This window comes from Pseudomonas sp. GV047 (assembly GCF_003058245.1).
In the GTDB taxonomy this organism is placed as follows: Bacteria; Pseudomonadota; Gammaproteobacteria; order Pseudomonadales; family Pseudomonadaceae; genus Aquipseudomonas; species Aquipseudomonas marginalis.
Genome location: NZ_QCWA01000002.1, coordinates 391,123 through 448,793, shown reverse-complemented (window position 1 = coordinate 448,793; position 57,671 = coordinate 391,123). Strand labels below are relative to the sequence as shown.

General features: G+C 62.6%; 48 protein-coding genes (2 of these 48 only partly in view). 28 read left to right on the top strand and 20 right to left on the bottom strand.

The genetic code is table 11. From position 1 onward, the window contains the following. From C8K58_RS07330 to C8K58_RS07320, 3 genes are all read left to right on the top strand, one after another. Positions 1–707 carry the 3' portion of a 5-(carboxyamino)imidazole ribonucleotide synthase gene (locus tag C8K58_RS07330; protein WP_027608240.1) on the top strand. The gene continues 379 nt to the left of window position 1, outside the view, so 707 of the gene's 1,086 nt are visible here — the last part of the coding sequence; its start codon lies off the left edge, out of view; it ends in the stop codon at positions 705–707. Positions 708–812: 105 nt separating this feature from the next. After that, the gene (locus tag C8K58_RS07325; RefSeq protein WP_016978642.1) at positions 813–1,058 is read left to right on the top strand and encodes a GlsB/YeaQ/YmgE family stress response membrane protein; all 246 of its coding nucleotides are present in this window, start codon (positions 813–815) and stop codon (positions 1,056–1,058) included. 77 nt (positions 1,059–1,135) lie between these two features. Continuing rightward, positions 1,136–1,672: a DUF3299 domain-containing protein gene (locus tag C8K58_RS07320; RefSeq protein WP_065937956.1), complete on the top strand. Its 537-nt coding sequence runs from the start codon at positions 1,136–1,138 to the stop codon at positions 1,670–1,672. Between the two features lie 120 nt (positions 1,673–1,792). Here C8K58_RS07320 and C8K58_RS07315 read toward each other — a convergent pair whose 3' ends face one another. Together C8K58_RS07315 and C8K58_RS07310 are read right to left on the bottom strand one after the other, a co-directional pair. Next, the gene (locus C8K58_RS07315; protein WP_098480700.1) at positions 1,793–2,692 is read right to left on the bottom strand and encodes a D-hexose-6-phosphate mutarotase; all 900 of its coding nucleotides are present in this window, start codon (positions 2,690–2,692) and stop codon (positions 1,793–1,795) included. Between the two features lie 57 nt (positions 2,693–2,749). Next, positions 2,750–3,154, bottom strand: a complete 405-nt coding sequence (locus tag C8K58_RS07310; RefSeq protein ID WP_003176975.1) for an acyl-CoA thioesterase — start codon at positions 3,152–3,154, stop codon at positions 2,750–2,752. A 408-nt stretch (positions 3,155–3,562) separates the two neighbouring features. Between C8K58_RS07310 and C8K58_RS07300 the strand changes: the two genes are divergently transcribed. From C8K58_RS07300 to C8K58_RS07265, 8 genes are all read left to right on the top strand, one after another. Continuing rightward, positions 3,563–4,852: an MFS transporter gene (locus C8K58_RS07300; RefSeq protein WP_027608244.1), complete on the top strand. Its 1,290-nt coding sequence runs from the start codon at positions 3,563–3,565 to the stop codon at positions 4,850–4,852. Positions 4,853–5,119: 267 nt separating this feature from the next. Continuing rightward, entirely contained in the window at positions 5,120–6,106 is a 987-nt protein-coding gene (locus C8K58_RS07295) for a phosphate ABC transporter substrate-binding protein PstS (protein ID WP_016978637.1), read from the top strand. Positions 6,107–6,490: 384 nt separating this feature from the next. Beyond that, positions 6,491–8,524: an ABC transporter permease subunit gene (locus C8K58_RS07290; protein ID WP_174556989.1), complete on the top strand. Its 2,034-nt coding sequence runs from the start codon at positions 6,491–6,493 to the stop codon at positions 8,522–8,524. Positions 8,525–8,539: 15 nt separating this feature from the next. Further along, the gene (gene pstA, locus C8K58_RS07285; protein ID WP_027608246.1) at positions 8,540–10,210 is read left to right on the top strand and encodes a phosphate ABC transporter permease PstA; all 1,671 of its coding nucleotides are present in this window, start codon (positions 8,540–8,542) and stop codon (positions 10,208–10,210) included. A gap of 133 nt (positions 10,211–10,343) precedes the next feature. Beyond that, positions 10,344–11,177 (top strand): phosphate ABC transporter ATP-binding protein PstB, encoded by an 834-nt coding sequence (gene pstB, locus C8K58_RS07280; protein WP_027608247.1) that lies wholly within the window; start codon positions 10,344–10,346, stop codon positions 11,175–11,177. A 70-nt stretch (positions 11,178–11,247) separates the two neighbouring features. Further along, positions 11,248–12,009, top strand: coding sequence for a phosphate signaling complex protein PhoU (phoU, locus tag C8K58_RS07275; protein ID WP_027608248.1), 762 nt, complete (start codon positions 11,248–11,250; stop codon positions 12,007–12,009). A 168-nt stretch (positions 12,010–12,177) separates the two neighbouring features. Beyond that, the gene (locus tag C8K58_RS07270; RefSeq protein WP_027608249.1) at positions 12,178–13,089 is read left to right on the top strand and encodes a response regulator; all 912 of its coding nucleotides are present in this window, start codon (positions 12,178–12,180) and stop codon (positions 13,087–13,089) included. A gap of 82 nt (positions 13,090–13,171) precedes the next feature. After that, positions 13,172–13,843, top strand: coding sequence for a peptidoglycan DD-metalloendopeptidase family protein (locus C8K58_RS07265; RefSeq protein WP_108573468.1), 672 nt, complete (start codon positions 13,172–13,174; stop codon positions 13,841–13,843). 3 nt (positions 13,844–13,846) lie between these two features. Here the strand turns inward: C8K58_RS07265 and C8K58_RS07260 are convergent, their stop codons facing one another. The 3 genes from C8K58_RS07260 to phoB all read right to left on the bottom strand — a co-directional run bounded on the left by C8K58_RS07260 (position 13,847) and on the right by phoB (position 17,516). After that, positions 13,847–15,187, bottom strand: coding sequence for a hemolysin family protein (locus C8K58_RS07260; protein ID WP_098480703.1), 1,341 nt, complete (start codon positions 15,185–15,187; stop codon positions 13,847–13,849). A gap of 270 nt (positions 15,188–15,457) precedes the next feature. Beyond that, positions 15,458–16,744: a phosphate regulon sensor histidine kinase PhoR gene (phoR, locus tag C8K58_RS07255; RefSeq protein WP_222935532.1), complete on the bottom strand. Its 1,287-nt coding sequence runs from the start codon at positions 16,742–16,744 to the stop codon at positions 15,458–15,460. 82 nt (positions 16,745–16,826) lie between these two features. Further along, positions 16,827–17,516, bottom strand: a complete 690-nt coding sequence (phoB, locus tag C8K58_RS07250; RefSeq protein ID WP_003176964.1) for a phosphate regulon transcriptional regulator PhoB — start codon at positions 17,514–17,516, stop codon at positions 16,827–16,829. Positions 17,517–17,670: 154 nt separating this feature from the next. Between phoB and C8K58_RS07245 the strand changes: the two genes are divergently transcribed. After that, complete coding sequence (locus C8K58_RS07245) at positions 17,671–18,048, top strand: hypothetical protein (protein ID WP_027608253.1); 378 nt, start codon at positions 17,671–17,673, stop codon at positions 18,046–18,048. Positions 18,049–18,168: 120 nt separating this feature from the next. Here C8K58_RS07245 and ubiA read toward each other — a convergent pair whose 3' ends face one another. Further along, complete coding sequence (gene ubiA, locus C8K58_RS07240) at positions 18,169–19,059, bottom strand: 4-hydroxybenzoate octaprenyltransferase (RefSeq protein ID WP_108573466.1); 891 nt, start codon at positions 19,057–19,059, stop codon at positions 18,169–18,171. Further along, entirely contained in the window at positions 19,059–19,622 is a 564-nt protein-coding gene (locus tag C8K58_RS07235; RefSeq protein WP_098480705.1) for a chorismate lyase, read from the bottom strand. Before C8K58_RS07235 ends, ubiA begins: the two co-directional genes overlap by 1 nt. A gap of 197 nt (positions 19,623–19,819) precedes the next feature. Here C8K58_RS07235 and C8K58_RS07230 point away from each other — a divergent pair, with 197 nt between their 5' ends. From C8K58_RS07230 to C8K58_RS07220, 3 genes are all read left to right on the top strand, one after another. Continuing rightward, positions 19,820–19,987 carry a rubredoxin gene (locus C8K58_RS07230; RefSeq protein WP_003213373.1) on the top strand — a complete coding sequence of 56 codons (168 nt, stop codon included), beginning with the start codon at positions 19,820–19,822 and terminating at the stop codon, positions 19,985–19,987. Between the two features lie 36 nt (positions 19,988–20,023). Then, positions 20,024–21,172, top strand: coding sequence for an NAD(P)/FAD-dependent oxidoreductase (locus tag C8K58_RS07225; protein WP_027608256.1), 1,149 nt, complete (start codon positions 20,024–20,026; stop codon positions 21,170–21,172). Positions 21,173–21,363: 191 nt separating this feature from the next. After that, on the top strand, positions 21,364–21,639 hold the full coding sequence (locus C8K58_RS07220; RefSeq protein ID WP_003176958.1) for an HU family DNA-binding protein: 276 nt from the start codon (positions 21,364–21,366) through the stop codon (positions 21,637–21,639). Positions 21,640–21,731: 92 nt separating this feature from the next. On the opposite strand, the gene comJ is transcribed toward C8K58_RS07220, so the two are convergent. The 13 genes from comJ to tssA form a co-directional block, all read right to left on the bottom strand. Further along, positions 21,732–22,058 (bottom strand): competence protein ComJ, encoded by a 327-nt coding sequence (gene comJ / locus C8K58_RS07215; protein WP_108573464.1) that lies wholly within the window; start codon positions 22,056–22,058, stop codon positions 21,732–21,734. 40 nt (positions 22,059–22,098) lie between these two features. After that, a complete protein-coding gene (locus tag C8K58_RS07210; protein WP_098480706.1) occupies positions 22,099–22,968 on the bottom strand; it encodes a tetratricopeptide repeat protein in 870 nt (289 codons plus the stop codon). 8 nt (positions 22,969–22,976) lie between these two features. Continuing rightward, positions 22,977–27,347, bottom strand: coding sequence for an RHS repeat-associated core domain-containing protein (locus C8K58_RS07205; RefSeq protein ID WP_098480707.1), 4,371 nt, complete (start codon positions 27,345–27,347; stop codon positions 22,977–22,979). Positions 27,348–27,359: 12 nt separating this feature from the next. Continuing rightward, positions 27,360–27,794, bottom strand: coding sequence for a DcrB-related protein (locus C8K58_RS07200; protein ID WP_098480708.1), 435 nt, complete (start codon positions 27,792–27,794; stop codon positions 27,360–27,362). Between the two features lie 15 nt (positions 27,795–27,809). Next, complete coding sequence (locus C8K58_RS07195) at positions 27,810–29,750, bottom strand: type VI secretion system Vgr family protein (protein WP_108573461.1); 1,941 nt, start codon at positions 29,748–29,750, stop codon at positions 27,810–27,812. Between the two features lie 159 nt (positions 29,751–29,909). Continuing rightward, the gene (gene tssH / locus C8K58_RS07190; RefSeq protein ID WP_027608260.1) at positions 29,910–32,573 is read right to left on the bottom strand and encodes a type VI secretion system ATPase TssH; all 2,664 of its coding nucleotides are present in this window, start codon (positions 32,571–32,573) and stop codon (positions 29,910–29,912) included. Further along, the gene (gene tssG / locus C8K58_RS07185; RefSeq protein ID WP_027608261.1) at positions 32,566–33,609 is read right to left on the bottom strand and encodes a type VI secretion system baseplate subunit TssG; all 1,044 of its coding nucleotides are present in this window, start codon (positions 33,607–33,609) and stop codon (positions 32,566–32,568) included. Before tssG ends, tssH begins: the two co-directional genes overlap by 8 nt. Next, positions 33,573–35,432: a type VI secretion system baseplate subunit TssF gene (tssF, locus tag C8K58_RS07180; RefSeq protein WP_108573459.1), complete on the bottom strand. Its 1,860-nt coding sequence runs from the start codon at positions 35,430–35,432 to the stop codon at positions 33,573–33,575. Before tssF ends, tssG begins: the two co-directional genes overlap by 37 nt. Beyond that, positions 35,429–35,944 carry a type VI secretion system baseplate subunit TssE gene (tssE, locus tag C8K58_RS07175; protein ID WP_027608263.1) on the bottom strand — a complete coding sequence of 172 codons (516 nt, stop codon included), beginning with the start codon at positions 35,942–35,944 and terminating at the stop codon, positions 35,429–35,431. Before tssE ends, tssF begins: the two co-directional genes overlap by 4 nt. A gap of 87 nt (positions 35,945–36,031) precedes the next feature. Beyond that, the gene (locus C8K58_RS07170) at positions 36,032–36,520 is read right to left on the bottom strand and encodes a type VI secretion system tube protein Hcp (RefSeq protein WP_015886558.1); all 489 of its coding nucleotides are present in this window, start codon (positions 36,518–36,520) and stop codon (positions 36,032–36,034) included. A 171-nt stretch (positions 36,521–36,691) separates the two neighbouring features. Further along, complete coding sequence (gene tssC, locus C8K58_RS07165; RefSeq protein ID WP_027608264.1) at positions 36,692–38,188, bottom strand: type VI secretion system contractile sheath large subunit; 1,497 nt, start codon at positions 38,186–38,188, stop codon at positions 36,692–36,694. A 2-nt stretch (positions 38,189–38,190) separates the two neighbouring features. Beyond that, entirely contained in the window at positions 38,191–38,697 is a 507-nt protein-coding gene (gene tssB / locus C8K58_RS07160) for a type VI secretion system contractile sheath small subunit (protein WP_017135823.1), read from the bottom strand. A gap of 54 nt (positions 38,698–38,751) precedes the next feature. Beyond that, on the bottom strand, positions 38,752–39,771 hold the full coding sequence (gene tssA, locus C8K58_RS07155) for a type VI secretion system protein TssA (protein ID WP_027608265.1): 1,020 nt from the start codon (positions 39,769–39,771) through the stop codon (positions 38,752–38,754). 397 nt (positions 39,772–40,168) lie between these two features. Between tssA and tagH the strand changes: the two genes are divergently transcribed. From tagH to C8K58_RS07090, 13 genes are all read left to right on the top strand, one after another. Continuing rightward, positions 40,169–41,497 carry a type VI secretion system-associated FHA domain protein TagH gene (gene tagH, locus C8K58_RS07150; RefSeq protein WP_027608266.1) on the top strand — a complete coding sequence of 443 codons (1,329 nt, stop codon included), beginning with the start codon at positions 40,169–40,171 and terminating at the stop codon, positions 41,495–41,497. Between the two features lie 57 nt (positions 41,498–41,554). Next, positions 41,555–42,064 carry a type VI secretion system lipoprotein TssJ gene (gene tssJ / locus C8K58_RS07145; RefSeq protein WP_027608267.1) on the top strand — a complete coding sequence of 170 codons (510 nt, stop codon included), beginning with the start codon at positions 41,555–41,557 and terminating at the stop codon, positions 42,062–42,064. 19 nt (positions 42,065–42,083) lie between these two features. After that, on the top strand, positions 42,084–43,418 hold the full coding sequence (gene tssK, locus C8K58_RS07140) for a type VI secretion system baseplate subunit TssK (protein ID WP_108573457.1): 1,335 nt from the start codon (positions 42,084–42,086) through the stop codon (positions 43,416–43,418). A gap of 6 nt (positions 43,419–43,424) precedes the next feature. Further along, positions 43,425–44,714: a DotU family type VI secretion system protein gene (locus tag C8K58_RS07135; protein ID WP_027608269.1), complete on the top strand. Its 1,290-nt coding sequence runs from the start codon at positions 43,425–43,427 to the stop codon at positions 44,712–44,714. Continuing rightward, complete coding sequence (gene tssM, locus C8K58_RS07130) at positions 44,711–48,211, top strand: type VI secretion system membrane subunit TssM (protein ID WP_092355890.1); 3,501 nt, start codon at positions 44,711–44,713, stop codon at positions 48,209–48,211. Before C8K58_RS07135 ends, tssM begins: the two co-directional genes overlap by 4 nt. Continuing rightward, complete coding sequence (tagF, locus tag C8K58_RS07125; RefSeq protein WP_027608271.1) at positions 48,208–48,861, top strand: type VI secretion system-associated protein TagF; 654 nt, start codon at positions 48,208–48,210, stop codon at positions 48,859–48,861. Before tssM ends, tagF begins: the two co-directional genes overlap by 4 nt. Continuing rightward, the gene (locus C8K58_RS07120) at positions 48,862–49,581 is read left to right on the top strand and encodes a PP2C family serine/threonine-protein phosphatase (RefSeq protein ID WP_027608272.1); all 720 of its coding nucleotides are present in this window, start codon (positions 48,862–48,864) and stop codon (positions 49,579–49,581) included. Then, positions 49,578–52,586 carry a serine/threonine-protein kinase gene (locus C8K58_RS07115; protein ID WP_108573455.1) on the top strand — a complete coding sequence of 1,003 codons (3,009 nt, stop codon included), beginning with the start codon at positions 49,578–49,580 and terminating at the stop codon, positions 52,584–52,586. The genes C8K58_RS07120 and C8K58_RS07115 overlap by 4 nt, the downstream gene beginning before the upstream one ends. Then, complete coding sequence (locus tag C8K58_RS07110) at positions 52,586–53,290, top strand: ABC transporter ATP-binding protein (RefSeq protein WP_027608274.1); 705 nt, start codon at positions 52,586–52,588, stop codon at positions 53,288–53,290. Before C8K58_RS07115 ends, C8K58_RS07110 begins: the two co-directional genes overlap by 1 nt. Continuing rightward, positions 53,290–54,474 carry an FtsX-like permease family protein gene (locus C8K58_RS07105; RefSeq protein WP_092488202.1) on the top strand — a complete coding sequence of 395 codons (1,185 nt, stop codon included), beginning with the start codon at positions 53,290–53,292 and terminating at the stop codon, positions 54,472–54,474. The genes C8K58_RS07110 and C8K58_RS07105 overlap by 1 nt, the downstream gene beginning before the upstream one ends. 43 nt (positions 54,475–54,517) lie before the next feature. After that, entirely contained in the window at positions 54,518–56,176 is a 1,659-nt protein-coding gene (locus C8K58_RS07100; protein WP_227432307.1) for an SUMF1/EgtB/PvdO family nonheme iron enzyme, read from the top strand. 84 nt (positions 56,177–56,260) lie between these two features. Further along, positions 56,261–57,187, top strand: coding sequence for a type VI secretion system-associated lipoprotein TagQ (tagQ, locus tag C8K58_RS07095; protein WP_027608277.1), 927 nt, complete (start codon positions 56,261–56,263; stop codon positions 57,185–57,187). Between the two features lie 122 nt (positions 57,188–57,309). Continuing rightward, on the top strand, positions 57,310–57,671 hold the 5' portion of the coding sequence (locus C8K58_RS07090; RefSeq protein WP_003195530.1) for a hypothetical protein. 13 nt of this gene lie beyond the right edge of the window; the window shows 362 of its 375 coding nt (coding positions 1–362); its start codon is at positions 57,310–57,312; its stop codon lies off the right edge, out of view.

The window sequence follows — 57,671 nt, the reverse complement described above, 5'->3', positions numbered from 1 at the left end:
CCGTCGCCAGCATCGGCCTGCCGGCCGTGCTGAAAACCCGCACCCTGGGTTACGACGGCAAGGGCCAGAAAGTCCTGCGCACCGCTGCCGATGTGGTCGGCACCTTCGCCGAACTGGGCAGCGTGGCCTGCCTGCTGGAAGGCTTCGTGCCGTTCACCGGCGAAGTCTCGTTGATCGCCGTGCGTGCCCGGGATGGTGAGACCCGCTTCTACCCGTTGGTGCACAACACCCACGACAGCGGCATCCTCAAGCTGTCCGTGGCCAGCACCGATCACCCGTTGCAGGCCCTGGCCGAAGACTATTCCAGCCGCGTGCTCAAGCAGCTGGATTACGTCGGTGTGATGGCGTTCGAGTTCTTTGAAGTCGACGGCGGCCTCAAGGCCAACGAAATCGCCCCGCGTGTGCATAACTCCGGGCACTGGACCACCGAAGGCGCCGAGTGCAGCCAGTTCGAAAACCACCTGCGCGCTGTCGCGGGCTTGCCATTGGGCTCCACGGCCAAGGTCGGTGAGAGCGCGATGCTCAACTTTATCGGCGTGGTACCGCCGGTGGAGCGCGTGATCGCCATCGAAGACTGCCATCTGCATCACTACGGCAAGGCCTTCAAGGCCGGGCGCAAGGTCGGCCACGCCAACCTGCGCTGCAAGGACCGCGCAACGCTGCAAGCGCAGATCCTCAAGGTCGAAGCGCTGATCGCCGAGCAATAACCCGGGGGTCGGCGGGAACCATTTGGTTATCGCCGTCCTCTGATTGCAGGATGCCAAAGCCTGTCTAGGCTTTGGCATAGCTCACTTCATTCAGAGGGAAATGCCATGGGTATCATCGGAACCATCTTTATCGGCTTGATCGTCGGCCTGTTGGCGCGTTTCCTCAAGCCCGGCGACGACAGCATGGGCTGGATCATGACCATCCTGCTGGGTATCGCCGGTTCCCTGGCCGCGACCTACGGTGGCCAGGCGCTGGGCATCTACCAGGCGGGTCAAGGCGCAGGCTTTATCGGCGCACTGGTCGGCGCAATCATCCTGCTGGTGATCTACGGCCTGATCAAAAAGAAGTAATCAGCCGACAAAGTCCTCTGCGCTGCGCAGGCGCAGAGGGCTAGAATGCTCGCCACTTGTACTTGCCGAGCCTCTCCATGCGCCGTCTCCTGTTGACTCTTCTTCTGCTGGGCTCTGGCCTGGCCCACGCCGGCGAACTGCCGGAAACCGACTGGCTCGACCTGATGCCGCTGTCGGACCAGAAGGCCCTCGAGGCCATGCCCGAGATCGATCACAACTCCCCCGAAGCCCAAGGTACGTTCACCGACAAAGGTGGCCTGAAGCAGAGCAAAGGCTTGCCGGCGGTGATGTATTCGACCAAGACCGTGGCCGCCATGAACGGCAAGAACATCCGGATCGGCGGCTACCCGGTGCCGTTGGAAACCGACGCCAAAGGCCGCAGCACGCTGTTCTTCCTGGTGCCATACCCGGGCGCCTGCATCCACGTGCCGCCACCGCCGCCTAACCAGTTGGTGCTGGTGCGTTATCCCAAGGGTTTGAAGCTGGATGATATCTACACGCCGCTGTGGGTGACCGGCACGTTGAAGGTGGAGACGGTGAACAACGATTTGGCCGACGCCGCCTATGCGCTGGATGCGGGCAAGGTGCGGGTCGTAAAGGAATCCGATCTATAAGCTTCCGCTGAACCCAATGTGGGAGGGGGCTTGCCCCCGATAGCAGGGTGCCAGTCACTGTCTTTGGTGACTGATTCACCGCTATCGGGGGCAAGCCCCCTCCCACATTTGGAACTCCATCTACCGGGTAACACCGGTGATGCTCACACCCAGCGTGTGGCTTTCACCCGGCGCCAGCGTCACCACATCATCCAGCACATTCGCCGTCTCGATGCACAGCATGCCCTGCCAGCCATCATCGGCCATGTCGTCGAAGGCCTTGGCGCGTTCGGTCCAGGGGTTCCAGATCACGGTGGATTTCGAGCCTTGGCTGGTGAGCTGGATGCGACGCTGCCAGTCCTGATCGACGATGCTCAGCGACGGGGGCGTATCGAGGTAGATGCGGTCGGTCTCGGCAGTGAAGTGCAGCAGGCCGGACTGGGTTTTCTCGCTCCAGCCATCGGCGGTATCGATGTACGCCGAGCCGTCCAGGCCTTCGACCTGCACGTTGCGTACGTCGCTCACGGCGAAGTAGGTATGCAGCGCCTGGCTGAGCGTGACAGTGCCGTCGCCACGGTTGTGGCTGGTCAGGCGGATGTGCAGTTGGTCGTCCAGCAACAGGCTCAGTTTCAGCTCCACCTGATGTGGCCAGCCGGGGAAGCCGCCTGCAGGAACCGGTAGTTCAAGGTCCACTCGCAGCGCTTCACCTTCAAGGGAGGTCCCGGCCAATACCCAGGTCGTGGTACGCACGAAACCGTGAGCGCCCGCAGGCTGATCACTTTGGCGCATCGCCTTTACGCTGGACGGGTTGCGGTCGAACACCCCAAACCAGGGCCAGCACACCGGGACGCCGGTACGAATGCCCTTGCCCTTCTTGAACACCGCCTCAGGATTTGGCCAGATCAGCGGCTGCTCGCCTTCGCGGCCGTAACTGAAGATATGCGCGCCCTGCTGGGCAATCATCAGCTCGGCGCCGTTATGGCGGATGCGCCAGCAGTCCAGCTCGTCGATTTTTACGGTCTCAACGTGGGGCGTAGGCATAACAGGCACTCTCAATGGCAGGCAATGGGGCAATTGACCGTCAAAACCCCGCGAGGTTTAACGCGCGCGCGATGGCACCGAGCGTGTGCGGCCGCTGCCATCGATAGCGACAAATACAAACACCGCCTCGGTGACCTTGCGCCATTCGCTGGACAGCGGGTCGTCGCTCCACACTTCGACCATCATCTGGATCGAGCTGCGGCCGATTTCCAGGGCCTGGGTATAGAAGGACAATTGCGCGCCCACTGCCACCGGCACCAGGAACGCCATGCGGTCAATGGCCACGGTGGCCACACGCCCGCCTGCGACCTTGCTGGCCATGGCGGTACCGGCGAGGTCCATCTGCGCGACCAGCCAGCCGCCGAAGATATCGCCAAAACCGTTGGTTTCACGCGGGAGCGCGGTGATTTGCAGGGCGAGATCGCCTTGCGGGATAGGATCTTCTTGTTCGAGTTCGATCATGCCGGGGGGCCTCTGACCCGTGACGCTTTTATAGGTGGAGCAAGGTGGATAGCCGACTGTTAGAAAAACGTTTCAGCACAAACATACTCCGTTCGATACGTTTCTCGTAAGGCGTACTAAAGGGAAACTCTGCCAAATCGGCTGGATGGCACCCAACGACGTTTTGGCGCAGCAGCCCCTCAAGCCTGGGGTTCTTGCGCTTGCAAGGGCCGAGTATATCGAGACCCTGGCGCCACGACGACCTCCCGGCGCTCATTTGGTCGGTAAATAGCCGCTGTATCGCGGCTTTTGCGCGCAACTGTTCTCCTGGCGCTGTGCTTTTACAAGCGATTTGCTATCTTGCCAGACCGCCGCCGGTCCCGGGCGTGTCGTCCTTATCAAGCTGACTACTATAAGAGAAGCCTTGCCATGTCCTCCGTGCCTGCAAGCAGTGCGCAACCGTCGCGCCCGCTGACCCGCAACGACTACAAAACCCTGTCGCTGTCTGCCTTGGGCGGGGCGCTGGAGTTTTATGACTTCATCATTTTCGTGTTTTTCGCCACCGTGGTCGGAAAACTGTTCTTCCCTGTCGATATGCCCGAATGGCTGCGCATGATGCAGACCTTCGGCATCTTCGCCGCCGGTTACCTGGCACGCCCGCTGGGCGGCATCATCATGGCGCACTTCGGTGACCTGCTGGGCCGCAAGAAAATGTTCACCCTGAGCATCTTCATGATGGCCGTGCCGACCCTGATCATGGGCCTGCTGCCAACCTACGCGCAGATCGGCCTGTGGGCACCGGTCCTGTTGCTGTTGATGCGCATCATCCAGGGCGCAGCGATTGGCGGTGAAGTTCCCGGCGCCTGGGTGTTCGTCTCCGAACACGTACCGCCGCGCCATATCGGCTACGCCTGCGGCACCCTGACCAGCGGCCTGACCGCCGGGATCCTGCTGGGCTCGCTGGTCGCTACCGCGATCAACACTATTTACAGCCCTGAGCAGGTCTCGGATTACGCCTGGCGCATTCCGTTCCTGCTCGGTGGCGTGTTCGGCCTGCTGTCGGTGTACCTGCGCCGCTGGTTGCATGAAACGCCGATCTTCGCCGAGATGCAGCAACGCAAGACCCTGGCCGCCGAGCTGCCATTGCGTGCCGTATTACGTGACCACCGCGGTGCCATCGTGTTGTCGATGCTGCTGACCTGGCTGCTGTCGGCCGGCGTCGTGGTGGTCATCCTGATGACCCCGACCGTGCTGCAGACCATCTACCACTTCAGCCCGACTGTTGCGCTGCAGGCCAATAGCCTGGCCATCGTGACTTTGAGCCTTGGCTGCATTGCCTCCGGCGCCCTGGCTGACCGTTTTGGTGCCGGGCGTGTACTGGTAAGCGGTTGCGCCTTGCTGCTGGCGACCTCCTGGACGCTGTACCACAGCCTCATGACCCACCCGGACTGGCTGTTCCCGCTGTACGCCTTGACCGGCCTGTTCGTCGGCACCATTGGCGTGGTGCCTTACGTGATGGTGAAAGCCTTCCCGCCCGTGGTGCGCTTCAGTGGCCTGTCGTTTTCCTACAACGTGGCCTACGCCGTATTCGGCGGGCTGACGCCCCTGGCGGTGTCGCTGCTGATGAAGGAAAGCCCGATGGGGCCGGCCTACTACGTGGCTGTCCTGTGCGTGATGGGGATGGTGGTGGGTGGGTATCTGTGGAAGCGCGGGCGGTAACCCCGTTTAGCGCTTTTACCGGTAACCATGTGGCGAGGGAGCTTGCTCCCTCGCCACATGCCTTGCGTTTTATAACAATTACAGCTTGTTTCCAAGAAGTCGCTTAGTCGCTCTAACCTCCTCGTACGTCCCGACCTTCTCTCCTTTTGTTGTGTGATCTCCAATGCTGGCCTTTCATCCAATTGTCATATTTCAGACATAGAGTGTTCACACGGCCTCTCGATACTTGGCCCCGATCCAACTATCCCTATCTGCTAGGAGCAAGGCATGAAACTGAAACGTTTGATGGCGGCAATGACTTTTGTCGCTGCTGGCGTTGCGACCGCCAACGCGGTGGCTGCAGGTGTTGATCCGGCAATCCCGGCTTACGTCAAGACCACTGGTGTGTCGGGCAACTTGTCCAGCGTCGGTTCCGATACCCTGGCCAACCTGATGACCCTGTGGGCCGAGGGTTACAAAAAGGAATACCCGAACGTCAACATCCAGATTCAAGCTGCCGGCTCCGCCACCGCGCCACCTGCGCTGACTGAAGGCACCTCCAACCTGGGCCCGATGAGCCGCAAGATGAAGGACACCGAACTGGCGGCCTTTGAGCAGAAGTACGGCTACAAGCCAACCGCTATCCCGGTTGCCGTGGATGCCTTGGCCGTGTTCGTGCACAAGGACAACCCGATCCAGCACCTGACCATGGAACAAGTCGACGCGATCTTCTCCTCGACTCGCCTGTGCGGTGGCAAAGCCGATGTGAAAACCTGGGGTGACCTGGGTGTGACCGGCGACCTGGCCAACAAGCCAGTGCAACTGTTCGGCCGTAACTCGGTATCCGGCACCTACGGCTACTTCAAGGAAGAAGCCCTGTGCAAAGGCGACTACAAGCCTAACGTGAACGAACAACCCGGCTCGGCTTCCGTCGTGCAGTCGATCAGCTCCTCGCTGAACGGCATCGGTTATTCGGGCATCGGCTACAAGACCGCCAGTGTGAAGACCGTGGCCCTGGCCAAGAAAGGCAGCACTGACTTCATCGAAGACAGCGAAGAAAACGCCCTGAACGGCAAATACCCGCTGTCGCGTTTCCTCTACGTTTACGTCAACAAAGCCCCGAACAAGCCTCTGGCCCCGCTGGAAGCCGAGTTCGTGAAACTGGTTCTGTCCAAACAGGGCCAGGAAGTGGTCGTCAAGGACGGCTACATCCCACTGCCAGCCAAGGTTGCCGCCAAGGCCCTGGCTGACCTGGGTCTGAAAGAAGGCAACTGATTGCCTCTGCGGGGCCGGGATACCGGCCCCGCATCCGAATTTTCTAGTCCGCTGCCAGCCCTGCTTCGCGGCGGATTTGTTGCGTCACTGCACTGTCATCTTTCTGTCATACAGGATCGCTAGGGTGTGCGCATGAATGATCTGGCCAATTCCACCATGACGACAACTTCTCCCCCCAAGCGCATTGATTTCAATACGCCTGAGCTGCAACGCAAGCGCCGTATTCGCGCGCTCAAGGATCGCCTGACCCGTTGGTACGTGCTGGTGGGCGGCCTCGCCGTTCTGGGTGCGATCACCCTGATCTTCTTTTTCCTCGCCTACGTGGTCGCGCCACTGTTCCAAGGCGCCTCGCTGACCAAGGAAGACGCACTGACGCCCGCCTGGATGCAGGACGCCGGCAAGCCGTTGTTGATCTCCCTGGAAGAGCAGAACCAGGTCGCCATGCGGGTTTCCGATAAGGGCCAGGCGCTGTTCTTTGACGTCACGAGCGGTGCCGAACTCAAGCGTGTCGACCTGCCGCTTGCGCCCGGCGTGAGCGTGGCTTCCATCGGTGAAGACCAGCCGGGCAGCCCGCTGGTGATCCTCGGTTTGTCCAATGGCCAGTCCCTGGTGTTCCGTCACACCTATAAGGTGTCGTACCCGGACGGCAAGAAAACCATCACGCCTGCGATTGAATACCCCTACGGTGAAACGCCGATCGTGCTCGACGATGCCGGCCGCCCGTTGGAGCATGTTGCCCTCAACGCCACCGATACGTCGCTGGTGGTGGCAGGCTCGGCCGGTTCGCACTTGAACGTGCTGACCCTGAGCCGCGAAGAAAACATGATGACCGGTGAAGTCACCAGCGAGCAGAAGCGTGTCGAGCTGCCGCAAATGACCGAGCCGGTGAAGGCGATCTTCATCGATCCACGCCAGCAATGGCTGTACGTGATCAACGGACGTGCCCTGGCGGATGTGTTCAGCCTGCGCGACAGGAGCCTCAACGGTCGCTACAAATTACTGGAAGATGGCACTGCCGAAGTCACCGCCAGCACCCAGTTGGTGGGCGGCATCTCGCTGATCGTCGGTAACTCCAAAGGCGGCCTGGCCCAGTGGTTCATGGCCCGCGACCCGGATGGCGAGCAGCGCTTCAAGCAGATCCGTACCTTCCAGATGGGCACTGCGCCCATCGTTGAAATCACTGCTGAAGAGCGGCGCAAAGGCTTCACCGCCCTCGACGCCTCCGGCAAATTCGGCGTGTTCCACAGTACCGCCCACCGCACCCTGCTGGTGGATCCGGTGGTCGACGGCCAGGGCGTGTTTGGTATGTCGCCGCGCGCCAACCGGGTGATCGTCGAAGCCGGCGGCAAGCTGCAGCCGCTGCTGCTGGACAACCCGCACCCGGAAGTGTCCTGGAGCGCGTTGTGGAGCAAGGTCTGGTACGAAAACTACGACGAACCTAAGTACGTCTGGCAATCGACCGCCGCCAACACCGACTTCGAACCCAAGATGAGCCTGGCGCCATTGACCTTCGGTACCCTGAAGGCGGCGTTCTACGCCATGCTGCTGGCGGCGCCACTGGCTGTTGCCGCGGCGATCTACACCGCTTACTTCATGGCCCCGAGCCTGCGCCGCAAGGTCAAGCCGGTGATCGAACTGATGGAAGCCATGCCGACGGTGATCCTCGGCTTCTTCGCCGGCCTGTTCCTGGCGCCGTATGTCGAAGGGCATCTGCCGGGGATCTTCAGCCTGCTGATGCTGTTGCCGATTGGCATCCTGGTGGCCGGGTTTGTCTTCAGCCGCCTGCCTGAATCCATTCGCCTGCGGGTTCCCGATGGTTGGGAAAGCGCGATCCTGATCCCGGTGATCCTGTTCGTGGGCTGGCTCTCGCTGTACATGAGCCCGTACCTGGAAACCTGGTTCTTCGGCGGCGACATGCGCATGTGGATCTCCCACGACCTGGGCATTACCTACGACCAGCGCAACGCCCTGGTGGTCGGCCTGGCCATGGGCTTTGCGGTGATCCCGAACATCTACTCCATCGCCGAAGACGCCGTGTTCAGCGTACCGCGTGGCCTGACCCTGGGTTCCCTGGCCCTGGGCGCCACACCGTGGCAGACCATGACCCGCGTGGTGATCCTGACCGCCAGCCCGGGCATCTTCTCGGCGCTGATGATCGGCATGGGGCGCGCCGTGGGCGAGACCATGATCGTGCTGATGGCCACCGGCAACACGCCGGTGATGGAGATGAACCTGTTCGAAGGCCTGCGCACCCTGGCGGCCAACGTCGCGGTGGAAATGCCCGAGTCGGAAGTCGGCGGCAGTCACTACCGCGTGCTGTTCCTCTCGGCGCTGGTGCTGCTGCTGTTCACCTTCATCATGAACACCCTCGCCGAGCTGATTCGTCAGCGTCTGCGCAAGAAATACTCGTCGCTTTAAGAAAGGTAGAAGTCTGTGAAACAGAACTCCCTGAATGGATGGTTCAAGAGCGGCGCTCCGGGCGTCTGGATCAGCGGTGGCGCGGTGTCCATCGCGGTCATCATGACCATTGGTTTGCTGGCCGTGATTGCCGTGCGGGGCCTGGGCCACTTCTGGCCGGCCGACCTGATCCAGGCCAACTACAACGTGCCGGGCCAGGAAAACCATATCGTCATCGGCGAAGTGGTGCAGAAAGAAGAAGTGCCGCGCGAGCGCCTGAAAAGCGCGGGCCTGCCGGTGCCCGATGCGGGCCCTGAATTCATGACCCGCGAGCTGATCAAGGTCGGCAACCGCGACCTGAACGGCAACGACTTCACCTGGATCGTCGGCGAATGGTTGAAGGACCAGAGCACGCCGAAGAACCTGATGACCATCGAACGTCGTGAGTGGGGCAACTTCTACGGCACCCTGGTCAACGTCAAGCAGGATGGCAAGGTCATCGCTGAAGGCGAGGCCGCGTGGCCGGAGCTGCAAGCCCGCGTGGACCGCGTGAACAAGCTGGCGGCCCAGCTCAAGACCCTGGAGAAGTCCGACATCGGCGCGATCAACGCCGGCCTCGAGCGCATCCGCCTGCATGGCCGCAAACTGGAACTGGAAGGCAAGCTCGACGCGGCCGCCCAGGCCGACATGGAGGCCGACCGCGCCGAGCTGAACGCGCGTTACCAGGACATCGAAGCGCGCCTGGCCGACCTGCACGCCCAGTTCAACCGTGACGCCTTGACCGCTCGCGATGGCAACGGCAAGGAAATTGAAATCGGCATCGGCAAGGTGGTGCACGCCTACCAGCCGAACGCCATGGGGACCGTGACCAAGATCGGTTTCTACGTCAGCAAGGTGTGGGAATTCCTCAGTGATGACCCGCGGGAAGCCAACACCGAAGGCGGGATCTTCCCGGCGATCTTCGGCACCGTGATGATGACCCTGATCATGGCGATGATCGTGACCCCGTTCGGCGTGCTGGCGGCGGTGTACCTGCGTGAATACGCCAAGCAGAACACCCTGACGCGCATCATCCGCATCGCCGTGAACAACCTGGCGGGTGTACCGGCCATCGTCTACGGCGTGTTCGGCCTGGGTTTCTTCGTGTATGTATTGGGTGGCTCGGTCGACCGTCTGTTCTTCGCCGAAGCGCTGCCGGCACCGACCTTCGGTACACCGGGCCTGCTCTGGGCCTCGCTGACCCTGGCGCTGCTGGCGGTACCGGTGGTGATCGTGGCCACCGAAGAAGGCCTGGCGCGGATTCCGCGTACGGTGCGTGAAGGCTCCCTGGCGCTGGGCGCGACCAAGGCGGAAACGCTGTGGAAGATCGTGCTGCCGATGGCCAGCCCGGCGATGATGACCGGCATGATCCTCGCCGTGGCCCGCGCCGCCGGTGAAGTGGCGCCGCTGATGCTGGTCGGCGTGGTGAAACTCGCCCCGTCGCTGCCGCTGGACGGCAACTACCCGTACCTGCACCTGGACCAGAAGATCATGCACCTGGGGTTCCATATTTATGACGTCGGTTTCCAGAGCCCTAACGTCGAGGCCGCACGGCCGCTGGTATACGCCACCGCCTTGCTGCTGGTGCTGGTGATCGCCACGCTCAACCTGTCGGCAGTGTGGATTCGTAACCACCTGCGTGAGAAGTACAAGGCGCTGGACAGCTGATCTGAATTGAACGCGGACTTATTTGTGGGAGGGGGCTTGCTCCCGATTGCGGTGTGCCAGCCAGCACACATGTTCCTGATGCACCGCTATCGGGGGCAAGCCCCCTCCCACACAACAGCACAGGGAGCATCCCATGCAACACGACACCCATTCCCACGGCATCAACATGTCTGCCCTGGGTCGCGACAAACAGAGCCTGAGCCTGGCCCAGGAAACCGTGGCCATCGAAGTACCGGGCCTGAGCCTGTATTACGGTGACAAGCAGGCGCTGTTCGACGTCAGCATGAACATCCCCAAGCAGCGCGTGACCGCCTTTATCGGCCCGTCGGGCTGCGGCAAGTCCACGCTGCTGCGTACCTTCAACCGCATGAACGACCTGGTGGACGGTTGCCGCGTGGACGGGGCCATCAACCTCTACGGCACCAACATCTACCGCAAGGGCGAAGACGTGGCCGAACTGCGTCGCCGTGTGGGCATGGTGTTCCAGAAGCCTAACCCGTTCCCCAAGACCATCTACGAAAACGTGGTCTACGGCCTGCGCATCCAGGGCATCAACAAGAAACGCATCCTCGACGAAGCGGTTGAGTGGGCCCTTAAAGGCGCGGCGCTGTGGGACGAGGTCAAGGACCGCCTGCATGAGTCGGCACTCGGCCTGTCCGGCGGCCAGCAGCAGCGTCTGGTGATCGCGCGCACCATCGCCGTGGAGCCGGAAGTGCTGCTGCTCGACGAACCGTGCTCGGCACTCGACCCGATCTCGACGCTGAAAGTCGAAGAACTGATCTACGAGCTCAAGTCCAAGTTCACCATCGTTATCGTGACCCACAACATGCAACAGGCGGCGCGGGTTTCCGACTACACCGCGTTCATGTACATGGGCAAGCTGGTGGAGTTCGGCGATACCGACACCCTGTTCACCAATCCGGCGAAGAAGCAGACCGAAGACTACATCACCGGTCGCTACGGCTAGGAAGCTGTGGTTCTGATTGCACTGACGCTGCGGTTCTCCGCACCTTACCGGACGCTCCAAGGACGCCAACATGATTAGCAAAGAAGGCCTTACCCACCATATCTCCGCGCAGTTCAACGCCGAGCTCGAGGAAGTGCGCAGCCACCTCCTGGCGATGGGCGGGCTGGTGGAGAAGCAAGTCAACGATGCCGTGACCGCGCTGATCGAGGCCGACTCGGGCCTGGCCCAGCAAGTGCGCGAGATCGACGACCAGATCAACCAGATGGAACGCAACATCGACGAAGAATGCCTGCGCATCCTCGCCCGTCGCCAGCCGGCAGCCTCCGACCTGCGCCTGATCATCAGCATTTCCAAGTCGGTGATCGACCTCGAGCGGATCGGCGACGAAGCCACCAAGATCGCCCGCCGCGCCATCCAGCTGTGCGAAGAGGGTGAAGCGCCGCGCGGTTATGTCGAAGTGCGTCATATCGGCGACCAGGTGCGCAACATGGTGCGGGATGCCCTGGATGCCTTTGCGCGCTTTGACGCCGAGCTGGCATTGTCGGTAGCGCAGTACGACAAGGTCATCGACCGTGAATACAAGACCGCCCTGCGTGAGCTGGCCACCTACATGATGGAAGACCCGCGCTCTATCTCGCGGGTCTTGAGCATCATCTGGGTGTTGCGCTCCCTGGAGCGGATCGGTGATCACGCGCGCAATATCTCGGAACTGGTGATCTACCTGGTGCGCGGTACCGACGTACGGCACATGGGCCTCAAGCGCATGAAGGCCGAAGTTGAGGGTTCCGCCGATCAAATCCCTAATGTTCCGGGCGAACCTGACGATAAGTAAGGTTGCCCGAGAAATTAACGCCCGGCCTCTGGTCGGGCGTTTTCGTTTGTGGCGCCTGAATTTTTTGCGAATCGGGTAAAAGAAAGTCCGAACGTGACTACAGAGTTTTGGCAAAATGCCATTAGTCAGGCGTTTTGCGTGCCGAAGTTTTTATAGGATGAAGGGTCGATGAGTAAAGTCAGTGTATTGGTGGTGGATGACGCCTCGTTTATCCGCGACCTGGTGAAGAAGTGCCTGCGCAACTACTTCCCCGGGATCAAGCTTGAAGATGCGGTAAACGGCAAGAAGGCCCAGACCATCCTGATGCGCGAGAGCTTCGACCTGGTGCTGTGCGACTGGGAAATGCCGGAGATGTCCGGCCTGGAGTTGTTGACCTGGTGCCGCGAGCAACCGCACCTCAAGGCCATGCCGTTTGTGATGGTGACCAGCCGTGGCGACAAAGAGAACGTGGTCCAGGCGATCCAGGCCGGGGTTTCCGGTTACGTCAGCAAACCGTTCACCAACGAGCAACTGCTGAACAAGGTCAAGCAAGCCCTGCACAAGGTCGGTCGCCTCGACGCCCTGGTCGCCAGCGCGCCGACCAAGATGAACTCGGCCTTCGGCAATGATTCCCTGAGCGCCCTGACCGGTGGCAAGCCCGAAGCCGTACGTGCAGCCCCCGTTGCGGCGGCTGCCTCTGCGCCAAGCAAAGGCCTGCTTAACAACGCCCCGCCGGTCCAAGCGCCAGGCGCTGCACCCACTGGCGGCCGTGGCCAGGGCCAGTTGCGCCTGTCCAGCGGCACCCAGCAATGCGTGATCAAGGCACTGAGCATCAAGGAAGCGCTGCTGGTGGTGCGTCGCGGTGAAGTCCTGCCTCAGGTACTGGAAAGTGCCGTGCTCGACCTGGAACAGGGCGACAACGCCGAGGTGGCGCGTCTGAACGGCTACCTGCACGCCATCGTCGCCTTCGAACCCAAGCCGGACAGTGACTGGCTGCAACTGACCTTCCGCTTTATCGACCAGGATGCGCAGAAGCTTGACTACATCTCTCGCCTGATTGCGCGCGGTACGGCGCAGAAGCATTTTGTGCCGGGGGCCTGACCTTCAGTCCGAAGGGGCGTGCCCCGGGATTGTCATGATCCCTTGCTAGCTTGCTGTTCATTCACTCCGGCAGGTTCGCGCCATGCTCCTTCGCCTTTTGCTGTCCTGCATATTGGCCTTGGTCGCCAATTCGACCCAGGCCATGACCCTGTACAAATCCACCGATGCCAACGGCATGGTGTTTTTCAGCGATCGGCAAACCCCCGGCGCCCAGGCGTTCGTGATCCAGGAACGTAGGGTCGAGCGCGTACAGCCGCCGGTACTCTACAGGCCAAAACCCGTTTACCCGCGACAAGCCTACCGCTACCCCTTGCCCTGGCGTGGCGGCCCGTTCCGCTTGACCCAAGGCCCCAACGGCAGCTTCAGCCACACCGACGCCAAAAGCCGCTACGCCATGGACATCGCCATGCCCGAAGGCACGCCGATCATCGCGGCACGCAGCGGTGTGGTGGTGAAAATCGAGAATAGCCAGATCGGACGCGGCAACGATGCGTCAGGCAATTTCGTGCGCGTGCAGCACGATGACGGCACCCAGGGTGTGTACCTGCACCTCAAGCAAGGCTCGGTGAGTGTCAGGCCGGGGCAGCGTGTGGCGGTGGGCAGCGCGCTGGGGTTGTCGGGCAATACCGGCAACAGCAGCGGGCCGCACCTGCACTTTGTGGTGCAACAGAGTACCGCGGCCGGGCTGGTGTCGATTCCTTACGAATTCAACCAGCCGGTCGGGACATTGCCCAATTTTGCATTGGGCAATTGAGGGTCAATCCAGCAGCAGGACCTTGGCCAGCACGATCTTCGGCCCTTTCATCTTCTTGATGATGATCCGCAAGCCTTCAACCTCCAGCACTTCTTCCTCTTCCGGCACCCGTTTGAGGGTGTCGTAGATCAGCCCTGCGAGGGTTTCGGCCTCGATGTGGTCCAGGTCGACGCCCAGCAGGCGTTCCACCTTGAACAGCGGCGTATCGCCCCGTACCAGCAGTTTGCCAGGCTGGTAGGCGAGGATGCCGCGCTCGGCCTTGCGGTGTTCGTCCTGGATATCGCCCACCAGCACTTCCAGCACGTCTTCCATGGTCAGGTAGCCGATGATCTTGCCGTCGGCTTCTTCCACCAGGGCAAAGTGCGCGCCGCCTTTGCGGAACTGCTCCAGCAACTGCGACAACGGCATGTGCCGCGACACACGTTCCAGCGGGCGGGTCAGCTCGGCCAGGTTGAACGATTCGGGGATGTGGTCCAGGGCCGCCAGTTCCAGCAGCAGGTCCTTGATGTGCAAAAGCCCGACAAACTCGTTGCGCACCGCGTCATACACCGGATAGCGGCTGAATTTATGGCGACGGAACAGCGCGAGGATTTCCTTGAGCGGGGCGTTGAAGTCCAGGGTCACCAGGTCTTCACGGGAGTTGGCCCAGTCCACCACTTCCAGCTCGCCCATTTCCACGGCCGAGGCCAGTACACGCATGCCTTGGTCGCTCGGGTCCTGGCCACGGCTGGAGTGCAGGATCAACTTGAGCTCTTCGCGGCTGTAATGGTGTTCGTGGTGCGGGCCGGGTTCGCCTTGGCCGGCGATGCGCAGGATCGCGTTGGCGCTGGCGTTGAGCAGGTAGATCGCCGGGTACATGGCCCAGTAGAACAGGTACAGCGGCACCGCCGTCCACAGCGACAGCAACTCGGGCTTGCGAATGGCCCAGGACTTGGGCGCCAGTTCACCGACCACGATGTGCAGGTAGGAAATCACGAAGAACGCGGCAAAGAACGACACGCCCTTGATCACTTCCGGCGATTCGACACCTAGGGCGCCCAGCAGCGGTTCGAGGATGTGCGCGAACGCCGGCTCACCGACCCAGCCCAGGCCCAGGGAGGCCAGGGTGATACCCAGCTGGCAGGCCGACAGGTAGGCGTCGAGCTGGCTGTGCACGGTACGCAGGATCTGCCCGCGCCAGCCGTTGGTGTGGGCGATGGCCTCGACCCGGGTCGAGCGCAGCTTGACCATGGCAAATTCCGCCGCAACGAAAAAACCGTTGAGCAGTACCAGGATCAGAGCAAAAAGAATCATGCCGAAATCGGCGAAGAGTGTGGCGAGGGTGATACCAGGGGAAGGGTCCATGATTGGGTTTTGCAGGTTCCGTGTGTTCAATAAGGGGTGACAGAAGGGCCTGAAAGGCAGGCGCAAGTCGGCCAATGTAGCGGCTGACGGGGCGCTTGCCTAGTGGGTGCCGCCGGGTGGGGTGTGGAATGCCTTATTCGAAACAGCACAATTCCAATTGTGGGAGGGGGCTTGCTCCCGATAGCAGTGTGTCAGTCAGCATATCTGATACTGATGCACCGCCATCGGGAGCAAGCCCCCTCCCACATTTGGTTTTGTGCTGTGTTTGAGTTATTCGTCATTTCCGACGAGCCGCGAACGGGTCATCTGCCCTGGCGGAAAGTGGCAGGTGAACGTACTGCCATGCCCCAGCACACTGCTGATTTCCAGGCGCGCGCGGTGGCGCAGCAGCACATGCTTGACGATGGCCAGGCCCAGCCCGGTGCCGCCGGTGTTGGAGTTGCGGCTGGAATCGACGCGGTAGAAACGCTCGGTCAGGCGCGGCAGATGCTTGGCGTCGATGCCGATGCCGGAGTCCTGCACGCTCAGGTGTGCGCCTTGCTCGTCGGCCCACCAGCGAATGCGGATAGTGCCCTTGTCCTGGGTGTACTTCACCGCGTTGAACACCAGGTTGGAGAACGCGCTGCGCAATTCGCCCTCGCTGCCTTTGAGCAACACCTGCGGGTCGGCATCCAGGCTGATCTGCTGCCCACGCTCGCCCGACAGGGCCTTGGCGTCATTCTTGATGGTCTGCAACAGGCTCTGGACGGCCACCGGTTGGTTGTCCGACGGATAATCCGTGGCCTCGAGCTTGGCCAGCAACAGCAAGTCGTTGAGCAGGGTCTGCATGCGTGAACCCTGCTGCTGCATTTGCTGCAGGGCACGGCTCCAGCGCGGGTTGATCTCCTCGACGTTGTCCAGCAGCGTCTCCAGGTAGCCGCAGATCACCGTCAACGGCGTGCGCAGTTCGTGGGAGACGTTGGCAACGAAGTCTTTGCGCATCTGCTCCAGCTGATGGATGCGGGTTACGTCGCGCACCAGCATCAGGTGTTCGTTGTTGCCGTAGCGGGTCAGGTACAGCTGGATGCGCACGCGGTCGTTGGTGGGCGAGGGGATTTCCAGGGCTTCTTCGTAGTTGTCCTGCTCGAAGTATTCCTTGAAGCGCGGGTGACGCACCAGGTTGGTTACCGGCTGGCCGCTGTCCTGGGGCGTCTTGAGGCCCAGCAGGGTCTCGGCGGCGCGGTTCCACCATTCCAGGTTGCCGTCGCTGTCGAGCATGATCACCGCGTCCTTGAGCGCAGCGGTGGACTCTTGCACCCGGTCGATCACGGCTTGCAGGCGCCCGCGTACCCGTTGGTCGCGGCGTTGCAGGTGGTAGATGCTGTCGAACACCTCACCCCACAGGCCGTAGCCATCGGGCGGTGCTTCGTCGGGTTTGTGCTGGCGCAGCCATTCATGCAGGCGCAGCAATTGCTTGAGGGTCCAGCCCAGGTACAGGCCGATACCGATGGCCAGGCTCCAGCCGTAATAGCCGCTGACCAGGCCCACCAACAGGCAGGCGGTGATCAACAGGAGCATGTGGCGGATCAGGGTGCCATGCCAGTTCTGGTTCACTTAAACATGCGTCCTTGTCAGCTGTTAAGGAAGGAAAGTGACTGGCTCAGCCCTTGGTGGAGAACCGGTAGCCGGTGCCGCGCACGGTTTGTACCAGATTCTCGTAGGCATCGCCCAAGGCTTTGCGCAGGCGACGGATATGCACGTCGACGGTGCGTTCCTCGACATACACGTTGCCGCCCCACACCTGGTCCAGCAACTGGCCACGGGTATAGGCACGCTCCTGGTGGGTCATGAAGAACTGCAGCAGGCGGTATTCAGTCGGGCCCATCTCGGCCGGCTTGCCGTCGATGGTCACGCGGTGGCTGATCGGGTCCAGCAGCAGGCCACCGACTTCGATAGGCGCTTCGCCATCGGTCGGGCCGGCACGGCGCAGCACGGCTTTCAGACGCGCTACCAGTTCCCGTGGGGAAAACGGCTTGGTGATGTAGTCATCGGCGCCGACTTCCAGGCCCTGGATCTTGTTGTCCTCTTCGCCCTTGGCAGTGAGCATGATGATCGGGATATCCCCGGTCAGCTCATCGCGCTTGAGGCGGCGGGCCAGTTCGATGCCGGAGGTGCCGGGCAGCATCCAGTCCAGCAGGATCAGGTCCGGCTTGCGGTCGACGATAATGGCATGGGCCTGCTGGGAGTTCTCCGCCTCCAGGCAGTCATAGCCGGCCATTTCCAACGCAACGGCGATCATCTCGCGGATGGGCGCTTCGTCGTCAACAATCAGAATGCTCCTGCCAACCATGCCTAAAATCCTCTTGTCATTTAACTGTCTTGCGCCGCATTAGATAACGGAATTATTGCAGTCGTGTGACAGTAATTTAGTCGCTCGGGCAATTCGGGGCACTCTGGACTACGCTTTGGGTCCGAATCCTGACAACCACAAAAGGAAGGTTCCGATGACTCACAGTACTTTTTCCTGGAAGGCCCTGCTGGTCACGGCGGCGTTGACGCTGCCGACACTGGCATTCGCGGCGGAGCCGGCGATGACCCAGAACGGTCTGTTAGTGGATCACAGTGGGAAGACCCTTTACACCTTCGACAAGGACGCCGATGGCAAGTCAGTGTGCAAGGACCAGTGCGCGACCAACTGGCCGCCGCTGAAAGCAGAGTCTACCGACAAATCAATGGGCGATTGGACCGTGATCACCCGTGATGACCAGACCAGTCAATGGGCTTACAAAGGCAAACCTGTCTACACCTACAAGGATGACCACAAGGCCGGCGACAAGAGCGGTGATGGCAAGGGTGGGGCATGGCATGTGATCAAGCCCTGATTTCGCGGCGCTGCTGAAACCATCGGGGGCAAGCCCCCTCCCACATTTGAATGTGTTCACACCTCAAAAGGTGGGAGGGGGCTTGCCCCCGATGAGGCCCGACCAGGCACTGCAAAAACCTCAGCGAAACGCGTAATCCGCCACAATCCCGACAAAAATCGCCAACCCGGCCCAGTGGTTGTGCAAAAACGCCTTGAAGCATTTCATCCGGTCCCGGTCGCGGGTGTACCAGAACTCCCAGGCAAAGCAGCCTGCCGCCGCCAGCAGCCCCAGGTGGAACCACCCCCCCAGCTCAAACCGTGCGCCGGCCAGCAACAGGCACAGCAGCGCCAGGCCTTGCAGGGTCAGGATGATCACACGGTCGGCATCGCCGAACAGAATGGCGGTGGACTTGACACCGATCTTCAAGTCGTCGTCGCGGTCGGTCATCGCGTAATAGGTGTCGTAGGCCACTGTCCACAACAGGTTGGCTATATAGAGCAGCCAGGCGGTAGCGGGCAGGTGGCCGGTTTCGGCGGTGAACGCCATCGGCATGCCCCAGGAAAACGCCGCGCCCAACACCACCTGGGGGTAATAGGTGTAGCGCTTCATGAACGGGTAGCTGACCGCCAGTGCCAGGCCGCCCAGCGATAACCAGATGGTGGTGGCGTTGGTCAGCAGCACCAGCAGGAAGCTGATCAGCATCAGTACCGCAAAGAACACCAAGGCCTCTTTCGAACTGATCCTGCCGCTGGCCAGCGGGCGTTGCGCGGTGCGTTTCACGTGGCCATCGACCTTGCGGTCCGCCCAGTCATTGATGACACAACCGGCAGCGCGAGTCAGCGTCACGCCCAGCACAAAAATCACGATGTTGGCCAGGGACGGCGAGCCCTTGCCGGCGATCCACAGCGCCCACAGCGTCGGCCACAGCAGCAGGTAGATGCCGATAGGCTTGTCCATGCGGGTCAACTGAATGAAATCCCAGGCCCTGGGGTGCAGGCGGTTCAAGGATTTGAGCAGACGTTGATACATCAGCAGTTCTCCGGATGGTCATGCAGCGCGTGCCAGAAAACCGGCAGGAAGACTTCCGCCACCAGCACGCTCAGCGGCCCGCGATCGAAGCGTGAGCGGCGCGCCCACAGCCCGTCGGCCTGGTCCGTGGTGGGCAACCATTGGCGGGGGTAATGGCACACCTCGATGGCCTGGCGGGTGAACGCGCGGTCGCAAAACAGCAATTCGCCGAGGGAGCGGCTGCCCAATTCGTCCATCTGCAAGCCGTCGTCCTGCAACGCACTGCGCGCCGCCACACTGCGGGCGAACACCCAGGGTTGGCCATGCCCGCGCAGATACACCTCGCGCACCCAACCGATACTGGCCGGTGGCATGTGCAGCGCCGCGCATTCATCATCGCGCAGCGGCTGCCAGCCTTCGAACAGCGGCGTCACGCTGAAGCCATCGTGGGACAGCCACGTCAGCCGGCGGGTCAGCGAGCCTTCGTCGAACAGCCAGTTCAGGGTCAAGGGCGCGGGCGCAGGGCTCAGGAGGCTCTGGGTCAACCATTGGCAAGCATCGGGAAGGGCGATTGAGTGCGGCACGGTGCGTCAGTATTGGCGGCAAAAGAGGCGGCGAGCTTACCATGGCGTCCTGATCTTTTGCCGGGCCGTCCCGGCGCCTTGCGTCGATCAAGCTTGCATCTGTCGGCCCCGATCAGTACAAAACGCCCTGAGCCGCGCGGCAACGCTGGATCCATCGACCGCCGGCCAACCTGCCTGGACCCTGAGGAAGCAAGTAAATGAAGAAGTGGCAATGTGTAGTCTGCGGCCTGATCTATGACGAAAAAGACGGCTGGCCGGATGATGGTATCGCTCCGGGTACCCTGTGGCAGGACGTACCGGAAGACTGGCTGTGCCCGGACTGCGGCGTCGGCAAAATGGATTTCGAAATGATCGAAATCGGCTAATTTTCAGTTTCAGAGACGTACTACAAGGAGAACGGAATGAACACACCTGTCGTGATCATCGGCACAGGATTGGCCGGTTACAACGTGGCCCGGGAGTTTCGCAAGCTCGACAGCGAGACCCCATTGCTGCTGATCACCGCGGATGACGGGCGCTCCTACTCCAAGCCCATGCTCTCCACCGGCTTTGGCAAGAACAAGGAAGCCGATGGCCTGAGCATGGCGGAACCCGGCGCCATGGCCGAGCAACTCAAGGCCGAAGTGCGCACTCACACCCGTGTCAGCGGCATCGACCCCGGCCACAAGCGCCTGTGGATCGGTGAAGAAGCGGTGGCCTATCGTGATCTGGTCCTGGCCTGGGGCGCAGAAACCGTGCGTGTCCCCGTCGAAGGTGATGCGGCTGAGCTGGTTTTCCCGATCAACGACCTCGAAGATTACGCCCGCTTTCGCGCCGCCGCGGCCGGCAAGCGCCGCGTGCTGCTGCTCGGCGCCGGCCTGATCGGCTGTGAATTTGCCAACGACCTGATCCTCGGCGGTTATGAAATCGACCTGGTGGCGCCGTGCGAGCAAGTGATGCCGACCCTGCTGCACCCGGCGGCGGCCGCAGCGGTACAGGCCGGCCTGGAAGGGCTGGGGGCGCGTTTCCACCTGGGCCCGGTGCTCAACCGCCTGCAACGCAGCGCTGACGGCCTGGAAGCGCATCTGTCGGACGGTGAAGTGGTGCACTGCGACCTGGTGGTCTCGGCCATCGGCCTGCGCCCGCGTGTCGACCTGGCCGCCGCCGCCGGTCTGCAGACCAATCGTGGGATCATGGTGGACCGCCACCTCAAGACCTCCCACGCCAATATCTACGCCCTGGGCGACTGTGCCGAGGTCGATGGCCTCAACCTGCTGTACGTCATGCCGCTGATGAGCTGCGCCCGTGCCCTGGCCCAGACCCTGGCCGGCAACGCCACAGCTGTCAGCTATGGCCCGATGCCGGTCACCGTGAAAACCCCGGTCTGCCCGCTGGTGGTTTCGCCACCGCCACGGGGCACCGAAGGGGTGTGGAGCGTCGAAGGCCAGGGTGCCGACATCAAGGCCCTGTGCCGCGACGCCAGCGGCCGCCTGCTGGGTTACGCGCTGACCGGCAGCGCCGTGATGGAAAAACTCGCCCTCAACAAAGAACTTCCGCCGTTGCTGGCGTAAATACCGGTCGTTCTGTCGGAATAAGCACGTTTTTCCCCCGAGAAAGGTCGCCGCGAGACTGGCGGAGCGTGCGAGGGCATGCCATCCTCACTCCCGTCTGCCGCAGAGTAGAGCCTGCGGCGCTTTGGGCGCTGCTCCACAGACGAGCAGCACGGACATAACAACAAAAAACCGTCAAAGAGGCTTCACATATGCGTAAACCAGAACTCGCAGCCGCCATCGCTGAAAAAGCGGATCTCACCAAAGAACAGGCCAACCGCGTCCTCAACGCCGTTCTCGAAGAAATCACCGGCGCCCTGCACCGCAAGGACAGCGTCACCCTGGTGGGCTTCGGCACCTTCCTGCAACGCCACCGTGGCGCCCGCACCGGCAAAAACCCGCAAACCGGTGAGCCTGTGAAGATCAAGGCGAGCAACACCGTTGCGTTCAAGCCGGGCAAGTCGCTTAAAGACACCGTTAACGCGTAAGCAGTGCCGTCTCGACAGGGGGCGGGGTGGTAGGAAAATGGGCACGCCGACTGGGTCGGGTGCCCTTTTTTTGTGGCCGCTTATTAAGTGCTTTAACGAATGCCTTCGACGAGTTCCTGGTCTTTCTCGCCACCCCACGGATCGTCCAGCAGGTACTTGGCAGCGACTTTGGTGTCAGTTGGGACCAAGGTGATCTTGTAGAAAATCTCGTCGCCTTCGCAGACCTCGAAGTACAACGCATAGTCGCGCTTCTCCAGATCCAGCGTAACGTTGAATTTTTCGGACGCCGAGGCTACTTCCACCTGCTTGGGGTCTGTGACATGAAACGGCACGACGATGCAGCGCTGGGCGGTTTCATCAGGGTGTCTTTTATAGTCCTTTATAGTTACGCAGTTCTTTAAATGCTTTGTCGAGGACACTCATGTTCTTTTCCTGTGGGGAAAATTTATCGCCACAGGGTCATTTTTTGCTGTTCATCACGGGGTCGGCAAGATTTTCAGTGCCGTCATTCATGCGCTGCAAGAGCTTAATCGCGCGTGGAAAACCTTGTTCGGCTGAGCGCTCCAGCCACTTCCTGGCTTGTTCAATGTCCTGATCTACTATCCATCCATCGATGTACATTTTCGCCAAGTCAAATTGGCCATGAGCGTCGCCGGAGTCGGCTCGTGGGAAGTGAAATTCCACGGTTTGGGTGATTACATCAATGTCCCAATAGTCGCGCTTGTTTGCTTGGAAGAGCCTGACCGTTTGATCATCTACCCACTCAACAGCCCCTATCAGTGACTCAAAAAGGCCCAAAGCAATACCGATTCGCGCAGCGGTAAAAAATCTCTCAGGTGTGTCTTTGGCGCCCTGTACCAAAACACCGATATTAATGTACCGATCCGTGCGCCAGGCAGCAGTCGCGGACAGTGTATTGGATGGGTTTTTTTGGGGCCGCCCTGCAGTGCCTGAAAATTGATACTCACGCTTGATGATCTCGGCGTGCAACTTATGTATCGGATCGGTATCCCAGCCCTTAAGCACCGCCAATGATAAAAGCGCTTCATGAATATCTTCGATTAACGACTGGCGAATTGCGCTCTCTGAAGCATTCGCAGGTAACTCATTCAGGTGTTTGAATGGGTGGGAATAGGTGCAAACATTCGCGAGTGTCTGCTCCGCCTCAACAGACGTTGGCTGAAGAATTATTTTGGCAACTCCGCCAGTGGGTATCTTGCACTTAGTTGCAAGGAGATAAATATAGAGTACGGCTGCCTCGCGGATGCTGTGGGGCTGCAGACGCTCGGAAGGAGAGGCAATCTCAAGTGTTGATAAATATTTGCTCATCAGAATCTCTATCTCGTCGCGTTGGGTAGTGAGTTACCCACTGGATTGATACCAACTTTTGGGAACGTAGGTGTTTGGCCGGCTCTTTGAGCGGCTACCGAGTAGCCATTTACTCTACCTTGCTCAACCTTCAATGCCTTGGTTCTCGTTACATTTTTCCTGATGATAGCTGACTCGTATTTATCAGAGCCGGGTGGTTTGTTGAGTTTGCGCACCTGAGATTCAGCGCGGTAAGACTTGCCGTTCTTAGAAATTTTCCCGCCGCTAATGCCGTATTTATGTACCTGGCCAGTCGTTTTGTTACGGATGACATAAACGTGGTTTGGCTTGTTATTTTGTCTGGAGTTTCCGTTTGCAGCGCCACAGGTCTTCCACCCCCAAGGATCTAACCATGCAATGGGGTTGGGTGCGTATTGGTAGAGGTTGAGCTCGCCGTCCAATCCAATCGGGTCCGGCGTCGTAAACCGGCCCACATCTGGATCATAAAACCTGAACGTATTGAAATGCAGCCCTGTCTCCCGATCCAGGTACTGCCCCTGGAACCGCAGGTTCTGCTCTTCAATGTAATAAGGCTCGCGCACCTCTTCCAGGGTGTTGCCCCACACCCGATACGTTGCCTGCCAGACGCTATGCCCATCCGCGTCTGTCAGCTGTTCCGGCAGGCCATTGAGGTCGTTGTGGTAGTAACGAATTTTCTGTAACGGCCCAGCGCCATCGACCCGCGCCAAGGGTTCGTAGCCGTCATCTTCGTAGACATAAAGACTGGTCTGGCTGTGCTTATGCTCCTGCAACAACCGCAAACCATCCCAGGTAAATCGGGTTTCCCCCAGCGGATACCCATCCTTGCCATGCTCAGTCTTCTCAATGCGCCGGCCCAGCGGGTCATAGGTCATCCTGACCACGCTGCCGTTTTCATTGCGTACTTCGATCAACCGACTCTCGGCGTCATACGCAAATCGCTGTACACCGCGTTTGGCGCTGCGCTTTTCGACCATTCGCCCAAAGGCGTCATAGCGATAACGCTTGTCTTGATACGTCAGCAGCTTGTTGTGCACCACCAACCCGGCACCGGCCTGCGGGCCGTCCAGAAGGTTGGCGGCGGCGTCATACGCGAAGGTTTCGCGCTGGCCGTGCAGGCTGTCCTGGCTGGCGATGATGCGGCCGGTGGCGTCGTAGTGCAGCAGTTGGCGGTGTTGCGCGGCGGGTTGCTGGTCGAGTTTGCCGATCAGGTTGTCAGCGGGGTCGTACTCGAACTGTTTTCGCGCTGCTGCCGGCATTAACGAAGGCTGACTCACCAGGCGGCGTTGGCGTGAGCGCAGTCGGCCGCTGCGGTCGTATTCGCTGCGGGTGCTGAGCTGGCCTTGGGTACGCAGGACCTCGCGGTGCAGGCGGTCGCGCTCGAAGTCGCTGATCACCTGGCCGTCGAGGTTGATCTGGTGCAGGTGGCCGCTGCCGTAGTACAGGCGATTGAGCCAGCGGCCGTCAGGCAGTTGGGTCTGGATTAGGTTGCCGAGCTCGTCGTAGTGGTGTTGCAGGTTGCCTGCTGAGCTCTGTTCGGCCAGCAATTGACCGAGGGCGTCGTAGGCGAAGCCCAGGGCTTGGGTATTGCCTTGCACGTCGGTGAAAGTCACTGCCGTAAGCTGGTCCACAGCATCGTAGCTGTAGTCGGTGCGGCCATCGTCGGTGGTTTTTGCAACCAATCGGCCGACCGCATCGCGCGCCAGCCGGTGAGCGATGCGGGCGGGTGGCGTTTCGGGAACCACCGCCAAGCCATTCCCGTAAGGTGCAGGGACTACAGTCACCGTGGTGATATTATCCAGCGGGTCGTAGTCGTAGCGCTTGGCGCTGCCGTCAAGGTCCTGTTGCTCGGCCAGTCGGTTTGCGGCGTCCCAGGCAAACCGATAACGTTCGCCGTTCTCGTTGATCAGCGCTTGCAGGCGCCCATAGCTGTCATAACCGAATTGCACTTGTCGACCATGGGCGTCGGTGCGCTGGCTGACCTGGCCACGACGGTTGTACTGGTAGAGAGTGGTGTCCCCGGCCGGGTCGGTATAACCCAGCAGTTGGCCGCTGACGTCTCGTTGGTAGTGCTCGGTACGCCCGTCCGGCAGTTGGCTGCTGAGCAAGCGACCCTGGGCGTCATGGATGAATAGCGTGCGCTCACCCAGCGCATCAGTAATGACCTGCAAATACCCACGCTCGTCATAACTGAAACGCGTCGGATAACCCGAACAGTCGATATGCTCAACCAATTGCCCGAATGGATTCCAGCGCAGCTTTTTGCTTTTGCCGGTGGTATCGATTATTTCTACTGGCTGTCCATGGGCGTCGTAGCGATATTGGGTGACGTAGCCCAGCGGATCGGTTTCGGCGATGCAGTTACCACGCGGGTCATAGCGATACTGCCAACTGTTGTCGGCGGCGTCCGTTTCCATCAGCGGCAGCGCCCAATGTTCGAGCCACAGAATCGAATCGCTGCGGCCCAACGGGTCGCTCTCGCCGATCAGGTTGCCGGCTTCGTCGTAGCTGTATTCATAGCGCCCACCCAACGGATCGGTGGCGCTGAGCAGTTGGCGTTCGTCGTTCCATTCGAATAGCCAGGTCTGCCCGAGATTATCGCTGTGTCGAATGATCTCGTGCTGCGTGTTCCAATGCCGCGTACTGACGCGCTGCAAACCGTCGGTGATACGAGTGAGCCCGGCCTTCAAGTCATAGTCGAACTGGTACGCGTCGCCCTCATCGGTCCAGTGCCGGACAACCCGCCACTCCAAGCAGTCAACCAACGCCCATTCGTAGAAGCAACGCAATCCGGTGGGCAACTGATGCTCCACCATTCGCCGACCACTGTCGTAGCTGAAGCGCCGCTGCACCTGGCCGGTGGCGTCGCGCACCAGCGCCAGGTTGCCAGCGGTGTCATAGTCATAGCTGACCAGTACTTCGCGGCGCTGATCGGGGTAAAGGCGTTCGAGCCGCGCCACGTGGCCTTGATCGCGGATCAACTCCACTTGCACCAGGTCGAACGTATCGCGCAGCCGGATCAGCCGCCCGGCTTCGTCGTAATCAACATGGATGCGGTTGTCGTTGCGGTCGCCGAGCTGGCTGAGGCGCAGCAACGCCGGGTTGGCGGAAGGCTCAAATAAGCGATACAGCCCGTCATCGCTTTCGATCAGCAATTGCCCGTTGAGGTGTCGGCGCACGGCCAGCCCTTCACCGGCGCTGAACACCGCGCCGCCCAGGGGAATGCTGCCCATGTCGATAGGCCGGCCCTGTTCATCGGTGTAGACCAGCGTTTCGCCGCCGTCGGGGTGAGGCTGGATGTCGACGCACACTTCATACGGCACGCTCCAGCCTGCGCCGAACAGGCTGCCCGAGCGTTCGTCGCGGCTGTTGTAGAAGCGTTGCCAATCAATCGGCAGGATGCCGGGCAGGACAAAATCCAGCTCATCATCGCCGCCCAGCACCTTGGCGCCGGTGGCCGCATGCACCGGGTTCGACGAGCCCATGGCCGCATTGGCCATCGCCCCCATCGCGCTGCTCACGGCCATCGAGGTCGCGCCGCCGATCAACATGCACGGCAGCTTGCTGAAGAACTTGCCCTTGCCGCCCTTGAGCATCAACAACGCCGTCACCGCCAGCCCGACGCCCGGCGTCTTGCCGCTGCGGATCTCGCGCACCACCACCGAACCGCCGCCAATGGTCACGTTGGAGGAAATCAGCCCCGACGACACCACCGTTGCATCGCAGGTGCTGCGGTCACCGCTGCGCACTGCCGGCTGGCCATTGATGGTGACTTTTTCCGAACCCTCGGCCAGAAACTGCGGCGGCATCGGCGGGTGCTTCATGCACGTGACCAAATCCAGCGGCTTGGGTTCGGCGCCGGGCGCAGGTGTGGCAACCGTGGGGCGCCACATCTGCGAGAAGAAACTCTCGGCCATGTCCAGGTAGCTGGCTTCCGGCTCGGGCGCGGGTTCTTCCAGTTCAGTGCCGGCGGGTGCGACGTGAGAACTGATCGCCCCGGCAGCGCGAGCGGCCGGAATACTGTTGGTGAGGGTATTGGTGGAGCCTGTGAGAATGTTCGCCTGCACCGTGGGTGGAAACAGGGCGTTGCTGAAGCTCTCGCATAAATTCGATAAGCCTTTGTCCGCCCCGGTCTTGCTCATGGCCAGGCCGACAATCGTGCCCACCACGGCGCCCAGCAGGAAACAGCCGAGCCCGCCGGTGGCCACGGTAATCCCGGTGGCGGCAACCACCGCCGCAGTCGCCACCGCCGTGATTGCGATGTTGGCCGCCACCTCCAGCACACCGCCGAGGATGTCGGCCATCATCGAAGTGTGGGAGAGCGCATCGCCCATCCGGGCCGCCCATAACGCGTCAGACATGCGGGCAGCTCATCAGGAAATAGCGTCGAACGACAGCGAGTTTTTGATCAAGGCCCAGTGCGCCGCCTCTGCATCCCCCAGCGTGTCCGCCTTCACATAACTCAACGCGAGCATCTTGCGCGTGCCCGGTATCACCAGCGCCAACTGATACTGGAATACCTTGTCATTGCCCTTGTTGAACTGGCTGCGCAGCTCGATGCCTTCCACCTCCTGCGCGGCGCCCAAACGCACGTCCACACCCGCTTGATAGCGCAAATCCTGTACTTGTTTTTCCAGGCGCTGGAGTTGGTCGTTGAAGTTGCTGTGCAGGGTTTCGCCGTCGGCCAACAGGCTGCGGCTGACGATCAGGGATGTGCCCAACTCCGGGAACTTGAGGATATTGATCGTCGCGTCCTGCAACTCACTGGCGGGCAATTGGAACTGGAATTCGTTGATTCGGTACGTCATGGCAAACGGGTCTCGTCAGGAGCTTTTGGGCGCGGGGAAGGCGGCTTTGATATTGGCGTCGATGGCGCCTTTCTGGCCCTGGCCGTCGGGCGTGGCGCCAGGGCCGCCGCCGTTGTTCAGGTGCAGCACGCCGCCGGTATTGAACTCGGCATCGCCGCTGGCATAGAAGCTGATGTTCACGCCGGTCAGGTTGATCTGCCCACTGGCGTTGAGCTCCAGGATGCTTTCACCGCAGACCAGGCGCAGGTTTTCGCCCACTTCGATGACATAGCTCTGGCTGATGCTGTCGGTCTTTCTCTGGCCCACCGAGAGGATGTCTTCCTGCTTGACGATGCGCAGGCGGTTGTTGCCGATGGTCACCGTCTCGTTATGGCCGATACTTTTATTGCGGTCGTGCCCGACGGAATGACTTTCATCCACCTCCACCACAATGTCCTGATTACGCTCGGCATGGATATACAACTGCTCCAACCCCTTCTTATCCTCCATGCGGATTTCATTGAAGTTGGCCGGCGTGCCGCCTTTGCTGGAGCGACTCTTCATGCCGCTCTGGGTCGCGTTCTCCGGCAGGTCGTAGGGCACCGTCTGCTCGGCGTTGTACACCCGCCCCGTAATGATCGGCCGGTCAGGATCACCTTCCAGAAAGCTCACAATCACTTCCTGGCCGATCCGTGGAATCTGCATCGAGCCCCAGTTCTTGCCGGCCCAGGATTGCGACACGCGGATCCAGCACGAGCTGTTTTCGTTGGATTGGTCGTGGCGGTCCCAGTAAAAGTGCACCTTCACGCGGCCGTACTGGTCGGTCCAGATTTCCTCGCCTTTGGGGCCAACCACCAATGCTGTCTGCGGGCCTTTGACGATGGGGCGGTGGGTGGTGGCCAGCGGGCGGAAGCTTTGCTGGGCGTCGATGCAGGTCAGGCTGCTTTCGAACTGCGCCGAACCCGAACCACCGCCGCTTTCCAGGCTTTCCTGGACGATGTAGTAGCGGCAGCCGACGATCAGGTATTCGCGGTTCTGGTCTTGGCGGCTGAAGCCGGTGAGGCTGAACAGGTGGCCGGAACCCAGGCCACGGGCATTGCCGGCGAACTCGACCTGTTCATGCAGGGTTTGCAGGGCTTCGATGCGGGTGCGCGCGTAGTGTTCGCCGTCGGCGCTTTGCACGTAGGTGCCGGGGTAGTCGTACAGCGGATAGTCGCCGGCGGTATGCGGGCGCGGCATGGCCGAGCGCACGTCGATGCTGGCGCTGGGGCGCTGGAAGTCGTAGTCGTTGAGCTCCAGCGAGCCGGGCTGGACTTCCTGCGCCAGGTGCCAGTTGTGCATGTGGTCGCGTTCGCGCTGTTGCTCGTCCTTGGGGTAGTACGGGATCGAGGCATAGCCCGGCACCGTGGTGTGGGCGCCATAGGCGTCGGCCAGCACCAGCACATGGCGGTCCTGTTCATGGCGGAAGAAGTAGTAGATGCCTTCCTGTTCCATCAGGCGGCTGACGAAATCGAAGCTGGTCTCGCGGTACTGCACGCAGTATTCCCACTCGCGGTACGGCCGGCTCAGGGCGTCTTCGAAGTCGGAAAACCCCAGGTCGCGGAACACCTGCTTGATGATCTGCGGGATGCTCAGGTTCTGGAAAATCCGGCAGTCCGAGGTGCGAGTCAGCAGCCAGAACCACGGGCGCAGCGTCACCTGGTAACTGGCGAACTGGCCCTGGTCGATGTTCTGGCTGCAGCGCGCGACGATGCCGTGGAAGTGCCGCTCACCACCGTCCGCCAGTTGCAGACCGACGCTCATGGGCTTGCCGAGCAACTGGTTGAGGTCGATGTTGGCGTCCAGGGACGTCAGTTGCAGCTCATAGGTGAACAGGCGGCCCAGCTCTTCGCCGCCGCCCATTTCATTGAGCAGCAGCACATCCGGCCCGAGGGGGCTGGTGATCTTGGCCAGGCGTGAGGCTTGGTTGAATAGCATCGGGCGTCTCGAAAATGACTAAATAACTGAAGAAACTGAGTTCAAATGTGGGAGGGGGCTTGCCCCCGATAGCAGTGTGTCAGTTGATGCATTCGGTGGCTGAATCACCGCTATCGGGGGCAAGCCCCCTCCCACATTTGCATTGCATTCCAACAGTCGTTATTCGGCGTCGCTGAAGTCGTAATGCAGCTCGTTATCCCGGCTGCTGATGCGCACACCCGCCAATGCCTTGCCTTCGAGCATGCGCGTGAGGAATTCACGGCTCATGTCCGGCAGCAGGCTGTTGGTGAGGATGGTGTCGATCATGCGCCCGCCGCTTTCGGTCTCGGTGCAGCGCGAGACGATCAGGTCGACCACCGCGTCGTCGTAGTCGAAGGCGACCTTGTGGGTCGTCTCCACGCGCTTCTTGATGCGGTTGAGTTGCAGGCGGGTGATCGCCTTGAGCATCTCGTCGCTCAGCGGGTAGTACGGGATCGTCACCAGGCGGCCGAGCAGGGCGGGCGGGAAGATCTCCAGCAGTGGCTGGCGCAGGGCCTTGGCGATTTCTTCCGGCTCGGGGATGTTCGCCGGGTCCTTGCAGACCTGGGAGATCAGCTCGGTACCGGCGTTGGTGGTCAACAGGATCAGGGTGTTCTTGAAGTCGATCACCCGGCCTTCGCCGTCTTCCATCACGCCCTTGTCGAACACCTGGAAGAAGATCTCATGCACGTCCGGGTGGGCTTTTTCCACCTCGTCCAGCAGCACCACGCTGTAGGGCTTGCGCCGCACCGCTTCGGTCAGCACGCCGCCTTCGCCGTAGCCGATATAGCCCGGAGGCGCGCCCTTGAGGGTCGACACCGTGTGGGCTTCCTGGAACTCGCTCATGTTGATGGTGATTACATTCTGCTCACCGCCATACATGGCTTCGGCCAGGGCCAGGGCGGTTTCGGTCTTGCCCACGCCGGAGGTGCCGGCCAGCATGAACACGCCAATCGGCTTGCTCGGGTTGTCGAGGCCGGCGCGGGACGTCTGGATGCGCTTGGCGATCATCTGCAGGGCGTGGTCCTGGCCGATAATGCGTTTTTTCAGGTGCTGGTCGAGGTTGAGCACGGTTTCCAGTTCGTTGCGGGCCATGCGGCCCACCGGGATACCGGTCCAGTCGGCGACCACCGAGGCCACGGCCTGGTAATCCACGGTCGGCAGGATCAACGGGGTTTCGCCTTGCAGCGCGGTGAGGCGCTGTTGCAGGTCGACCAGTTGCGCACGCAATTCATCGTTGCCGCTGTCCACGACGCCGGCCTTTTCGCGCAGGGTTGCACGAGTGGCGAGCAGCTCATCCACCAGGGCTTTCTCTTCGGCCCAGCGGCTTTCCAGGGTCGCCAGGCGCTCACGCTCGGCGCTTAACAGGGCTTCGCTGTTGCTCTGGCGCGCACCAATGGCAATGCCGATGGCATGCTCGCGGGCGATGATTTGCAGCTCGGTTTCCAGGGCTTCGATGCGGCGGCGGCTGTCGTCCACTTCGGCCGGCACCGCGTGCAGGCTGATGGCGACGCGGGCGCAGGCGGTGTCCAGCAGGCTCACGGATTTGTCCGGCAGCTGGCGCGCCGGGATGTAGCGGTGGGACAGTTTCACCGAGGCTTCCAGGGCTTCGTCGAGGATCTGCACCTGGTGGTGCTTTTCCATGGTCGAGGCCACGCCGCGCATCATCAACAGCGCCTTGTCTTCCGACGGCTCGGCCACTTGTACCACCTGGAAGCGGCGGGTCAGGGCCGGGTCTTTCTCGATGTGCTTCTTGTACTCGGCCCAGGTCGTCGCGGCCACGGTACGCAGGGTGCCACGGGCCAGGGCGGGCTTGAGCAGGTTGGCCGCGTCGCCGGTACCGGCAGCGCCACCGGCACCCACCAGGGTGTGGGCTTCGTCGATAAACAGGATGATCGGCTTGGGCGAGGCCTGGACGTCTTCGATGACCTGGCGCAGGCGCTGTTCGAACTCGCCTTTCATGCTCGCGCCGGCTTGCAGCAGGCCCACGTCGAGGCTGCGTAGTTCCACATCCTTGAGTGCGGGCGGCACGTCACCGGCGACGATGCGCAGGGCAAAACCTTCGACCACGGCGGTCTTGCCCACACCGGCTTCACCGGTGAGGATCGGGTTGTTCTGGCGGCGGCGCATGAGGATGTCCACCAGTTGGCGGATCTCTTCGTCACGGCCCACGATCGGATCGAGCTTGCCGCTGCGCGCTTGTTCGGTCAGGTCAACGGTGAAACGCTTGAGGGCTTCCTGCTTGCCCATCGCACTCGGTGCCATGGCGCCGCTGGCCTCGCCCGGCACCGCGCCGGCATTGAAACCGTCGCTGGCAGTCAGGGCGTTTTCCGGCGAATCACCGACGTATTCGTCAAACCGCTCGCTCAGGGCTTCGGCCTTGATCTTGTCGAACTCCGAGGACAACCCCAGCAGCGCATGGCGCAGGCTTGGCGTCTTGAGGATGCCCAGCACCAGGTAGCCGGTGCGCACCTGGCTTTCGCCGAACATCAGGCTGCCGTACACCCAGCCGCGTTCCACCGCCTCTTCAACATGGGAAGACAAGTCAGTGATCGACGTCGAGCCACGCGGCAGGCGGTCCAGGGCTTCAGTGAGGTCTCGGGCCAGGCGCGCCGGCTCGACGTTGAACTGGCGGATGATGCGGTGCAGGTCCGAGTCCTGCAGTTGCAGCAACTGGTGGAACCAGTGGGCCAGTTCCACGTACGGGTTGCCCCGCAGCTTGCAGAACACGGTGGCGGCTTCGATGGCCTTGTAGGCCACGCTGTTGAGTTTGCCGAACAGTGCGGCGCGACTGATTTCACCCATGCTCTGGATTCCTTGAGGTGGTGGCTTGATCGGCGTAATGCCGGGCCAGGATTAGGTCGTTGGCATCAACCGCAGGGCAGCCGAGCCAGGTGTTGAAGCCCAGGCGGAACTGGCCATTGAGTTGCAGCGCCGGTACTTCGGGTTGTTGCAGAACCAGGTTCAAGTCCCAGTCCAATTCATGGCCCAGGTACTCGGCCACCCACGCCACCAGCTCGTTGAACGGCTGGCTGCCGGGCAGCATGCCCATGTAGTCGTCCAACTTGAGCGGGCCCAGGCGGATGCGGAATTTATGCTGGCGGTCCCACACGTGGCTGCCCAGGCAGAAGTCCACCCCCAGCTGGTGGGCGCTCACGCCCACGCGGCTGCGTTCGGGCAGTTCCAGCCATTGGCCGACGTATTCTTCGATCTCCACCGGCAGGCCGAAATACTCGCCGAGGATCGCCTTCAAACCGTCCGGGTAGCGGGTTTGTGCCGACAGGTGGCCGCTGTAGTGCAGCTTCGCCGTGTCCGGAATCAATCCTTGGTTAAGCAGGCTCGGCATGCCCCGGCCACTCAAGGCAGCGAGGCGTGCGGACCAGTAGTCATCGTCCGGGCGGTCGTGGCTGACCGTCGGCCGCGCCTCGGCCCAGGCCCGGTAAAACAGGCTCAGCAGGCGGTGGTGGAAGACATCCAGGAACTGCTTGCTGGTGCTGTCGGCGTTGTTGCGCTGGCGCTCGCGTACATACTCGGTGATATGCAGCGGCAACGGACCGTTGGGGCCACCCAGGCCGAAGAAGAACTGTTCCAGCCGCGCCGGTTTGCCGTCGCCGCCGGGATCGACCGAGGCCAGGGTGGCCGGGGCGAAGGTGCAATCGGCCTGTTGCCCCAGGCGCAACGGGTCATCCGCCAGGCGCAGGGAATGGCCCAGGCGCGGCAGCTCGGGCGATTCGCACTCGATACGCCGCAACGCCTGGAAGAAATCGTATTCCCAGGGCTCCTGATGCATCGCATCCAACGTACTCACAGGGTCGGACGACGCCCGGGCTTGGCTTTCCATCGCATGATCTCGCCGCGTTCGGTGGTACGGATCACCGTCTCGGTAAAACTGTTGATCGACACGTAGCGTGCCAGGAAGCGTTCCAGCACCGCACCGAGCAGGAACACGCCGGTGCCGCGAAACGCGTTTTCATCGAACTCCAAGGTAATTTCCAGGCCGCGGCCAAACACAATCGGGCCGGGCATCGGCAGGCGCCGGGTAACGGCCTTGCTGCTGACGTCGCGCAAGCCTTCGATCTGCAATTGCAGGGCCGCGTCATTGCTGTCGCCATACAGGCGCAGCAGTTCGCGCAATGCCGCCGCGCCCTGGCCTTGCTCGCTCAGGGACAAATAGTTGAGCGACAACTGGCTGATCAGGCGCCAGGCCTTGGCGTCATGGGCATGGCTGGCGCGTGGGCGGCTGGGCCCGGCGACGCAACGCACGGATAACACCGGCGCGCTGTCGGCCAGGGTGAAGTCGGTCTTGCCGTTGCCCACGCTCATGAACAACGGCAGGTCGCGGTTGGTGCACAGCGCGGTCACGCCGAGTTGGCGCAGGTCATGGCGATACGGCGCCTGGCGGCTGTCGACCAGGCTGACAAAGGTTTCGCTGCCCACATAGGTGGAGCGCGGGCCGTTGCGGCGCTGGTCGCTGGACAGCACCCGCGGCTCGCGGCGCACGGTGTAGTACGCCTGGTCGCGGCCATAACGGGATGGATCGCGGACCGCATAGAACGGCAAAAAGGGCTGCTCTGGCCCGGTGCCGTGGCCGGTGATGCCGCTCAACGAATGAATCTCGAAATCCATCGGCCGCGTGCGGTCGGCGATCACGTGGTGCTCGTTGACCCGGTCGGACAAGTGGATGCGGTCCACGCGCTTGGGGAACAGGTTGATCGCCGGGGTGCAGAACGGCAAAAACTGCGCTGCGCCGACGCTGCCTTCCAGGCTTGGCTCGTGACGGTCGAACAGCACGATCAGCTCCAGCTCCTGGCCGTCGCAACGCTTGACCGCGCGGCTCAGCTCGGCGAATTCGACGAACAGGAAACGGTGGGGCAGGGCGAAGTATTCCTGCAACAGGCGATAGCCCTGGAAGGCCCGCGCGACCACCGGCATGGCCGCATCGGCGTCGTCGAAACCCCGCGAGCGCAACGCGTCCTGGGGCAGGCGCTCGACCCAATCGCCACCGGGCTTGCGCGCAAACACCGCGCAGGCGTTGCCCAGCAGTTGTTCGTAAAGGCGGAACGGCTGCTCGTCGGCACCGCTGAGGTACAGCGGCAGGTTGTCCAGGTCGAGGCTGTTGAACGGCAATTCGGCGCCGGTGCGCAGGGTCAGGCGCAGGCCGGCCTTGGCTTTCGGCTCGCTGGCGGCCAGGCGTCCGAGCACGGCGGCGGGGTTGCCGAAGTACTCGGCGCTGCTGACCTGCAACGGCCACAACGTCACCGGATGCGCGGTGCGGTACTCGCAGCAGGTCTGGGTTTCGCGGCCCAGGGCGGCGCGCAACACGGTGTCGCGCGGCAGCGGAAAGCCGCTGGCCAGGGAGCCTTCATCGGGGTCGGTGTGCAATTGCACCACGGTCATCGATGGCGTCGGCGCCAGGTAGTGCGGGTAGGCGATTTCCAGGAGGTTGTGGGTGAAGGTCGGGTACTCGGCGTCGAGTTTGAGCTGTACGCGGGCAGTGAGGTAGGCAAAGCCCTCAAGCAGGCGTTCGACGTACGGGTCGGCGCAGTCCATACCGGACAGGGTCAGCCGACTGGCGATCTTCGGGTATTCCTTGGCGAACTCCGCCGCGCTTTCGCGCACGTGGTGCAGTTCCTGGTTGTACAGATCCAGCAGGCGCGGGTTCATGGGCGCCTCCGCTGGTCGGCATTCACCACGCGCACATGGCCGGATTCCAGGTCGAGGTCGGTTTGCAGCAACAGGCGCAAGGGCACCGGCTGCGCCCACAGGTCGCCTTCGATCTCGAAACTCAGGGCGTTGTGATTCATCTCGCCATGGCCGACGCGGGCCTTCACCCGCAGTGTATGGCGCAGGATGCGCGGTTCAAAGGTGGCAATCGCCTGGTAGATCAGGGCTTCCAGGGCCTTGATGTCGACGCTGGAAACGCTGTTGCCGGCCAGCGCCGGCAGGCCGTAATTGACCACCGAGGTACCGGCCTGTGTGTGCAGCGTGGCATCGGCATCGAGCAACGACGTGGTATTGAGCAGCCACGCCAGGTCGCGCAGCACCGAGGCTTTCAATTGGGTCAGGGACAGCACGCGTTTATCGGCGCTTTCCTTGGGATTGGTTGGGTCGTCGTCGGTCAACCGGTCCAGCAGGGACGGTTGCAGACGGTCGCGGGAAGCGATTTCAGTTACCACCAAAGCAGCTCCACGGACGGGTTGCGAGAGGGACAAAAGGCTTGTGGCCGTGGCGTAAAGCCACGCCCACAAGCGCTATCAGTGCTATCAGCGCTTGGTGTTGGAACGGATGTTCCAGCCAAACTTGATCGCGCCGCCGTCTTTGGTGCCGTCGGCTTTCTGCGGCTGGTAGTCGACCATCACTTGGGCGAAGTTCAGGGTGACGTTTTCAGTCAGGCGGTCATCGCCGCCCGAACCGCCGGTGCTCAGGGACGTTACCAGCACTTCTTCCAGGTTGATCACCATGTACTCGACCTGGCTTTCGCCACCGGCCTTGCGCACGGTCAGCTTGACCTTGTCGATGTGTTTGCCGCTGGCGCAGTGCATCATCAGGTTCGGCGAGGCCTTGTCGACGTACTTGGTCAGCGACAGGTCCTGGATGTTCACCTTGCCCGCGCCGCCGCCACCGCCAACGTGCATGTTGCCGGACTGGGCCATGCCCCAGCTCCAGTTCAGCACGTCGATTTCGTCCTTGTGGGCCTTGTCCATGGACTCGCCCTTGATGTCGCCGATCTTGATGAAAATATCAACAGCCATGTTTTCTCCCTGTGTGGCTCTTGCCACTGAATTTGAGTGACTCCAAATGGGCAGTGCTTTTGTGTGGGAGGGGGCTTGCCCCCGATGCAGGCACCTCGGTGTGTCAGTCACACCCCAGTGATGCTATCGGGGGCAAGCCCCCTCCCACAGAAGAGCCAGCTCATCCGTGGGTTAGGCGCTTTTCGCCGAAGGCAGCTTCGATACCAGGCGCAACGACACGGTCAGCCCTTCGAGCTGGTAGTGCGGGCGCAGGTAGAACTTGGAGTTGTAGTACCCCGGGTTGCCCTCGACGTCTTCCACGATCACCTCGGCGGCGGCCAACGGGTGCTGGGCCTTGGTGGTCTCGGTGGAGTGCGCCGGGTCACCGTCGACGTAGTTGAGGATCCAGTCCTGCAACCAGCGCTGCATCTCGTCCTTCTCTTTGAAGGAACCGATCTTGTCGCGCACGATGCACTTCAAGTAGTGCGCGAAACGGCAAGTGGCGAACAGGTACGGCAGACGCGCGGCCAGGTTGGCGTTGGCGGTGGCGTCCGGGTCGTCGTATTCGGCCGGCTTCTGCAACGACTGGGCGCCGATGAACGCGGCGAAGTCGGTGTTTTTCTTGTGCAGCAGCGGCATGAAACCGTTCTTCGCCAGTTCCGCTTCACGGCGGTCGCTGATGGCGATTTCGGTCGGGCACTTCATGTCCACGCCACCGTCATCGGTAGGGAACGTGTGGGCCGGCAGGTTTTCCACTTCACCGCCGGACTCCACGCCACGGATGCGCGAGCACCAGCCGTAGTGCTTGAACGAACGGTTGATGTTCACCGCCATCGCGTAGGCGGCGTTGGCCCAGGTGTACTTGGAGCTGTCGGCGCCGTCGGTGTTTTCTTCGAAGGCGAAGGCTTCCACCGGGTCGGTTTTGGCACCATAGGGCAGGCGCGCCAGGAAGCGCGGCATGGTCAGGCCGATGTAGCGCGAGTCTTCCGATTCACGCAGCGAGCGCCAGCCGGCGTATTCCGGGGTGGTGAAGATCTTGGTCAGGTCGCGCGGGTTCGACAGTTCCTGCCACGAGCCCATGCCCATCACGGTCGGCGATGCCGCAGCAATGAACGGGGCGTGCATGGCGGCGCAGACTTTCGACAGCTCGCCCAGCAGTTCCACGTCCGGTGGCGACTGGTCGAAGTAGTAGTCGCCCACCAGGCAACCATAGGGTTCGCCGCCGAACTGGCCGTATTCTTCTTCGTACATCTTCTTGAAGAGCGGGCTCTGGTCCCACGCGGTGCCCTTGAATTTCTTCAGGGTCTTGTGCAGGTCCGGCTTGGAGATGTTGAGCACGCGAATCTTCAGCTGCTCATCGCTCTCGGTGTTATTGACCAGGTAGTGCAGGCCACGCCAGGCGCTTTCCAGCTGCTGGAAATCCTGGTGGTGGATGATCTGGTTGACCTGGGCGGTGAGCTTGGCGTCGATGGCGGCGATGATCGATTCGATCGATTTGATCGCGTCGTTGGACACCAGGTCGGTTTGCGCCAGGGCCTGTTCGGCCAGGGTGCGCACGGCGGTTTCCACGGCTTCGCGGGCACGCTCGGTCTTGGGCTTGAATTCCTGCATCAACAAGGATGCGAACTCGCTGGTTTCCTCGGTTGCACCCAGGCTCTGGGTGCCTTCGCGGGCGGTATTGTCAGTCATGATTACTGGTCCCCTGCAGGCTTAGGCGCACTGGCAAGTGCCTGGAGCAGTGCCGGGTCCTTGATCGCCTTCATGATGATTTCTTCAGCGCCAGTCTTGCCGTCCATGTAGGTCAGCAGGTTGGCCAGCTGGGTGCGGGCTTCGAGCAGTTGCTTGAGCGAGTCGACCTTGCGGGCCACGGCGGCCGGGCTGAAGTCGTCCATGCTTTCGAAGGTGATGTCCAGGCTCAGGTTGCCTTCGCCGGTCAGCTCGTTGGGTACGTGGAATGCCACGCGCGGCTGCATGGCCTTGAGGCGCGAGTCGAAGTTGTCGACGTCCACTTCAAGGAACTTGCGGTCGGCCACCGGCGCCAGAGGCTCGGCAGGCTTGCCGGCGAGGTCGGCCATCACACCCATCACGAAGGGCAGCTGGACCTTTTTCTCGGCGCCGTAGAGCTCGACGTCGTACTCGATCTGCACTCGAGGCGCGCGGTTGCGCGCGATGAATTTCTGAGAACTTTGCTTCGCCACGTTGCTGCTCCTGGTCGCTTGAGCGACGGTGTTGTTACTGCGCAGTCGAGCGGCTTACTCGCCGTCCGGGCCGCGCAGGTTTTCAAATTGGGACATCCCATCGGGAATCAGATTGCGCACGATGGCCGCGAAGTCGGCGTGCACAAGATGCTTGGCCCGGTTCAGCAACACCGGCAACGGGCTCGAAGGCTCGTGCCGGGTGTAATACGCAAGGATCTTGTCGAGGCTGCGCAGCACGTCATCACGGTTGCTGATGTCGCCGCTGGGGCGAGGTGCGGCGGGGGCAGCGGCGAAGTCCACCGAGGGGGCATTGTCGTCACTGACGGCCTCGGGTTCGCTGCTGGCAGCGCTGTTCGGAACAAACTGGTTGAGCACCTGCAGCGCCTGCTTGAGCGGTTGCTTCAACAGGCTGAGGTCCACGCCTTGGGCGGAACCCACCTGGTCGCTGACCTGCTGCTCGATGGCTTCGCAGGCGGCGCGTGCGGCGCTCAAGGCGTCGCGGGTGGCTTGCAGGTGTTCGGGGTCGCTGTCGAGGAACGCGGCGTTGAGCTGCTGGGCGCCGAGCTGTTCGTCGGGGAAACTCATCAGGCCGCTGGCATTCAGCGCGGCGCGCAGGCTCACAGGGCCGAAGGTGCGCGAGCGCGTGAGGATGCTTTCGCGCAGCAGACGAATGGTCGCATCGCTGGTCAGGCCGGAGAGGGCGTTGATGCGTACGGTGGGGTCGTTATCGTCGTCGGCATCCAGGCGCGGGTGCAGGTCGGCCCAGTATTCGCGCAGCAGCGCATTGATCAACGTGAGGACTTCAGCCAGCCCGGCCGCACCCTGGAGGGCGAGGGAGCTTTGCAACAGGAAATGGGTGATGCGCAGGTCTTTGCTGCGCTGCAGCAAGTCGAGGCTCTGCTGCTGGATGCTGCGCCATTCCGGCGGCTCGGCGGGCAGGATCGAATCGCCCATGCTGCGCTCGGGTTGGCCCTTGGCATCACGCTCCAGCTGGAGAAAATCCGCGTCATATTCCATGTCTTCGCCACAGGGCGAACTGGCGGAAACGGCGGTGAGCAGCAACGGCACATCCACTGAAATTGATCTCCCTATCGGCCCGTTGTTAGATGGCGGGCAATGCATGCATTAGTTGCACAAGGAACTTTGCATGTTTTCTTGGTCATATAAGCAAGATGCCACTAATGTGCCATCACTGGTATTCAAGAAGTTGTGCATTTTTGGTGTAGTACTTATGCCTTGTCAAGGTAAGCTATTCGCCCTCTGTGACAGATGTGCGGTGCTTAACAACCTGTGCGACTGGTGGGTCGAACGACGCACCGGCATAGGATTTTTGTCATGGAGCCCAGTTAAGATCAGCGATCATGCTGGCATCAGCAGGTTTTGAACGGTCGATTGCACGACCTGATGGGGATCTCCCGGGCGTCGCTGTCCCTGGGGTCGACTGCGCGCGAAGTATCAGCAAGGAGGCAAGATGTCGCTGTGTTTGACTATCACTAGTTATCACAAGATTACCCCCGGGCAATGCTCGGAAAAGTCCATGAACCAGGGCTCGATGGCTATCGGCCGTAGCTCGGATAATGACTGGGTATTGCCTGATCCCGAGCGCCTGGTGTCTTCGCAGCACTGCGTTATTCAATACAAAGATGGTCGTTATTATTTAACCGATAACAGTACAAACGGTGTGGAGTTGGTTAACGCCGGCATCCGTTTGCGCAGGGGTAACAGCGAGCTGTTGCAGGATGGCGAGCTGATCCGCATCGGCGATTACGAGATCCAGGCGCGGATCGACTTCAACATGCAGGCCATCGACAGCCAGCCGTTCGCCGGTGATTCGCCGAACAGCTTTGAGGCCCTGATGGGCGCCGTGGCGAACAAGCCCGCGCCGACGCCGGTGATTGCCCCGCAATTCCAGGGCGCTTCGTCGATGGACACGCTGCCGGACCTGTTCGACTTCCTCAGCCCCACCACCGTGCCGCCGCCCACCGTGGCCGACCATGTTCCCAGCGAACAACACGACTTCCGCCCGCCGACCCCGGTGGCGGTACCCGTGGTCGAGACGCCTGTGGTCTCGGGCTCGGTGATTCCCGAAGACTGGGACCTGTTTGGCGACACGCCGGCACCGTTGGCCAGTGCGCCTCCGCCACCGCCACCCGCACCGATCATCCAGCCGCCACCCGTGGTCGAGCCAGCGCCCCCTGTAGCCGACACCCGGCAGCCCGATCTCTTGCAAGCCTTCCTGCGCGGTGCCGGCCTGGACCAGTTGCGCCTGGACAAGGCCCAGGCGGAGGCGCAGATGGAAAACATCGGCCGCAGCTACCGCCTGATGGTCGAAGGCCTGATCGACGTATTGCGTGCCCGCGCCAGCCTCAAGGGTGAGTTCCGCATGCAGCAGACCATGATCCAGCCTGCCGAAAACAATCCGTTGAAATTCGCACCGAATGCCGACGAAGCATTACTGCTTTTGCTTCGCCACGGCAACCAGGCGTTTATGGCGCCGGACATTGCCGTGCGCGACAGTTTTGATGACCTGCGCGCCCACCAACTGGCGGTGATGGCCGGCGTGGAAGCAGCGATCAAGCACCTGCTCACGCGCTTTGAACCGGCGCAACTGGAAGAGCGCATGGGCAAGCCCGGCGGGCTGTCGAACCTGTTCGCCGGCTCGCGCCAGGCCCAGTACTGGCAGCAGTTCACCGAGCTCTACAGCAATATTTCCCGCGAGGCCCAGGAAGATTTCCAGGACCTGTTCGGCCGTGAATTCAGCCGGGCCTACGAAGAACACAGCGCGCGACAGCGTCGGTAAAACCGCGCCGCAACCTATGGATTAACGGATAGCTAAGTACGTCATTGAGGACGCAGGATGATTCCCAGGTTTTTACTCGCAGTCGCCACCGCGCTGCTGCTGACCGCGTGTAGCAAGGATGCGGTCAAACCCGAAACGGCTGCTGAGGCTGAAGTGGACACTGCCGCCGTCGAGCTGCACTTCCACGCCATTGCCGGGCTTAACCCCGGCGCCAACGGCCAGGCCGCGCCGGTGCGGGTGCGCATTTTCGAACTGAAGAACGCCGCCACCTTCGCCCGCTCCGATTACTTCGCCCTGGCCGACCGTGCGCAATCGACCCTTGGCCTGGACCTGCTGGACCAGGACGAAGTCATGGTGCAACCCGGCCAGCAACTGAGCATCCAGCGCGACCTCGACCCCTCCACGCGCCAGATCGGCTTGCTGGTGGGTTATCGCGAGTTGGACCGCGCGCAATGGCGCACGGTGATCAACGTGCCGGCGCGCCAATACACCGAATACCAGATCAGCCTCGATGTGCGTGCCGTGCGCGCCGACGTCGTGGTCACCCCATCCAGCCCTGCCCAATAAGAAGCAATCGGAGCTCCCCATGTCCTGGAACAATCGCGTGGTCTGGTCGGAAGGCATGTTCATCGGAACGCAGCACTTCCAGCAGCATGACCGTTACCTGGAAAACCTGATCGACGCCCGTAGCCGCCCGTTGTCCGCCGGCGCCTGGGGGTTTTCCGAATTGCTGATCGACCAGGGCCTGCTGGCCCAGGGCAAGCTGGCCATCGTCTCGGCGCGCGGCCTGTTGCCCGACGGCACGCCGTTCAACATTCCCCAGGATGACCTGGCGCCCAGCCCGCTGAACATCGACGACAACCTGCGCGATGGCCTGGTCTACCTGGCCTTGCCACTCAAGCGTGCGGGGGCCCGCGACACCGTGGATGAAGGCGAACCCCTGGAAGCCGCGCGCTACGTGAGCCAGGTGCGCGAAGTGCGGGATGACAACGCACCGTTCGAAAACCGCGCGCCGGTGGCCGTGGGTTCCCGGGCCCTGCGCTTGCTGACCGCCCAGGATGGCATCAGTGACTACGCCGCCGTGGGCCTGGTGCGCATCAAGGAAAAACGCGCCGACCGTGCGCTGGTCCTCGACGACAGCTACATCCCGCCCGTGCTGGACGTGGCCGCGAGCAAGCCGTTGAGCGCGTTTCGCAGCGAACTGCTGGGCCTTTTGCACCAGCGCGGCGAAGCCCTGGCGGGCCGCGTGGTTGCCTCGGGGGCGGGCGGTGCGTCGGAGATCGCCGACTTCATGCTGCTGCAACTGGTCAACCGCGCCCAGCCGCTGATCCAGCATTTCAGCCAGTTGAGCCCGCTGCACCCGGAGCGCTTTTTCAGCGAACTGGTCAGCCTGGCCGGTGAGTTCTCGACCTTTTCCACCTCGGGCCGTCGTCCCCAGGAATACCCGCAATACCAGCACGACGACCTGGCCCTGAGCTTCGCCCTAGTCATGGCGGCCCTGCGCGAAGCCCTGTCGATGCTGATCGACAGCAAGGCCACGCCGATCCCGATTGTCGAGAAAGCCTACGGCGTCCACGTGGCCATGCTGGCCGACAAAACCTTGCTCGACAGCGCCAGCTTCATCCTCGTGGTCCGTGCCGATGTCCCCGGCGAAACCCTGCGTGCGCGCTTCGGCCAGCAGAGCAAGGTCGGATCGGTGGAGCACATCCGCGACCTGGTCAACCTGCAACTGCCGGGCATCACCTTGCTGCCGTTGCCAGTGGCGCCGCGCCAACTGCCGTACCACGCAGGCTCGACCTACTACGAACTCGACCGTGGCAGCGAGCATTGGCAGCAACTGGGCAATTCCGGTGGTTTTGCCTTCCATATCGCCGGGCAGTTCCCGGGCTTGAACCTGGCCTTCTGGGCGATCCGAGGATAATCCGCGATGCATCCCAATGATGACGACCGCACCCAGTTCATGCCGCGCCCGGGTGGCCGCGCGCCGGAACCCGCGCGTGCCGAGCCGGCCCCGCTGTCGATGCCGGCCGCGCCGATTCTCACCGGCAAAAGCCAGGGCCTGAACCCGCTGGAAAGCGCCGCCGGCCCGCTGTTGGCGCTGTTGACGCGCCTGCGCAACACCATCGCGCACCCGGCGCCGGCCAGCCTGCGCGCGCAGTTGCTGGCGTACCTGCGCCAGTTCGAAGAACGCGCCGAAGCCGCTGGCGTGGCCCGCAACGAGGTGCTGCTGGCGCGCTACGCGCTGTGCACCGCCCTCGATGAGGCGGTGTTGAGCACGCCGTGGGGCAGCACCAGCGATTGGGGCAAGCAGAGCCTGTTGATCACCGTGCACAACGAGGCCTGGGGGGGCGAAAAAGTCTTCCAGTTACTCGACCACTGCCTGCAAAGTCCACGGGAGCGCCTGTACCTGCTGGAGCTGTTGTACCTGTGCATGTGCCTGGGGTTCGAAGGCCGTTACCGCGTGATGAACGACGGTCGCAGCCAGTTGGAAGCCTTGCGTGAGCGCACGGCGGCGGCGATTCGCAGTGCTCGCGGTGACCACGAGCGCGAACTGTCGCCCCATTGGCGTGGCGTCACCGTCGCGCGTGATCGGCTGGCGCAGTTCATGCCGCCCTGGATCGCCGTGGCGATCGGCCTGGCGTTGTTGCTGGCCTTGCTGTTCACCTTGCGCCTGCTGCTGGCGGCGCAGGCCGAGCCGGTGTTCAAGAACATCCATGCCCTGGGCGAGATCCCGGTGCAGGCCATCGACCGTCCGGTGGCACAGCCCAAAGTGATCGAGCGTCCGCGTCTGGCCGGCTTCCTGGCGGAAGACATCAAGGCCGGTCGCGTCGCGGTGGAAGACAAGGTCGACCGCTCCGTGGTCACCATTCGTGGCGATGAGCTGTTTGCGTCCGCCAGTTCCAGCATCGTCGATGACTACCAGCCGCTTATGCTGCGCATCGCCGACGCCATCCGCAAGGTCAAGGGCCAGGTGCGCGTCACCGGGCACAGCGACAACCGCCCGATTGCTACGCTGCGTTTCCCGTCCAACTGGGCATTGTCCGAAGCGCGGGCCAAGTCGGTATTGGAAATCCTCGCGGCCAAGACCGGCCAGGCTGATCGCTTCAGTGCCGAGGGCCGCAGCGACACCGAGCCGTTGGCGACCAACGCAACTGCCGAAGGCCGTGCCCGCAATCGTCGGGTTGAAATCACCGTATTGGCGGAGGGCGTCGAGTGAAGGCGTTTTTCAGTTTCATGATTCGCTGGGTGATCCCCGTGCTGGGCCTGATCGCCCTGAGCCTGATCATCTGGTTTGTGGGGCCGTTGCTCGACGTGCTGGTGCCGGAAGGGCGCCGTTGGGCGCTGATCATCCTGGTGTTTGCGGTGTGGATCGCCTACCGCGTGTTCCGCATCATCCAGGCGCGGCGCCAGGCGGCCGAAGTGATGCGCAGCCTGGCGGCCGAAACCCCGGCCGACCCCAACAGCGTGGCCACCGCCGAAGAGCTCACCACCCTGCGCCAGCGCATGGACGAAGCCCTGGCGCTGCTGAAAAAGGCCAAGCTCGGTGGCGACGAACGTCGCAACCTTTATGAGCTGCCGTGGTACGTGATCATCGGCCCGCCGGGTTCGGGCAAGACCACGGCGCTGGTCAACTCCGGGCTGCACTTTCCGCTGGCGGCCCAGTTGGGTGCCGGGGCGGTGCGCGGTGTCGGCGGTACGCGCAACTGCGACTGGTGGTTTACCGACCAGGCGGTATTGCTCGACACCGCCGGCCGCTACACCACCCAGGACAGCAATTCGACGGTGGACAAAGCCGCCTGGCTGGGCTTTCTCGACCTGCTGAAAAAGCAGCGCTCGCGCCGGCCCATCGATGGCGCCTTTATCGCCATCAGCCTGTCGGACCTGCTGCTGGGCACCGATGCCGAGCGCGCGGCCCATGCGGCGGCGATCCGCCTGCGTATCCAGGAGCTGTACACCCAATTGGGCGTGCGTTTCCCGATCTACCTGATGCTGACCAAGCTCGACCTGGTGCCGGGCTTCATGGAGTTCTTCGACAACCTGAGCAAGGAAGAACGCGCCCAGGTCTGGGGCATGACCTTTGCCCTGGACGACGGCAAGAACAGCGACAGCCCCCTGGCGCACCTGCAAAGCGAATTCGCCGGCCTCGAGCAGCGCCTCAACGAACGCCTGGTGGAGCGCCTGCAACAGGAGCGCGACCCGGCGCGGCGCGACCTGATCTACGGTTTCCCGCAGCAGTTCGGCGCATTGAAGGACTGCCTGCAAAGCTTCCTCGAAGGCGTGTTCAAGCCCAATGCCTTTGAAGAACGCGTATTGCTGCGCGGCGTTTACTTCACCAGCGGCACCCAGGAAGGCAGCCCGATCGATCGCCTGATCGGCGCCATGGCCCAGAGCATGAACCTGGACCGCCAGCACCTGGCGCGCCAGAGCGGCACCGGGCGCAGTTACTTCATCGAAAAACTCTTCACCGCCGTAGCCTTTGCCGAACGTGGCCTGGTGGGCGTTAATCCGAAAGTCGAGCGTCGGCGCACGTGGATCGCACGCGGTGTACTCGCGGCCACCGTGGCCTTGGTGATCGTGGTCAGCAGCCTGTGGTGGGTGAGTTATCGCGCCAACCAGGCGTATATCGCCCAGGTCGACCAGAAGGTCGCGCCACTGGGCCAGACCGTCCAGAACCTCAGCCCGGCACAGCGTGAAGTGCTCGCGGTGCTGCCGCTGCTCAATGCGGTGAAGAACCTCGCGGGGGATTCGCCGAGCTGGTCCGAAGGCCTGGGGCTGTATCAGGGCGATATGCTTGAAGCCGAGTCCGCCAGCGTCTATCGCAAGCTGTTGATCGCCGTGTTTGCGCCGCGCCTGGTGACGCGCATCGAGGAGCAACTGCACGGCGGCGGCAACTCCGACTTCCTCTACGAAGGCCTCAAGGCCTACCTGATGCTCGCCGACAGCGAGCATTACGACCCGGACTTCATCAAGGCCTGGATCGCCCTCGACTGGGACCGCAACCTGCCGCGCGACCTGCCGGCCGATCAGCGCCAGGCGTTGAGCGGGCACTTGCAGGCGCTGTTCGAGCGCCATCCGCCGAATGCGCGCCTTGACCCGCGCTTGATCGACGATCTGCGTCGCCAGTTGCAACAACTGCCGGTGGCCCAGCGTGTCTACGACCGGGTCAAGCGCCAGAAACTGCCCGAAGGCATCCCGGACTTCCGTATCAACGAAGCCGCTGGCCGTGACGCTGCGCTGGTGTTCAGCCGTAAAAGCGGCAAGCCGTTGGGCGAGCCGTTGAGTGGCTTTTTCACCGCCAAGGGTTATCGCCAGGCGTTTTTGCTCAGCAGCCTGAACCAGACCGGCACCCTGGCCGAAGAGCAATGGGTGCTGGGCCATGAGCAGGCCGATCAGCAGAACGTGGTCAGCCTGGCCGCCGATGTGCGTCGCCTGTATTTCCAGGACTATCAGCGCCAGTGGGATGCGCTGCTCGCCGATATCGACTTTGTGCCGATCACCAGCGTGGCCCAGGCGGCCGATGTGCTGCGGGTGATTTCCGGGCCGAGTTCGCCGCTGAAAAAACTGCTGGTGGCCGTGGCCAAGGAAACCGATCTGCAAGCCGAAGAGCGCCAATTGGCCGCCAAAGGCGTGCCGGTGGAAGGTGGCGTCGACAAGCTCAAGGAGCGCCTCGGCAGCCTGCTCGGCCAGGAGCAACCGACGGCCAATGCGCCGGCTGCAGCGGATGATCCGGTGACCGCGCACTTTGCCGAACTCAACAGCATCGTCAGCAAGAACGAAGGTGAACCGGCGGCCATCGACGGTCTGTTGTCGGACATGAACGCCCTGTATGTGCAGGTCAGCGCCATGGTCGGGGCCAGCGGCGATGCCTTGCTTGGCGAGGCGAAGAACCAGGCCGCGGCTGCGGCCACACGGGTCAGCCTGAACGCCGAGCGCCAACCGCCGCTGGTGCAGGGCATGGTCAAGTCGGTGGTCAACTCCACCACCAACAGCATGATGGGTGGCGTGCGTAACCAACTGAACGCGGCGTGGGTCAGCGAAGTGGTCAATGTGTACCGTCAGTCCCTGGCCGGCCGCTATCCGATGTCGCCGGGCAGTGCGCGGGATGCGACCCTGGATGACTTCGGCCAGTTCTTCGGCGTGGGCGGGGTGATGGACAACTACTTCCGCAAATACCTGCAGCCGTACGTGGACACCTCGGCACAGACCTGGCGCTGGCAGCCGGGCGCGGCACAGAAACTCGGGATTGCGCCGGGCGTGCTGCAAACCTTCCAGCGCGCGGCGACGATCCGCGATGCATTTTTCCGCTCCGGTGGCACCCAACCGATCGTACGTTTCGAACTCAAGCCGGTGTCGATGGACCCGACCATCACCCAGTTCCTGCTCGACCTCGACGGCCAGCAATTGAGCTACGACCACGGCCCCAGCCGCCCGGTGGCGATGCAATGGCCGAACCCCGGCAGCATTGGCGTGGTGCGTATCTCGATCATGCCGCCGTCGGCCAGTGGCCGCTCGGGCGTGACCCTGGACGGGCCGTGGGCCTGGTTCCGCCTGCTGGAACAGTCGGACCTCACCGCCGGCAACTCGCCGGACCGCTTCAACCTGCGCCTGCGCGTCGACGGTGCGAGCATCGCCTACGAGTTGCGCGCCAACAGCGCCTTCAACCCGTTCAAGAGCCGCGTGCTCAGTGGCTTCAGCCTGCCGGAGCGGTTATGACGACGCTGGGTTTCTACGGCAAGCTGGCCAGTCGCGGAGATTTCGTCAGCCGTGCCTTGCCCCAGAGCTTTATCGGCCCGTGGGACAGCTGGCTGGCGGCGGGGTTGCTCGCCAGCCAGAACAGCCTCGGCGCCGACTGGCTCAATGCGTACCTGGTCAGCCCTCTGTGGCGCTTTGTGCTGGCGCCCGGCGTGTGCGGGCCGGACGCGGCGGCGGGCGTGGTGATGCCGAGCATTGACCGGGTCGGGCGCTATTTCCCGCTGGCGGTGGTCGCCTTGCTCGATCACGACATCAACCCGGCGTCCCTGGTGGGCGGGCCGGACAGCTGGTTCGAGCAGGCCGAAGAGCTGTTGCTCAGCACCCTGGATGCCGGCGCGACGTTTGAACGCTTCAACGCTGGCCTCGACGACCTGGGCTTACCGGCGACCGAGCCGCGTGCGGTGGACAGCCGTTTCGCCGGCCTGCAGCGCGTGGCGGCCAGCGTACCGCACCAGCGCATGACCGCGCTCGCCGAACAGGCCTGCGACGGTGCGAGCCTGTGGTGGGGGCGTGGTTCGCAGACGATTTCCCCTGGTTTATTGCGGTGTCAGGGCCTGCCTGCCGCCGGCGATTTTGCGCAGTTTCTGCTCGGACAAGAAGGTGTGGTGTAGATGGGGTCGACGTACAAATCCGCGAGCAAAAGCCATGTGGGCATGGTTCGCCAGGTCAACGAAGACGCATGCCTGGACCTGCCGGAAAACCGCCTGTGGGTGGTGGCCGACGGCATGGGCGGGCACGCGGCGGGGGATTATGTCAGCAGCCTGATCGTCGACAGCCTGCGCAGCGTGCCGATGGGCCGTTCCCTCGACGAGTACTCGGCAGCCCTGCGCAATGACCTGACCCGCATCAACGCCGCCGTGCGTGAAGAAACCGCCAACCGTGGCGTGACCATGATGGGCAGCACGGTGGTGGTGCTCGCCGCGCGCGGCTTGCGCGGTGTGTGCCTGTGGGCCGGCGACAGTCGCCTGTACCGCCTGCGCGACGGCGTGCTCGAAGGCATCTCTCGCGATCACAGCTACGTCCAGGACCTGCAGGACAGCGGCCTGCTCAGCGAAGCCGATGCCCGCGTGCACCCGCGCGCCAACATCGTCACCCGCGCCATTGGCGTGGAAGCCCAGCTGGAACTGGCGGTGGTCGACCTGCTGATCGCCCCCGGCGACAGCTACCTGCTGTGCAGCGATGGCCTGAACAAGACCGTCGAAGACCATGAGATCCGCGAAGTGCTCAGCCACGACGCGCCGGATGAAATCGTGCGCAGCCTGGTGCACCTGGGCCTCAACCGTGGCGCGCCGGACAACATCACCGCCATCGTCGTGAAGGTATCGGCATGAACATTGTGATTCCGGGCTATGACATCGACGGCGAGATCGGCGAAGGCGCCATGGCCAGCGTGTACCTGGCGACCCAGCGCTCCCTGGAGCGCAAGGTGGCGTTGAAGGTGATGGCGGCGGCGCTGGCGGCCGACCCGAGCTTCTGCGAACGTTTCCTGCGCGAGGGCAAGACCCTGGCGCGGCTGTCCCACCCGCACACGGTGACCATCCATGACATCGGCAATGTCGGTGAGCTGTACTACATGGCCATGGAATACCTGCCCAACGGCACGCTCAAGGAGCGCATCGCCGCCGGCCTGACGCCGGAGCAGGGCATTACGCTGATCCGCCAGATCGCCTCGGCGCTGGGCTATGCCCATGCCCAGGGGCTGGTGCACCGCGACGTCAAGCCGGCAAACATCCTGTTCCGCGCCGATGGCACGGCGGTGCTGTCGGACTTCGGTATCGCCAAGTCCCTGGACGACCGCACCCAATTCACCCAGGCCGGCTTTGCCGTGGGCACGCCGAGCTACATGAGCCCGGAGCAGGCGCGGGGCCAGGAGATCGATGGCCGTGCCGACCTCTACGCGCTGGGCGTGGTGCTGTATGAAATCCTCGTCGGCAAGCTGCCGTACAACGGCAACGATGCGCTGTCCACCGCGCTGGCGCACCTGACCGAACCCTTGCCGGAATTGCCGGTGCACCACGGCCGCTATCAGGGCGTGCTGCGCAAGCTGTTGGCCAAGGACCCGGCGGAGCGTTTCCCGGATGCGGCGGCGCTGCTGCAGGCGCTGGATAACCTGCCTGCGGAGTCGCCGGAGGCCACGCTGGTGCGGCCGTTGCCGATCCCGCTGAGTTTTGATCTGGCGGGCATGACCCCGGTCACCATCGACATCCCGACCGACAGGCCCCAGGCGCAACCGGTACGCCAGCCGGTGGTAACGCCGACCCAGCACAAGGCCGTGTCCGAGCAACGCCGTGGGCCGGTGCTGGCACTGGCCGCCGTGGCGGTGGCCGTCGCATTGGCCATTGGTGGCGGCAGTTACTGGTGGTTGAGCGGCAGTGATGAACCGGCCAAGCCGCCGGCTGCCGTCGTGCCTCAGGCCAAGCCACCGGCGGCGGTCGCCGACGTGCCCCCGGCAACGCCCACTGCGGCCGCCGAAGTGGACGGCGGCCAACGGCCGTTGTTGATGGCCGGTAAGAAGACTTTGTTCCAGCGCGTCCTCAGCAAGCCCGGCGCCAAGCTGTCGGATGACGCCGGCGGCGCGCCGGGCAAGGCCCTGCCGGCGTTCTCCGTGCTGTATGTGTACCAGCGCAAAGACGTCGACGGCAGCCCGTGGGTGCGCGTCGGTGCCGCCACCGATGGCCGCAGCGACGGCTGGTTGCCGGCCGCCCAGGTCAGCGACTGGAAGCAAAGCCTCGTGCTCAAGTTCACCGAACGCTCCGGCCGGGCGCCGGTGATGTTCCTGCGCCAATCCGGCGAAGTGGAAAAGTTGCTCGCCGATCCAGCCGCCGCCAAAGGCGTGCTGGCCAAGGCGCAGAAGAACAGCGACGACAACGGCCAGGTCCTGGCCCTGGAGCCGGCCGCCAGCGCGGTGCCGCAGAACCAGTTCTACCTGTTGCCGATCTTCGACGCCAAGGAGAGCTTCGACGAAAACGGCCAGCCGGTGCAGTTGCTTAACGTCGCCTCCATCGACCCGGGCAGCAACGCTGCGGCCAAACCATCGACCCCGGTGATCAACGCCAATGCCGACGCCTTCCGCACTGCCGTGGTGCTGGTGGTGGACACCACGGTCTCCATGCAGCCCTACATCGACCAGATCCGCGACGTGGTGCACGAGTTGCAAACCCGTATCGCCGAGCGTGGCGAGCTGGACAGTGTCAGCTTCGGCATGGTCGGTTTCCGGAGCAGCATCAAGAAAACCCCAGGCCTGGAATACGTGGCCAAGACCCTGATCAGCCTCGACCAGGGTCGTGACCCGCAACGCTTCCTCGACATGGCGCGCCAGGTCAAGGCGTCTACCGTGTCCAGCCACTCCTTCAACGAGGACGCGTTTGCCGGGGTGATGCAGGCCGTGGACGGCATGGACTGGTCCGGCTACGGCGGTCGTATCATCCTGCTGGTCACCGATGCGGGCGCGCTGCGCAAGAACGACCCGTTTGCCGCCACCCAGATGAACGAAGCCGAAGTGCGCCAGGCCGCACTGGGCAAGCAGATCAAGATCTACGCGCTGCACCTGCGCACCGACGCGGGCAAGAAAACCCACGCCGGCGCCGAGAGCCAATATCGCATCCTCACCGCCGACGCCAACCCGCAGATCGGCGACCTGTACACGCCCGTGCCGGGTGGCGATGTGCGCAAGCTGGGCGAGCGTGTCGACGAGATCGGCAGTGTGTTCGCCAACCTCGTGCACCAGGTGCGCAGCGATACGCCGCAAGCGGTGCCGCTGCTGAGTGCCGCGCCGAGCCTGGCGGACAAATCCGCAGCGGTCGGCTATGCCATGCACATGGACTTCCTCGGGCGCCGGAACGCCAGCCAGGCGCCGCAGCTGGTCAGTGCCTGGACCGCCGACCGCGACCTGACCAACCCCGCGCTGCCGGCGTTCCAGGTGTGCGTGATGCTGACCAAGCTGCAGCTCAATGACCTGCAACAGTCGCTGAAACTGATCGTCGATGCGGCGCGCAAGACCCAGACCTCGCCCAAGGATTTCTTCCAGGAAATCGCCAGCGCCTCGGCCTATATGAGCCGCGACCCCCAAGCCCTGCGCAAGGGCGGCAACCTGGCCGACGGCGGCATTCTCGGCGAATACCTTGAAGGCCTGCCGTACCGCAGCAAGTCGCTGAACATGACCCAGGACCTGTGGTTGTCGTTGAGCGTGGCCGAGCAGGAAGACTTTATCGACGAGCTGGATTCGAAAATCCGCCTCTACGAAACCTTCCACAATGACGTGGCCAACTGGGTCCGTTTCGGCGATGCCGAGCCGGGCGATGCGTTGTACCGCGTGCCGTTGTCGACGCTGCCGTAATGCTGAACCTGAGCGCGGTGCACAAGAGCCGGGGTGTCGGCAGCCAGCGTTACAGCCTGGTGATCCCGGCGCTGCACCTGCGTGCCGGCGAGCAATTGGCGATTGTCGGGCCGAGCGGGTGCGGCAAGAGCACCTTGCTGGATCTGTTGGCGCTGGTACTGGCGCCGGATCAGGTGGGCCGGTTCGAATTCAACCGGCAGGACATTGGTGGACTGTGGCGCGCCGATCAGCAATCCACCCTGGCCGCGCTGCGCAGCCAGCACTTGGGCTATGTGCTGCAAACCGGCGGGCTGCTGGGCTTTCTGGATGTGCGCAGCAATATCGCGCTGTCCCGGCAACTGCTGGGGTTGAAAGACGACGGCAGCGTGACGCGCCTGGCGGAACAGCTGGAGATCAGCGACCAGTTGGCCAAGAAGCCGGCCGCGTTGTCGGTGGGCCAGCGCCAACGTGTGAGCTGCGCCCGCGCCCTGGCCCATGCACCGCAACTGGTGCTGGCCGATGAGCCGACGGCGTCCCTTGATCCGCTGAACGCCGAGCGCGTGATGCAGGCCCTGCTGGCCCAGGCCCGCGAGCACCGCGCCGCCTGTGTGATCGCCACCCATGACGAACCCTTGGCCCGTGCCAGTGGCTTGCAGGTGCGGCGCATCAGTTGCCGTCGCGATACCGATGGCGGCGTCACCGCGACCCTTGGGGAGGCGTGCTGATGCGCATCCCTCTGGTGGCGTCCCTGGCCTGGCAGGATTACCGCAACGATGCCTGGCTGTCGGCCTGTTCGGTGTTGGCGCTGGTGGCGGTGATCGCGCCGTTGCTGGTGTTGTTCGGCCTGAAATTTGGACTGGTTAGCAGTTTGACCGAACGTTTGGAGACCGATCCGGCCACCCGTGAAATTATTCCGCTGGGCGGTGGTCGATTCAGCAGCGCATTTGTCGAACAGCTTGGCCAGCGCAGCGATGTGGCGTTCGCCTTACCGCGCACGCGGCAGATTGCGGCGACGGCGCAGGTGGGCACGCTGACCCTGGAAATGCTGCCGACCGCTGCGGGTGATCCGCTGCTCAACGGCCTGCCGATGCCCAGGGGCCTGGACCGGATCGTGCTGAGCCACACCGCTGCCGAGAAGCTTGCGGCGCGGCCTGGGGATTGGCTGGAGACCAGCTTTGCGCGGCAAGTGGCGGGGCGTGTAGAAGCCCAGCGCACGCGCTTGCAGGTACTGGCGGTGCTGCCGCTGGAAGCCTTCGCCCGGGATGGGTTGTTTGCCGATTTGAGATTGCTGGAAGCGGCGGAAGATTACCGCGATGGCCGTGCGGTACCGGCGTTGGGCTGGGCCGGTGATGAGGTGGGTGTGAGCGAGCAGCGGGTGTATCCGGCGTTTCGCTTGTATGCGCGCAGCCTGGCCGATGTGGAGCCGCTGCGGGTATTTTTCGCCGGGCAGAATCTGTTGGTATCGACCCAGGCACAGACGATCGCCCAGGTGCAGTCGCTGAGCCGCAACCTGTCGATCGTCTTCTGGATCATCGCCGGGTTGGCCTTGGCGGGCGCGTTTGCGGCGATCTTCGCCGGGGCGTTGGCCGCTGTGGCGCGCAAGCGCCGGGAATTGTCGGTGTTGCGCCTGTTGGGGTTTTCCACCGGCGCGCTGTTGTTGTTTGTGGTGCTGCAGGCGCTGTACAGCGCAGGGTTTGCCGCTTTACTCAGCGTTGGGCTGTATGGCCTGGCCGAGGCGGCGTTGAACAAGTTATTCGTGCAGGTGCCGGGCGAACACGCCAGCCACCTGCTGGCGCGTCACTATGGCCTGGCCCTGGTTGCAGTCCTTGGCGTCAGCGCCGTGGCGGCAGCCTGTGGTGGTTGGCGAGTGGCGCGTATCCAGGCTTCTGAAGGAATCAGAGATGTATAAGTTACTGGGCGCCGTTGTGGCGCTGAGCCTGGCCTCGCTGGCCATGGCCGATGAAGCGAGCGACAAGCTCGACAACCCCAAGCCGTTGCCCGACGACGTCAGCCTGCCGCTGCCGTGCGAAGGCACTATGGTGTTCCGCTACGCCTATGTGCTGGCCCAAGGGACCTTGGATGACCGCGAGATCAGCCTCGGCTACCCCTTCGCCGAAGGCGAGGCGGGTTACCAGCAGTCATTTATCTCCGGCTACCGCCGCGACTTTATCAACGGCCAGTTCACCCTCAAGGACTTGCCGAAAGACTGGAGCAAAGTCATTGCGCCGTTGATGCCGAAGACCGACGCCAAGACCCCGCTCAAGCCCATGCTGTACTTCATCGGCAAGTACGAAGTGACCGCCCGCCAGTACGCCCAGGTGATGGCCCAGGCGCAATCCCTGGCCAGTGGCGAACCGGCACCGGCGTGCGATGCGCCCACCGGCATGGCCGGGCGTTTGCCCAAGGTGAAGCTGTCGCGCTTTGAGGCCGAGCGCTTTTCGGCGGTGTACAGCGCCTGGCTGATGAAATACCACCGCGATTTGCTGCCGGTGAGCGGTCGTGGGTCGTCGGCGGAAGACGGCGGCCTGGGTTTCGTGCGCCTGCCCACTGAAGTGGAGTGGGAGTTCGCCGCACGCGGTGGCCAGGCGGTGAGCCGCCAGGACTTGGAAGGGCGCCTGTTTCCACGCCGCGTTGAAGGCAGCGACAGCGATGGCCCGCTGGGTGATTACGCGGTGTTCAACCAGGTCGCCGGCGGTACTGGCCAGGCCGCACGCCTGATGCCTATCGGTACCAAGCTGCCCAACCCCATCGGCATGTTCGACGTGATCGGCAACGCCGCGGAAATGGTCCAGGAGTCCTTCCAGCTGGTGCACGCCGGTCGTCGCCAGGGCACCTACGGCGGCTTTGTGGTCAAGGGCGGCAACTACCTCGAAGGCGAGGGCACGCTGTTTACCGGCATGCGCCGCGAATACCCGCTGTTCGCCGCCGACGGCACCGAGCAGAGCAACGAGACCACGGGTTTTCGCGTGGCAATCGGTGCGTTGTCGGCGCCGCGCTCGCGTTACAAGGAGTTGTTTGCGCAGTGGCAGAAAGAGGGCCGCCTGGCCTCGCTGACCGACGCCATCGATGACGCCCAGGACCCGACCAAGCGCCTGGACAGCATCATCGCCGCCAGCGTCGACCCCAAGCTGCAGGCCGAACTCGGGCTGGTCAATGAAGAGCTCAAGCGCAATGTCTCGCTGATCGCCCAGCAACGCGAAGAAGCGGCGGGCAACCTGATTCAGTCGGCCGCGCTGGTGGCCGAGACTATCAGCAACTACAACATCCGCCTGGCCAACCTGCAGAAGAGTCGCCAGCAGGCCCTGGACAACAAGGAAGAGGCCAGCGCGGCACTGTTTGCCACGGCCATCGAAAACGGACGCAGCGCCCTCGATGGCGCGGTGGCGATCTATATCGACAACCTGGCCACCGGCACGCGTTACACCGATGCGGTGATCCAGGCGCAGTTTCAACGGATCAAGGAAGAGTTGGATCGCAAGCCCGTGCTCGGCAAGAGCCTGGTGACGCGCGCAACACTGTTCGTTCGCCATGTCGGCAACTACCGCAAGCAACAGCGGGCCGACCCGGCGACGATCTTGAAGGAATTGCTCGCAGCGAGCGGTCAGCGCTGATCGCTGGCTGTATGGCGAGCTTGGAAGGGACTCAGGCGGCAGTGGCCGTGCTGGGCAAGTCAAACTTAGAAGAGAACACAACCTATGCTTTTTTCCCGTAAGGCGGTTTCCAAGCGTCACTTGCTGCTGATCGCGGCCGGTTTCAGCACTGTGCTGACCGGCTGCGCCACGTCGCCGGCCTCCAAGGTCGCGTCGAGCACCAAGGTCGAGTACTACCCCAACTGCTACGAGCCGGTGCAGCACTTGCGCGCCACCGATTCGAACATGACCAAGTCGGTGGTGACCGGTGCGGCCATCGGCGCGGCCGGCGGTGCCCTGCTCGGCGCCCTGACCGGCGACAAGGAAAAACGTGGCCGTAACGCCGCCATCGGTGCAGCGGGCGGGGCCCTGGCCGGCGGCGCAGCGGGTTACTACACCGAGCGTCAGAAGCAGATCGCCGATGACAACCAGCGCATTGCCTCGTATGCGGCTGACGTGAACAAAAGCGCCTCCGATATCGACCGCAGCACCGCGTACGCCAGGGCGTCCCAGCAGTGCTACCAGAGCGCATTCACCAAGTTGGTGGCGGATCGCAAAGCCAAGACCGTCAACGACACCGAAGGCCGCAAGCGCCTGGCGGAAATCGTCTCGGGCCTGAAGGAATCCAATGACCTGATCGTGGCGGTCAACGGCAAAGCCGCCGAAGACCTGAACAACTACACCCAGGCCTACGAGAAAGACCTGCAGCAGGTTGGCGTACAGCGTGCCGACGTGGTCACCGTGGCCAAGGCCGATGTAACGCCCGTTGTGACGCCGGGCAAGAAGAAAGGTACCGGCACCAAGCCACCGAAAAAGCCACCGCTTCCAACCGTACCAACAGAAGCCGTGAGCACCGAGAAAACCTTCCAGACCGCCCAGACCAAGCAGGATGAAAGCAAGAAGGTCGCCAGCGCTGGTAAAGCGCAGATCGAAGGCACTTGCCGCGATCCTAACCTGGTCGACTGGGCTCCGGTGCCTTGCCCTAACGTTTAAGTAACATGCTGCTATAAGCGTCAAACGCCAGCCGATCTTCCGCTAATGCGCAAGATCGGTAGCGTTCTTTTTGCAATTGGTTAAACTGCTGCGGACTCAATAATTACACCGAGGCCGTGTGCATGAAATTTCGTCTTCTCCTGTGGGTGCTGGGCCTGATGATGGGCAAAGCCAGCCGCACCAATCCTGCCTTCCAGCAACAGCTGGGTGACAAAGACCTCGCGTTCCAGTTGCAGACCCTCGACGGCAAGGTTGCCCGTCACTTCATCGTCAAGGACCAGCGCATCACCAGTCGCTCGGGTGTCCACCCGGCGCCGGCGTTTGCCATTGCGTTCAAGGATGCGGCCTACGGCTTCGCCACGATGCAGGCGAAGAACAAGCAACTGGCGTTCATGACGGGGATTCAGGACAAGTCGATCCAGATCAAGGGCAACCCGGCGCTGGTGATCTGGTTCCAGGGGTTGACCAAGTATTTGAAGCCGAA

What these genes read in the sequence shown, in the direction of transcription:
- tagF (WP_027608271.1), top strand. Translation starts at nt 48,208, where the DNA reads ATGACGACGCTGGGTTTCTACGGCAAGCTGGCCAGTCGCGGAGATTTC.
- tssF (WP_108573459.1), bottom strand. Translation starts at nt 35,432, where the DNA reads ATGAACCCGCGCCTGCTGGATCTGTACAACCAGGAACTGCACCACGTG.
- C8K58_RS07100 (WP_227432307.1), top strand. Translation starts at nt 54,518, where the DNA reads ATGGCCGATGAAGCGAGCGACAAGCTCGACAACCCCAAGCCGTTGCCC.
- C8K58_RS07320 (WP_065937956.1), top strand. Translation starts at nt 1,136, where the DNA reads ATGCGCCGTCTCCTGTTGACTCTTCTTCTGCTGGGCTCTGGCCTGGCC.
- phoU (WP_027608248.1), top strand. Translation starts at nt 11,248, where the DNA reads ATGATTAGCAAAGAAGGCCTTACCCACCATATCTCCGCGCAGTTCAAC.
- C8K58_RS07270 (WP_027608249.1), top strand. Translation starts at nt 12,178, where the DNA reads ATGAGTAAAGTCAGTGTATTGGTGGTGGATGACGCCTCGTTTATCCGC.
- pstB (WP_027608247.1), top strand. Translation starts at nt 10,344, where the DNA reads ATGCAACACGACACCCATTCCCACGGCATCAACATGTCTGCCCTGGGT.
- C8K58_RS07260 (WP_098480703.1), bottom strand. Translation starts at nt 15,187, where the DNA reads ATGGACCCTTCCCCTGGTATCACCCTCGCCACACTCTTCGCCGATTTC.
- phoB (WP_003176964.1), bottom strand. Translation starts at nt 17,516, where the DNA reads ATGGTTGGCAGGAGCATTCTGATTGTTGACGACGAAGCGCCCATCCGC.
- tagH (WP_027608266.1), top strand. Translation starts at nt 40,169, where the DNA reads ATGTCGCTGTGTTTGACTATCACTAGTTATCACAAGATTACCCCCGGG.
- C8K58_RS07135 (WP_027608269.1), top strand. Translation starts at nt 43,425, where the DNA reads ATGCATCCCAATGATGACGACCGCACCCAGTTCATGCCGCGCCCGGGT.
- tssK (WP_108573457.1), top strand. Translation starts at nt 42,084, where the DNA reads ATGTCCTGGAACAATCGCGTGGTCTGGTCGGAAGGCATGTTCATCGGA.
- C8K58_RS07110 (WP_027608274.1), top strand. Translation starts at nt 52,586, where the DNA reads ATGCTGAACCTGAGCGCGGTGCACAAGAGCCGGGGTGTCGGCAGCCAG.
- C8K58_RS07325 (WP_016978642.1), top strand. Translation starts at nt 813, where the DNA reads ATGGGTATCATCGGAACCATCTTTATCGGCTTGATCGTCGGCCTGTTG.
- C8K58_RS07205 (WP_098480707.1), bottom strand. Translation starts at nt 27,347, where the DNA reads ATGTCTGACGCGTTATGGGCGGCCCGGATGGGCGATGCGCTCTCCCAC.
- C8K58_RS07195 (WP_108573461.1), bottom strand. Translation starts at nt 29,750, where the DNA reads ATGCTATTCAACCAAGCCTCACGCCTGGCCAAGATCACCAGCCCCCTC.
- C8K58_RS07245 (WP_027608253.1), top strand. Translation starts at nt 17,671, where the DNA reads ATGACTCACAGTACTTTTTCCTGGAAGGCCCTGCTGGTCACGGCGGCG.
- C8K58_RS07265 (WP_108573468.1), top strand. Translation starts at nt 13,172, where the DNA reads ATGCTCCTTCGCCTTTTGCTGTCCTGCATATTGGCCTTGGTCGCCAAT.
- C8K58_RS07290 (WP_174556989.1), top strand. Translation starts at nt 6,491, where the DNA reads ATGCAGGACGCCGGCAAGCCGTTGTTGATCTCCCTGGAAGAGCAGAAC.
- tagQ (WP_027608277.1), top strand. Translation starts at nt 56,261, where the DNA reads ATGCTTTTTTCCCGTAAGGCGGTTTCCAAGCGTCACTTGCTGCTGATC.
- C8K58_RS07210 (WP_098480706.1), bottom strand. Translation starts at nt 22,968, where the DNA reads ATGAGCAAATATTTATCAACACTTGAGATTGCCTCTCCTTCCGAGCGT.
- C8K58_RS07225 (WP_027608256.1), top strand. Translation starts at nt 20,024, where the DNA reads ATGAACACACCTGTCGTGATCATCGGCACAGGATTGGCCGGTTACAAC.
- C8K58_RS07115 (WP_108573455.1), top strand. Translation starts at nt 49,578, where the DNA reads ATGAACATTGTGATTCCGGGCTATGACATCGACGGCGAGATCGGCGAA.
- C8K58_RS07295 (WP_016978637.1), top strand. Translation starts at nt 5,120, where the DNA reads ATGAAACTGAAACGTTTGATGGCGGCAATGACTTTTGTCGCTGCTGGC.
- C8K58_RS07315 (WP_098480700.1), bottom strand. Translation starts at nt 2,692, where the DNA reads ATGCCTACGCCCCACGTTGAGACCGTAAAAATCGACGAGCTGGACTGC.
- C8K58_RS07220 (WP_003176958.1), top strand. Translation starts at nt 21,364, where the DNA reads ATGCGTAAACCAGAACTCGCAGCCGCCATCGCTGAAAAAGCGGATCTC.
- C8K58_RS07230 (WP_003213373.1), top strand. Translation starts at nt 19,820, where the DNA reads ATGAAGAAGTGGCAATGTGTAGTCTGCGGCCTGATCTATGACGAAAAA.
- C8K58_RS07300 (WP_027608244.1), top strand. Translation starts at nt 3,563, where the DNA reads ATGTCCTCCGTGCCTGCAAGCAGTGCGCAACCGTCGCGCCCGCTGACC.
- C8K58_RS07120 (WP_027608272.1), top strand. Translation starts at nt 48,862, where the DNA reads ATGGGGTCGACGTACAAATCCGCGAGCAAAAGCCATGTGGGCATGGTT.
- tssG (WP_027608261.1), bottom strand. Translation starts at nt 33,609, where the DNA reads ATGGAAAGCCAAGCCCGGGCGTCGTCCGACCCTGTGAGTACGTTGGAT.
- tssC (WP_027608264.1), bottom strand. Translation starts at nt 38,188, where the DNA reads ATGACTGACAATACCGCCCGCGAAGGCACCCAGAGCCTGGGTGCAACC.
- tssJ (WP_027608267.1), top strand. Translation starts at nt 41,555, where the DNA reads ATGATTCCCAGGTTTTTACTCGCAGTCGCCACCGCGCTGCTGCTGACC.
- phoR (WP_222935532.1), bottom strand. Translation starts at nt 16,744, where the DNA reads ATGCTCCTGTTGATCACCGCCTGCCTGTTGGTGGGCCTGGTCAGCGGC.
- tssH (WP_027608260.1), bottom strand. Translation starts at nt 32,573, where the DNA reads ATGGGTGAAATCAGTCGCGCCGCACTGTTCGGCAAACTCAACAGCGTG.
- C8K58_RS07310 (WP_003176975.1), bottom strand. Translation starts at nt 3,154, where the DNA reads ATGATCGAACTCGAACAAGAAGATCCTATCCCGCAAGGCGATCTCGCC.
- ubiA (WP_108573466.1), bottom strand. Translation starts at nt 19,059, where the DNA reads ATGTATCAACGTCTGCTCAAATCCTTGAACCGCCTGCACCCCAGGGCC.
- C8K58_RS07105 (WP_092488202.1), top strand. Translation starts at nt 53,290, where the DNA reads ATGCGCATCCCTCTGGTGGCGTCCCTGGCCTGGCAGGATTACCGCAAC.
- C8K58_RS07200 (WP_098480708.1), bottom strand. Translation starts at nt 27,794, where the DNA reads ATGACGTACCGAATCAACGAATTCCAGTTCCAATTGCCCGCCAGTGAG.
- C8K58_RS07170 (WP_015886558.1), bottom strand. Translation starts at nt 36,520, where the DNA reads ATGGCTGTTGATATTTTCATCAAGATCGGCGACATCAAGGGCGAGTCC.